Annotated in this window: 51 protein-coding genes and 2 riboswitches (1 of these 53 running past the window's edge); of the genes, 42 read left to right on the forward strand and 9 right to left on the reverse strand. The window is 69.2% G+C overall.

Annotated elements, in window-relative coordinates; all coding sequences use genetic code 11:
• Positions 1–150 precede the first annotated feature (150 nt).
• A complete protein-coding gene (locus J2Z79_RS14055; RefSeq protein ID WP_209467524.1) occupies positions 151–771 on the reverse strand; it encodes a GGDEF domain-containing protein in 621 nt (206 codons plus the stop codon).
• A gap of 194 nt (positions 772–965) precedes the next feature.
• Positions 966–1,220 carry a MoaD-like domain-containing protein gene (locus J2Z79_RS14060; RefSeq protein ID WP_209467525.1) on the reverse strand — a complete coding sequence of 85 codons (255 nt, stop codon included), beginning with the start codon at positions 1,218–1,220 and terminating at the stop codon, positions 966–968.
• A gap of 219 nt (positions 1,221–1,439) precedes the next feature.
• Between J2Z79_RS14060 and J2Z79_RS14065 the strand changes: the two genes are divergently transcribed.
• The 5 genes from J2Z79_RS14065 to J2Z79_RS14085 all read left to right on the forward strand — a co-directional run bounded on the left by J2Z79_RS14065 (position 1,440) and on the right by J2Z79_RS14085 (position 6,499).
• Positions 1,440–1,895, forward strand: coding sequence for an NUDIX domain-containing protein (locus J2Z79_RS14065; RefSeq protein WP_209467526.1), 456 nt, complete (start codon positions 1,440–1,442; stop codon positions 1,893–1,895).
• A 33-nt stretch (positions 1,896–1,928) separates the two neighbouring features.
• Positions 1,929–2,945, forward strand: a complete 1,017-nt coding sequence (locus J2Z79_RS14070; RefSeq protein WP_209467527.1) for a hypothetical protein — start codon at positions 1,929–1,931, stop codon at positions 2,943–2,945.
• 84 nt (positions 2,946–3,029) lie between these two features.
• Positions 3,030–3,899 (forward strand): acetylglutamate kinase, encoded by an 870-nt coding sequence (argB, locus tag J2Z79_RS14075; protein WP_209467573.1) that lies wholly within the window; start codon positions 3,030–3,032, stop codon positions 3,897–3,899.
• Between the two features lie 33 nt (positions 3,900–3,932).
• Positions 3,933–5,147, forward strand: a complete 1,215-nt coding sequence (locus tag J2Z79_RS14080; protein ID WP_209467528.1) for an acetylornithine transaminase — start codon at positions 3,933–3,935, stop codon at positions 5,145–5,147.
• Positions 5,148–5,542: 395 nt separating this feature from the next.
• Positions 5,543–6,499 (forward strand): alpha/beta hydrolase, encoded by a 957-nt coding sequence (locus J2Z79_RS14085; RefSeq protein WP_209467529.1) that lies wholly within the window; start codon positions 5,543–5,545, stop codon positions 6,497–6,499.
• A 94-nt stretch (positions 6,500–6,593) separates the two neighbouring features.
• Here the strand turns inward: J2Z79_RS14085 and J2Z79_RS14090 are convergent, their stop codons facing one another.
• Both J2Z79_RS14090 and J2Z79_RS14095 read right to left on the reverse strand, forming a co-directional pair.
• Positions 6,594–8,093 carry a flotillin family protein gene (locus J2Z79_RS14090; protein ID WP_209467530.1) on the reverse strand — a complete coding sequence of 500 codons (1,500 nt, stop codon included), beginning with the start codon at positions 8,091–8,093 and terminating at the stop codon, positions 6,594–6,596.
• A 16-nt stretch (positions 8,094–8,109) separates the two neighbouring features.
• Positions 8,110–8,739 carry a hypothetical protein gene (locus tag J2Z79_RS14095; RefSeq protein ID WP_209467531.1) on the reverse strand — a complete coding sequence of 210 codons (630 nt, stop codon included), beginning with the start codon at positions 8,737–8,739 and terminating at the stop codon, positions 8,110–8,112.
• Between the two features lie 200 nt (positions 8,740–8,939).
• Here J2Z79_RS14095 and J2Z79_RS14100 point away from each other — a divergent pair, with 200 nt between their 5' ends.
• The 16 genes from J2Z79_RS14100 (at position 8,940) to J2Z79_RS14175 (ending at position 28,132) form a co-directional block, all read left to right on the forward strand.
• Positions 8,940–9,875, forward strand: coding sequence for an L-lactate dehydrogenase (locus tag J2Z79_RS14100; RefSeq protein WP_209467532.1), 936 nt, complete (start codon positions 8,940–8,942; stop codon positions 9,873–9,875).
• A 95-nt stretch (positions 9,876–9,970) separates the two neighbouring features.
• Positions 9,971–10,441 (forward strand): Fur family transcriptional regulator, encoded by a 471-nt coding sequence (locus J2Z79_RS14105; protein WP_209467533.1) that lies wholly within the window; start codon positions 9,971–9,973, stop codon positions 10,439–10,441.
• Positions 10,442–10,580: 139 nt separating this feature from the next.
• Positions 10,581–12,530, forward strand: coding sequence for a heavy metal translocating P-type ATPase (locus J2Z79_RS14110; protein ID WP_209467534.1), 1,950 nt, complete (start codon positions 10,581–10,583; stop codon positions 12,528–12,530).
• A gap of 99 nt (positions 12,531–12,629) precedes the next feature.
• A complete protein-coding gene (locus J2Z79_RS14115) occupies positions 12,630–13,844 on the forward strand; it encodes an argininosuccinate synthase (RefSeq protein ID WP_209467535.1) in 1,215 nt (404 codons plus the stop codon).
• A gap of 176 nt (positions 13,845–14,020) precedes the next feature.
• Positions 14,021–14,590, forward strand: coding sequence for a hypothetical protein (locus tag J2Z79_RS14120; RefSeq protein ID WP_209467536.1), 570 nt, complete (start codon positions 14,021–14,023; stop codon positions 14,588–14,590).
• A 110-nt stretch (positions 14,591–14,700) separates the two neighbouring features.
• Positions 14,701–14,806: riboswitch (glycine riboswitch) on the forward strand.
• 8 nt (positions 14,807–14,814) lie between these two features.
• A riboswitch (glycine riboswitch) is annotated at positions 14,815–14,909 on the forward strand.
• 63 nt (positions 14,910–14,972) lie between these two features.
• Positions 14,973–16,205 (forward strand): thioredoxin-disulfide reductase, encoded by a 1,233-nt coding sequence (gene trxB / locus J2Z79_RS14125; protein ID WP_209467537.1) that lies wholly within the window; start codon positions 14,973–14,975, stop codon positions 16,203–16,205.
• 31 nt (positions 16,206–16,236) lie between these two features.
• Positions 16,237–16,557, forward strand: coding sequence for a thioredoxin TrxA (gene trxA / locus J2Z79_RS14130; RefSeq protein ID WP_209467538.1), 321 nt, complete (start codon positions 16,237–16,239; stop codon positions 16,555–16,557).
• A gap of 13 nt (positions 16,558–16,570) precedes the next feature.
• Positions 16,571–17,857 (forward strand): glycine/sarcosine/betaine reductase component B subunit, encoded by a 1,287-nt coding sequence (locus tag J2Z79_RS14135; RefSeq protein WP_209467539.1) that lies wholly within the window; start codon positions 16,571–16,573, stop codon positions 17,855–17,857.
• A 17-nt stretch (positions 17,858–17,874) separates the two neighbouring features.
• The gene (gene grdA / locus J2Z79_RS14140; protein ID WP_209467540.1) at positions 17,875–18,342 is read left to right on the forward strand and encodes a glycine/sarcosine/betaine reductase complex selenoprotein A; all 468 of its coding nucleotides are present in this window, start codon (positions 17,875–17,877) and stop codon (positions 18,340–18,342) included.
• Positions 18,343–18,355: 13 nt separating this feature from the next.
• Positions 18,356–19,645 (forward strand): glycine reductase complex selenoprotein B, encoded by a 1,290-nt coding sequence (grdB, locus tag J2Z79_RS14145; RefSeq protein WP_209467541.1) that lies wholly within the window; start codon positions 18,356–18,358, stop codon positions 19,643–19,645.
• Positions 19,646–19,737: 92 nt separating this feature from the next.
• A complete protein-coding gene (gene grdC / locus J2Z79_RS14150) occupies positions 19,738–22,380 on the forward strand; it encodes a glycine/sarcosine/betaine reductase complex component C subunit beta (protein ID WP_209467542.1) in 2,643 nt (880 codons plus the stop codon).
• A 185-nt stretch (positions 22,381–22,565) separates the two neighbouring features.
• On the forward strand, positions 22,566–23,018 hold the full coding sequence (locus J2Z79_RS14155; RefSeq protein ID WP_209467543.1) for a DMT family transporter: 453 nt from the start codon (positions 22,566–22,568) through the stop codon (positions 23,016–23,018).
• Positions 23,019–23,342: 324 nt separating this feature from the next.
• Positions 23,343–24,056, forward strand: coding sequence for a TorD/DmsD family molecular chaperone (locus J2Z79_RS14160; protein WP_209467544.1), 714 nt, complete (start codon positions 23,343–23,345; stop codon positions 24,054–24,056).
• 80 nt (positions 24,057–24,136) lie between these two features.
• Positions 24,137–26,695 (forward strand): molybdopterin-dependent oxidoreductase, encoded by a 2,559-nt coding sequence (locus J2Z79_RS14165; RefSeq protein WP_209467545.1) that lies wholly within the window; start codon positions 24,137–24,139, stop codon positions 26,693–26,695.
• 15 nt (positions 26,696–26,710) lie between these two features.
• A complete protein-coding gene (locus J2Z79_RS14170; RefSeq protein WP_209467546.1) occupies positions 26,711–27,262 on the forward strand; it encodes a DMSO/selenate family reductase complex B subunit in 552 nt (183 codons plus the stop codon).
• A gap of 15 nt (positions 27,263–27,277) precedes the next feature.
• Positions 27,278–28,132 (forward strand): dimethyl sulfoxide reductase anchor subunit family protein, encoded by an 855-nt coding sequence (locus J2Z79_RS14175; RefSeq protein WP_209467547.1) that lies wholly within the window; start codon positions 27,278–27,280, stop codon positions 28,130–28,132.
• Positions 28,133–28,196: 64 nt separating this feature from the next.
• Here J2Z79_RS14175 and J2Z79_RS14180 read toward each other — a convergent pair whose 3' ends face one another.
• Positions 28,197–29,522: a radical SAM protein gene (locus tag J2Z79_RS14180; RefSeq protein WP_342589500.1), complete on the reverse strand. Its 1,326-nt coding sequence runs from the start codon at positions 29,520–29,522 to the stop codon at positions 28,197–28,199.
• A 302-nt stretch (positions 29,523–29,824) separates the two neighbouring features.
• Here J2Z79_RS14180 and J2Z79_RS14185 point away from each other — a divergent pair, with 302 nt between their 5' ends.
• A complete protein-coding gene (locus tag J2Z79_RS14185; protein ID WP_209467548.1) occupies positions 29,825–31,984 on the forward strand; it encodes a HelD family protein in 2,160 nt (719 codons plus the stop codon).
• A 94-nt stretch (positions 31,985–32,078) separates the two neighbouring features.
• On the opposite strand, the gene pdxK is transcribed toward J2Z79_RS14185, so the two are convergent.
• Positions 32,079–32,891: a pyridoxine/pyridoxal/pyridoxamine kinase gene (pdxK, locus tag J2Z79_RS14190; RefSeq protein WP_209467549.1), complete on the reverse strand. Its 813-nt coding sequence runs from the start codon at positions 32,889–32,891 to the stop codon at positions 32,079–32,081.
• A gap of 258 nt (positions 32,892–33,149) precedes the next feature.
• On the opposite strand from pdxK, the gene J2Z79_RS14195 reads away from it, so the two are divergent.
• The 20 genes from J2Z79_RS14195 to J2Z79_RS14290 all read left to right on the forward strand — a co-directional run bounded on the left by J2Z79_RS14195 (position 33,150) and on the right by J2Z79_RS14290 (position 54,731).
• The gene (locus J2Z79_RS14195) at positions 33,150–33,758 is read left to right on the forward strand and encodes a DUF1444 family protein (RefSeq protein WP_209467550.1); all 609 of its coding nucleotides are present in this window, start codon (positions 33,150–33,152) and stop codon (positions 33,756–33,758) included.
• Between the two features lie 365 nt (positions 33,759–34,123).
• Positions 34,124–35,473, forward strand: a complete 1,350-nt coding sequence (locus tag J2Z79_RS14200) for an NCS2 family permease (protein ID WP_209467551.1) — start codon at positions 34,124–34,126, stop codon at positions 35,471–35,473.
• Positions 35,474–35,604: 131 nt separating this feature from the next.
• A complete protein-coding gene (purB, locus tag J2Z79_RS14205) occupies positions 35,605–36,918 on the forward strand; it encodes an adenylosuccinate lyase (protein ID WP_209467552.1) in 1,314 nt (437 codons plus the stop codon).
• On the forward strand, positions 36,915–37,082 hold the full coding sequence (locus J2Z79_RS14210; protein WP_209467553.1) for a hypothetical protein: 168 nt from the start codon (positions 36,915–36,917) through the stop codon (positions 37,080–37,082). The genes purB and J2Z79_RS14210 overlap by 4 nt, the downstream gene beginning before the upstream one ends.
• Positions 37,083–37,101: 19 nt before the next feature.
• On the forward strand, positions 37,102–37,638 hold the full coding sequence (locus J2Z79_RS14215; RefSeq protein WP_209467554.1) for a phosphoribosylaminoimidazolesuccinocarboxamide synthase: 537 nt from the start codon (positions 37,102–37,104) through the stop codon (positions 37,636–37,638).
• Between the two features lie 4 nt (positions 37,639–37,642).
• Complete coding sequence (locus J2Z79_RS14220) at positions 37,643–38,527, forward strand: phosphoribosylaminoimidazolesuccinocarboxamide synthase (protein WP_209467555.1); 885 nt, start codon at positions 37,643–37,645, stop codon at positions 38,525–38,527.
• Positions 38,528–38,573: 46 nt separating this feature from the next.
• Positions 38,574–38,828, forward strand: a complete 255-nt coding sequence (gene purS, locus J2Z79_RS14225) for a phosphoribosylformylglycinamidine synthase subunit PurS (protein ID WP_209467556.1) — start codon at positions 38,574–38,576, stop codon at positions 38,826–38,828.
• A gap of 1 nt (position 38,829) precedes the next feature.
• Positions 38,830–39,537, forward strand: a complete 708-nt coding sequence (gene purQ, locus J2Z79_RS14230) for a phosphoribosylformylglycinamidine synthase subunit PurQ (protein ID WP_209467557.1) — start codon at positions 38,830–38,832, stop codon at positions 39,535–39,537.
• Positions 39,530–41,863, forward strand: coding sequence for a phosphoribosylformylglycinamidine synthase subunit PurL (gene purL, locus J2Z79_RS14235; RefSeq protein ID WP_209467558.1), 2,334 nt, complete (start codon positions 39,530–39,532; stop codon positions 41,861–41,863). The genes purQ and purL overlap by 8 nt, the downstream gene beginning before the upstream one ends.
• Positions 41,848–43,407, forward strand: coding sequence for an amidophosphoribosyltransferase (purF, locus tag J2Z79_RS14240; protein ID WP_245302782.1), 1,560 nt, complete (start codon positions 41,848–41,850; stop codon positions 43,405–43,407). The genes purL and purF overlap by 16 nt, the downstream gene beginning before the upstream one ends.
• Positions 43,408–43,463: 56 nt before the next feature.
• Positions 43,464–44,525 (forward strand): phosphoribosylformylglycinamidine cyclo-ligase, encoded by a 1,062-nt coding sequence (purM, locus tag J2Z79_RS14245; protein ID WP_209467559.1) that lies wholly within the window; start codon positions 43,464–43,466, stop codon positions 44,523–44,525.
• A complete protein-coding gene (gene purN / locus J2Z79_RS14250; RefSeq protein WP_209467560.1) occupies positions 44,522–45,151 on the forward strand; it encodes a phosphoribosylglycinamide formyltransferase in 630 nt (209 codons plus the stop codon). Before purM ends, purN begins: the two co-directional genes overlap by 4 nt.
• Position 45,152: 1 nt before the next feature.
• Entirely contained in the window at positions 45,153–45,635 is a 483-nt protein-coding gene (locus J2Z79_RS14255) for an NUDIX domain-containing protein (RefSeq protein WP_209467561.1), read from the forward strand.
• A 2-nt stretch (positions 45,636–45,637) separates the two neighbouring features.
• Positions 45,638–47,236 (forward strand): bifunctional phosphoribosylaminoimidazolecarboxamide formyltransferase/IMP cyclohydrolase, encoded by a 1,599-nt coding sequence (gene purH / locus J2Z79_RS14260; protein ID WP_209467562.1) that lies wholly within the window; start codon positions 45,638–45,640, stop codon positions 47,234–47,236.
• Positions 47,237–47,269: 33 nt separating this feature from the next.
• A complete protein-coding gene (gene purD / locus J2Z79_RS14265; RefSeq protein ID WP_209467563.1) occupies positions 47,270–48,538 on the forward strand; it encodes a phosphoribosylamine--glycine ligase in 1,269 nt (422 codons plus the stop codon).
• Positions 48,539–48,678: 140 nt separating this feature from the next.
• Positions 48,679–50,766, forward strand: coding sequence for a putative bifunctional diguanylate cyclase/phosphodiesterase (locus tag J2Z79_RS14270; RefSeq protein ID WP_209467564.1), 2,088 nt, complete (start codon positions 48,679–48,681; stop codon positions 50,764–50,766).
• Between the two features lie 32 nt (positions 50,767–50,798).
• A complete protein-coding gene (locus J2Z79_RS14275; RefSeq protein WP_209467565.1) occupies positions 50,799–51,533 on the forward strand; it encodes an SIMPL domain-containing protein in 735 nt (244 codons plus the stop codon).
• A 154-nt stretch (positions 51,534–51,687) separates the two neighbouring features.
• The gene (locus J2Z79_RS14280; RefSeq protein ID WP_209467566.1) at positions 51,688–51,873 is read left to right on the forward strand and encodes a hypothetical protein; all 186 of its coding nucleotides are present in this window, start codon (positions 51,688–51,690) and stop codon (positions 51,871–51,873) included.
• Positions 51,874–51,981: 108 nt separating this feature from the next.
• Positions 51,982–54,318, forward strand: coding sequence for a nitric-oxide reductase large subunit (locus tag J2Z79_RS14285; protein ID WP_209467567.1), 2,337 nt, complete (start codon positions 51,982–51,984; stop codon positions 54,316–54,318).
• Positions 54,319–54,425: 107 nt separating this feature from the next.
• Positions 54,426–54,731: a YerC/YecD family TrpR-related protein gene (locus tag J2Z79_RS14290; protein ID WP_209467568.1), complete on the forward strand. Its 306-nt coding sequence runs from the start codon at positions 54,426–54,428 to the stop codon at positions 54,729–54,731.
• A 56-nt stretch (positions 54,732–54,787) separates the two neighbouring features.
• On the opposite strand, the gene J2Z79_RS14295 is transcribed toward J2Z79_RS14290, so the two are convergent.
• The 3 genes from J2Z79_RS14295 to J2Z79_RS14305 form a co-directional block, all read right to left on the reverse strand.
• Complete coding sequence (locus J2Z79_RS14295) at positions 54,788–55,420, reverse strand: hypothetical protein (protein ID WP_209467569.1); 633 nt, start codon at positions 55,418–55,420, stop codon at positions 54,788–54,790.
• 366 nt (positions 55,421–55,786) lie between these two features.
• The gene (locus J2Z79_RS14300) at positions 55,787–57,163 is read right to left on the reverse strand and encodes a tyrosine phenol-lyase (RefSeq protein ID WP_209467570.1); all 1,377 of its coding nucleotides are present in this window, start codon (positions 57,161–57,163) and stop codon (positions 55,787–55,789) included.
• Between the two features lie 175 nt (positions 57,164–57,338).
• On the reverse strand, positions 57,339–57,671 hold the final stretch of the coding sequence (locus J2Z79_RS14305; RefSeq protein WP_209467571.1) for a monovalent cation:proton antiporter family protein. 1,548 nt of this gene lie beyond the right edge of the window; only the last 333 of its 1,881 coding nucleotides appear in the window; the start codon falls outside the window, past its right edge — the gene reads right to left on this strand; its stop codon occupies positions 57,339–57,341.

Below are 57,671 nucleotides of genomic sequence, written 5' to 3' on the forward strand. Positions count from 1 at the left end.
CCGCACTCACCCGCCGGCAATTTATACTTGCACTTACATTGTAACGCAAAATCCGGGCGCCCGCGAGGGGTCTCCCGGATTTTGTCTACAGCCTGTGGGCTGTGAGCCCGGCGAGTGCCGGGCTCACAGCCCTTCTCCGCGTTGCGGCCGTCACTGTACGTCGTACTTGCGCAGCAGGTCGTCGAGGGCCTCCCGCATGAGCACGGACTCCTTCTTCTTCAGCAGTTCTGCCAGCTTCTTCAGGCGGGCCAACTGAGAGGTGGTGTAGTAGCAGGAGCGGAGCACCATCTCCTCCCGGGAGGGCAGGCCCACGGCGTTGCGCCCGTTCTCCTTGGCCTGGTACAGGGCCTGATCCGCCTGCTGGGTCAGCCCGTTGAGATCCCGGGCGTCCCGGGGGGCGTTGGCTACGCCGATGCTGATGGTCGGGCAGAGTTCCGGGAACTGCTCAGCCGCCCGGGCGGCAAACTCGCCGCGCAGCGCCTCCATCAGCAGGAAGGCGCGCTCCAGCCCGGTGTCCGGCATGACCACGGCGAACTCGTCGCCGCCGATGCGGCCCACCGTCCACCCGTGGGCCTTTGCGTTCTCAGCGAGCGTCCGGCAGAGGAGCTCGATCAGCCGGTCGCCGCTCTCCCGGCCCAGCCGGGCGTTGACCTCCCCGAACCCGTCCAGGTCCAGCGAGGCCAGGGAGACCGTCGCCTCGGCCTCAAGCGCGCGGTTCAGGGCTTCCCGGAACGGGCGGCGGTCAAGGATATCCGGATAGCTATCGATCACGACACATACCCCCATATATATATCGCTATATATACATTGAGTGGCTTGCTTGGAACTGTCAAGACCAGAATGGCGGGAATCTTCGGCGCACTGGTGCAACCGGCCGCCCGTCCCGCCTGACCCGGGGGCACGCGGAAAGCCCCGTGAGCCTGTGCGCTCCCGGGGCTTCGCTGCGGGACCCATCGATCCGCAGGCTATCCGCCGCCCCGCATGGCCCGCAGGCGGAGGCCCTTCTCCACCGCCCTGACCGCGTCCGGCTCACCCTCACAGTCGACGATCACCCGCGGCCAGACGATCCGGAAGGCCCGGTGCTCGCTCACCGTCAGCCGTGCGGTCCAGCCCGGGCCGGCCACGCTCCCGTCCGGCCGGGGGACGCCGCCCAGCGCCTCCAGATAGCTCCGGATCTGCTGCTCCGTGCTGCCCCGCAGGTCCAGCGTCACGCGCTCCACGCTCCACCCCTCCCGCCGGTGCCGGATACCACCACCCCGTTCTCCCTCCGGGTCGCCTGCTCCTGCCAGGGGAGCGAAGCGGCCTTCCTCCGCCGCACGGCGCGGCCGACGATGTGCGAAGAATGTATTTTTTAACCTTAAGCTGCTTTGCGGGGGAGGAAGGGTGTCGTTGAAGCAGAAAAGATAGAGAACCGGAGGCGATGGGGGGGAAGCGTGACCATGCGACAGAAAGCATATGCCCTGATCGTGGAGAACGGGCGCCTGCTGCTGGTCCGGTACTACTACCCCAAGGAGAACGCCTGGTACTGGAATTTCCCCGGGGGTACGGTGGAGCCGGGCGAGACCCTGGAAGAGGCCCTGCGGAGAGAGCTGATGGAGGAGTGCTCCGTGGAGGTGGAGGTCGGCCCCATGGTCCTCCGCGAGGCGCCGCCCGGCCGGGACTACGTCCGGCACTTCTTCCGGTGCCGCATCAAGAGCGGCCGGCCGAAGGTGGGTGCAGACCCGGCGACCAACGACTCCATCGGCGCGCTGGCATGGGTTGACCTGACCGACCCGGGAGCCTGTGGGGGCTGGGGTCGGCGGAACCTGCCGCAGGTGGCCAGGGTGCTGGGCTTCACGCCCCGCCGGCGGAGCCGGCTGCCCCTGCCGGTGCCGAAGCGGGCGGCGCAGAAGTAGCGGGAGAGGGCGTTGCGGAGGAGGGAGCACGCGGTGTCGGTCCAGGTGTTCGGTGCCCGCCCGTGGGCGAAGTGGGTACTGGCCGGGCTGGCCGCGCTGATGGTCCTGCAGCACTACGCACTGTGGGAGCTGGACGGGAGAGAGGTAGAACCGTTCAACATCATCATGTTTCTGGGCGTGGCGGGGCTGCTGAGCGACAACGGCCGCTGCACGGTTCTGGCCGGGCCGGTGCTCCGCCTGGTGCGGGGCCTGTGGACGAACTTGATCCCCCTGGCCACCGCCGAGGTGAAGGGGCTGAGGACCGGCTGGCAGATTCGCTGGGCAGACGGCCGCAATGTACGGCGGCTCTCACTGGTCACCGCCCCGGAGTTCCGCGAGGCGGTCGAAAGGGCGGTGGAGCAGGCCAGGACGGCCCCTCCCGGTTCGGTGCCGCGGACGGTACAGGAGGCAAGGCAGGCCGTGCCGCTGTTCCTGCGCACGGCCGCCTGGGAGCGTTCCCTGGCTCTCCAGCTGTCGCTTGTGGCGCTGGCACTCCTCGCCATCTGGCTTGATCATCCGGTGTTCCTGCTTGGGGCGCCGGTCATCATCTGGCTTCAGGACCGCGTTCTCTCCGGTACGACCCTGGTGCTGTGCGATGGCACCCTATGGTTTCTCGGGGAGGGAGGGCCGGTTTACCAGATCCCGCTGTCGTCCGTCCGCTCGGTCGAGCCGCGGGGACGGCGGCGGGTCCTGCTGGAGCTGGATGACCTGGAGTATCCCGTGTTGAAGCTGGCCCGGTACTACGAGGGTGTGGATGTCCTCGTGCAGCTGCAGAAGGCCCTCGCGGGCGAGCCGCTCTTCACCCGTCAGGCCGGTGCGGAGCGGGCAGACCACGCCGGAGGGCTGCAGGGTGAGGACGGTCCCCTCCGTTGCGCCCTCTGCGGGCGGCCCGAACCCGGAAGCCGGGCCACGGGTGGCGTACACATCTGCGAGCGGTGCCAGCACAGGGCCCGCTACGAGGCGCAGGAAGCAGGCCACGGCCTGCAGGGCAGGGAGCCGCAGCCCATGTGAGGGCGGCGGCTCCCTCTTGCATACACATGCATTCCGTAGTATTATTATGCAATCATACCGCGGGAGGCGGGATCGTTGAACCAGATGGCGCTGGACAAGGCCGCGGTGCTGGCCGAGGCGCTGCCGTACATCCGACAGTTCTCGGGCAAGACGGTGGTCATCAAATACGGCGGTGCGGCCATGGCCGCGGCGGACCTGAAGGCCGCCGTCATGCAGGACATCGCCCTGATGAAGTACGTGGGGATGCACCCCATCGTGGTCCACGGCGGGGGGCCGGAGGTCTCCGGCATGGCGAAGCAGATGGGCATCGAGCCCCGGTTCGTCGACGGCCTCAGGGTCACCGACGCAGCCACGATGGCCATCGCCCAGATGGTGCTGGTGGGCAAGACCAACCGCGAGATCGTCACCCACCTGGTCGAGCAGGGCGTGAAGGCGGTGGGCCTGTCGGGACAGGACGGCGGCCTGATCCGGGCCGTCCGGCACCTGCACCGCTCCCGGACCGGCGAGATGGTGGACCTGGGCTTCGTCGGCGACGTCGCCGCCGTCGACACCGCGGTGCTGGAGACCCTGACCGCGGCCGGGTACGTGCCGGTGATCGCTCCCATCGGCCTCGGGCCGGGGGGCCAGCCGTACAACATCAACGCCGACACGGTGGCCGGTGCCATCGCGGCGGCGCTGAAGGCGGAGAAGCTGGTGCTGCTCACCGACGTGGAGGGCGTCCGGGCCGACAAGGACGACCCCGGGAGCCTCCTGAGCCGGGTGACGGCGCAGGAGGTGCAGGGCTGGATCGCCCGCGGCAAGCTGGAGGGCGGGATGATCCCCAAGCTGCAGTGCTGCATCACCGCCCTGGAGGGCGGGGTCAACCGGGTGCACATCATCGACGGCCGGGTGCCCCACAGCCTGCTCCTCGAGATCTTCACCGACGAGGGCGTGGGCACGATGGTGATCAAGTAGCGCAGGCCGATGGGAGAGGAGTGAACGGCGGGCATGAATGGAACGCAGAGCGCAGCGCTGATGGCCCGGGCCGATGCGTACCTCATGAACACCTACGGGCGCTATCCGATCGCCCTGGTGCGGGGCGAGGGCGTGCGGTGCTGGGACGCGGACGGCAAGGAGTACCTGGACTTCCTCGGGGGCATCGCGGTCAACGTGCTGGGCCACGCCCATCCTGCGGTGGTTGCGGCGATCACGGCCCAGGCGTCAGCCCTCATCCACTGCTCCAACCTGTACTACAGCGCGCCGATGGCCGAGCTGGCTGAACTCCTTACCCACAACGGCGGGCTCGACCGGGTCTTCCTGTGTAACTCGGGCGCCGAGGCCAACGAGGGTGCGATCAAGCTGGCGCGCAAGTACCAGTGGCGCCGCGGGTTCACCGCGAAGAACCGGATCGTCTCGCTCACCCACTCCTTCCATGGCCGCACCCTGGCCACCGTCACGGCCACGGCCAAGCCGGCGATCCAGGAGGGGTTCGGCCCGCTGCCGGAGGGCTTCGACTACGCGGAGGCCGGCGACGTGGCAGCGCTCAAGGCCGCGGTGACGGACCGGACCGCGGCGGTCATCGTGGAGCCCGTCCAGGGCGAGGGCGGCGTGATGCCGCTCTCCCGGGAGTTCCTGCAGGCGGCGCGGGCCGTCTGCGACGAGCACGGGGCCCTGCTGATCTTCGACGAGATCCAGTGCGGCATGGGCCGGGTGGGCAGCCTCTTCGCCTACCAGGCTTTCGGGGTGAGGCCCGACGTGATCACGCTGGCCAAGGGGCTCGGCGGCGGCGTGCCCATCGGCGCCGTGTGCGCCACGGCGGAGGCGGCCTCCGGTTTCGCCCCGGGCGACCACGGCTCCACCTTCGGCGGCAACCCGCTGGCCTGCGCAGCCGCGGTGGCCACGCTGAGGACCATGCTGGCGGAGGACCTGCCGGCCCGGGCGAGGGCGATGGGCGAGTACCTGCTGGCCGGGCTGAGGCGGCTGCAGGCCAAGTACCCGGGACTGGTGAAGGCCGTCCGGGGCATGGGGCTGATGCTCGGGATGGAGCTTGCGCAGCCCGCTGCCCCGGTGCTGGCGAAGTGCCACGAACTCGGGCTGCTGGTCAACGTGACCGCCGGCACCGTGGTACGGCTGCTGCCGCCCTACATCATCACCGAGGCGGACGCCGACCGGGCCCTGGAGATCCTGGACCAGGCGCTGGCGGCGGCGGGAGCGGCGGCGTAGGTGGGCAGTGGTCGGGTAGAATGGTACGGGCCCGGTTGCGCATACCGGGCCGGCGGCCGCTGATAGATATCACAGGGGGACCTGCTGGCAAGTTCGCAGGTCCCCCTGCGCTTGCCGGCGGGGAGGCAGGGGCAGGTACTGTCCCCCGGCGGATCCAGCGCCTCCCACGTCTTGGCCATGCATCCGGGTATCCGGCGCTCGCACGCCTTGCCAACCCTCCTGCGGGCCTGGCGCTCCCATGCCTGCCATCCCCCCGCAGGTCCTGCCCCCGCAAACCTCGCCGATCCCCCTGCCTGCCCCATGTTCGTGCCAACCTTTGGAAGGAGTCCACTGCAAAGCATCGAAGACCAAAGTGTGCGCAATAGTGAAACCCGTAACAGCGAGGAGGCAGGGACGTGCACGCACGGCCGCGCATGCGCAGGAGGAGGAGCAGGGCCCGGCGGGCGCTGCTGATCGCGGTGGTGATCCTGGTCGCACTGGTGCTGGTGGGACTCGCGGCGATACCCCCGTACATCATGGGCCCGATGATCGACGGGCACGTGGACTTCACGCGGACCTATGCGGCAGAGGAGTTCGGCATCGCGGCCGAGCGGGTCGACCTCACCACCCAGGACGGCCTCCGCATCGCCGCCTACGAGGTGCGGCAGCCAAACCCCAAGGCCGTGCTCATCTTCCTCTCCGGCATCCAGAACCCGTCGGTCACGGCCTTCTTCGGCCACGCCCGGTGGCTGGGGGAGCACGGGTACGCCTCCCTGCTCGTCGAGATGCGTGCGCACGGCGAGAGCGAGGGCCAGCTGATCACCCTCGGGCACAGGGAGCACCTGGACGTCCGGGCGGCCGTGGACCACATCCGCACCAGCGGCGCGTACGACGGCGTGCCCATCGTCGTCTACGGCCTCTCCATGGGCGGCGCCACCGCCATCAACGCGGCGGGCGAGATCCCCGAGATCGCAGGCGTGATCAGCATGTCGGCCTTCTCGTCGTGGCCAGACGTGTTCGCGGACAACATGCGCCTCCAGGGGGCGCCCTCCTGGCTGGCCGAGGCGGAGAGGCCGTTCGTGGCGGCCTACACCGCGCTCAAGTCCGGCCTCGCCACCGCGGGCGTCACGCCTCTCCGGGAGATCGCGAAGCTGGGCGAGCGGCCGGCGCTCCTCATCCACTCCACGGGCGACAGCCAGGTGCCCTTCGCCAGCTTCGAGCGGCTGGTGGCCAACGCCCCGGGGCACGTGGAGACCTGGGTGGTCGACGGCGACCGCCACCTCATCATCGACGACTACGAGCGCCCCGAGCGCGATGGCGCGTATGCCGCGACGATCCTGGGCTTCCTGGAGCGCCACTGGGGTGGTGAATAGCGCCTCCGCGGCGGTAGGCCATGCGGTATCGGAGGGGACCTGCGAGCGTGTTCGCAGGTCCCCTCACAGCGTTCATGCAGTTGCCACAAATCGACTACGCCTCGTCTTCAGCCTCCGTCGTCGCCGCCACGGGCACCGGCTCGGGCTCCGGCACCTCCGCGGTGATCTCGGCCACCTTGGTGTCGAGGCCCGGGATCTTCTTCATCAGGTCCTGGATCGAGAGGCCGGTCAGCCCCTCCAGCACCGTCGGGGCGGTGGCCACCAGCTTGGCGATGTCGCCCATGAACTTGTTGACGCCCACCTCGGCCCCCTGGCCCTGGGAGAGGATCGTGACCTTGTCGATGCGGGACAGCGGCTCGGCGGCGGCCCGCATCAGCTCGGGCAGCACGGGCATCAGCTTGTCGAGGATGGCGGCCTGGCCGTACTCCTTGTACGCCTCGGCCTTGATGCGCATGGCCTCGGCCTCCGCCCGGCCCTTGGCCAGGATGACGTCGGCCTCGGCAAGGCCCTTCTGCTTCACGACCTCGGCCTCGGCCTCACCGGACATCCGGATGGCCTTCGCCTGGGCCTCGGCCTCGATCTCCATCTTGCGGGCCTGGGCCTGCGCCAGGGCCTCCTGCTTCTGCCGCTCGATCTCGGCCTGCTTCAGCACGGTGGCGATGAGCTCCTTCTCACGCCGCAGGATCTCGGCCTCCTGGACCTTGACCTGCTCCTGGCGCTCCACCTGCTGCACGCGGACCTGCTCGGCGATGACCTTCTGCTGCATCACGTTGGCCTCGATGTCGTAGGCCTTGTCGGCCGCGGCCTGGGCGCGCTTGGTCTCGGCCTCGAACGCCGCCCGCTTCAGGTTGAGGTCGCGCTGCGCCTCGGCCTGCTTGGCCAGCGACTCGGACTGGGCCAGGACGGTCTCCTGCTCGGCCTTCGCCTTGGCGATGGCCGCCTCGCGCATGGCCTCGGCCCGCTTGATCTCGGTGTCGCGCAGCGCTTCGGCCGCGGCGATCTCGGCGGCCCGCTTGATGCGCTCGGTATCCGGCCGGCCCATGTTGTTAATGTAATCATTCTTGTCCTTGATTTCCTTGACGGTGAAGGAGATGACCTCGAGGCCCATCTTGGCCATGTCGTCGGCCACGTTGGCCCGCATGCGGTCGGCCACCATCTCCGGCTCCTTGACGATCTGCTCGACCGTCAGCTGGCCGATGATGCCCCGCAGGTGGCCCTCCATCACCAGCTTCAGGATCTCGTGCTGCTCCTTGGTCGACTTGGAGAGGAACTGCTCGGCCGCCGTGAGGATCGAATCGGTGTCAGACTTGACCTTGATCTGCGCCACGGCCTCGACCGTGACGGAGACGCCCTGTACGGTGTAGAAGTCCTGCTGCGGTACGACGTCGAACGACATGAGCTCCAGCGAGAGCTCCTGCGCGGACTGGATCAGCGGCCACACGACCAGGCCGCCGCCCTTGGTGACGCGCGGACCGCCGAAGCCGTAGACGATGAGTGCCCGGTTGGGCGGAACCTTCCGGTACATCGAGGCCAGCAGGCCCAGGAGGAGCAGGATCCCGACGACGGTCAGGCCAGCGTAGATGAGAGGACCCATCCGATCTCAAACCCCCTTACTGTCGTTCCTGTTTCATGAACTCACGCCATGGCTGGACGTAGGCAACGCCCCGCTCATAGCGAAGGATCACGACCTCTTCGCCCTTCGGGATCGGGCGCCCGTCCACCGAGCGGGCCGCCGAGACCATGCGGGAGTTGTGCTGCTTGTAGACGATCTCGCCGGTACCGCCCTCCCGGATCGGCACCGTCAGCCTGCCGACGATGCCCGTGTAGCTGGTGGGCGGGAGGGGGCGCTCGCCCCGCACCAGGAAGCGCTGGAAGCGGTAGATCAGCCAGCCGGTGCCGAAGGCCCCGGCCGCGGCTCCGGCCAGGGAGAGCAGCAGGCCCGGCGCACCCAGCGAGGAGATCAGGTAGCCCACGCCGCCGAAGCCCATCAGCGCTGCGACGAGGGTCTGGAAGTTGATCGGCGAGATGGCCGTGGCCTTGCCGACGGCGCCGTCGTGGGCAGCCACCAGGTCCCCGCCGGCGGAGAGATCGCCGCCGGCAGAGAGGTCGCCCGCCGCCGCAAGGTCCCCGCCGTGGGAGACGTCGCCGGCGTCGCCACCCAGGTCCAGGAACCCGAGGACCGCGGAGACCAGCGTCAGGCCGAACCCAACGTAGAAAGTATAAAGGAAGACCGGGGTCACGAGGCCACACCTCCTCAGAAACGGCTGGTGCTGTCTCCGTCTATAAGACCCACGTGGGGTCGGGTTTGGTTCTGAATCAAGCCAGTCTCTTGGCACTTACGCTTGCCTCTTCCGAAAGGCCGTCGCCCGGTATGGCACGTTTCGGGGCAACGCCGCGCATCCTAACGGAGGACGCGCAGACTCACGGGGGAGGAAGTGCCATGTCGAAGATCGTGCTGGTCGGCTGCGGTCAGGTGGGGGCCACCTTCGCCTACACGGTGCTGCTCAAGGGGCTCACCAACGAGCTGGTCGTGATCGACAGCAACAAGGAAAAGGCGCTGGGCGACGTGCTGGACCTGAACCACGGCCTCATGCTCGCCCACCCGATGAAGATCGGCGTGGGCGACTACCCCGACTGCGCCGACGCCGACCTGATCGTCATCTCCGCCGGGGTCGCCCAGCGGCCGGGCGAGACCCGCATCGACCTCATGTCCCGGAACGTGGCCGTCTTCGACGAGATCATCTCCCAGGTCACCCGCTACAACCGGGACGGCATCCTGCTCATCGCGACCAACCCGGTGGACATCCTGACCCAGGTGGCCCTCAAGCTGTCCGGCTGGCCTGCGCACCGGGTCATCGGCTCGGGGACGCTGCTGGACAGTTCGCGCCTGCGGTACCTGATGGCCAGCCGGCTGGGCGTCGACCCGCGGTCGGTCCACGGCATGGTCATCGGGGAGCACGGCGACAGCGAGATCGCCGTCTGGTCGGCGGCCAGCGTGGGCGGGGTCCCGATCGACAGCCCCGAGGCCGGAGCGCGCTGGCACCTGTCGCCCGAGGAGCGGGCCGAGATCTACGAGGAGACCCGCACCGCCGCTTACCAGATCATCGCCGCCAAGGGGGCGACCTACTACGCCATCGCCCTCGCGCTGGCGCGCATCTGCGAGGCGGTCCTGCGGGACCAGAAGTCCATCCTGCCGGTCTCCACCTACCTGCAGGACTACCACGGCATCGACGGGCTCTGCCTGGGCGTTCCCGCCGTGGTGGGACGCCGGGGGGTCGAGGAGGTGGTCCGCATCCCGCTCACGGCCGAAGAGGAGCGGCAGCTGCAGGCCTCTGCCGCCAAGCTGCGCCAGTTCCTGGACGAGATCGGATTCTGAGCGCGCTTGCCAGAATATGCGAGATGGGTATTGCACAACGGCTCGATCTGCTATACTGTTATCTAGAATATTTCTCGCTGCCGGAGGTGAAAGCCATGACCCCGGCCAGGGACGAAATCGTCGATGTTCAGCAGGAGGATACCTTCACGGCGGGGCTGCGCGCTGCGGGTTTGAAGCTGACTTCCCAGCGCACCGCGATCTGCAAGGCACTGGCGGGCATGGCGGGTGAGATCCACCCCACCGTGCAGGAGATCTTCGAGGCGGCCCGCCGGTACCACCCTGGCGTCAGCCTGGCCACGGTCTACAACACGCTCGCGGTCCTGAAGGAGCGCGGGCTGCTCTACGAGCTCGGGCCGGATGCGACCGGCGCCGTCCACTACGAACTGGACGTCGATACACACATCAACGTCGTCTGCATCCGCTGCAAGAACGTGATCGACCTGCCGCACGTCTCCACGGGCATGGAGGAGACGGTGGCCCGGCAGACCGGCTTCCAGTTGATCGGGGCCCAGATGCTCTACTACGGCATCTGCCCCGCCTGCGCCCCGAAGGAAACCGCCCAGTAGGCACAAAGCGGACAGCCGCCACGGCACAGCGCCGTGGCGGTTTTTTTACTATGGAATGTCGGATTATCTGTTGCCAAACCCGGGTGCCTGAGTTAGAATGATTCTAGTTTAGAACAGTTCTAATCCGGGAGGTGGCTCGGTGGTGCAGGCGAACAAGGACTGGCTGGACGACGGGCTGCGGCCGCTGGTCACGGCGACCGCCTTGAGCGGGATCTTTCTGGCTGTGGGTTGGATCCTGGAGCACCGGGCACCGGGCCTGCACGCCTGGTCCGCGGCGCTCTACGCGACCGCGTACGCGACCGGCGGCTACCTGCGGCTGAAGGACGGGCTGGCCGCCCTGCGGCGGGGCAGCCTGAACATCGATATGCTGATGGTTCTGGGCGCGATGGGCGCCGCCGCCCTGGGGCGCTGGAGCGAGGGCGCGGTGCTGATCTTCCTCTTCGCCCTGTCCAACGCGCTGGAGGAGTTCGCATCGGGGAAGACCCGGCGGGCGATCGAGTCGCTGGTCACCCTGCGGCCGGAGCAGGCGCTCGTGCGGCAGGAGGACGGGGCCGAGCGGATGGTGCCGCTGGAGCAGGTGCAGACGGGCGACCTGGTGGTGGTGCGGCCCGGCGAGCGGCTGGGCGTGGACGGCGTGGTGGTGGACGGCCGCTCGGCGGTCGACCAGGCGGCCATCACCGGCGAGTCGGTGCCCGTCGCCAAGGAGGCGGGATCCCGGGTCTACGCCGGCAGCCTCAACACCACCGGGAGCCTCCTGGTCCGGGTGATGAAGCCGGCGTCGGAATCGACCCTCGCCCGGGTCATCCGGCTGGTGGAGCAGGCGCAGGAGCAGAAGGCCAAAGTGCAGCGGGCCGTGGACTGGATCGACCGCTACTACACGCTGATCGTGGTGGGCGTGGCGCTGGCCGCATGGACGCTGCCGCCGCTGCTGGCGGGGTGGACATGGTCCGACAGCTTCTACCTGGCCATGCAGCTGCTCGTGGTCATGTCGCCCTGCGCGCTGGTGATCGCCACGCCCGCCGCGCTGCTCTCCGGCATCGCCGCCGGCGCCCGGCAGGGGATCCTGTTCAAGGGCGGCATCCACCTGGAGCAGGCGGGGGCAATCCGGGTCGTCGCCTTCGACAAGACCGGCACCCTCACCGAGGGCCGGCCGCGGCTCACCGCGCTCCACCCGGCGGAGGGCGTCTCCGAGGCGGAGCTGCTGCGCCTGGCCGCCGCGGCCGAGCTGCGCTCCGGCCACCCGCTGGCCCGGGCCATCGTTGCGGCCGCCCGGCAAAGGTGCGGCGCCCTGCCCCAGCCCGAGCAGGTGGAGGAGCAGCCGGGCCTGGGGATCGCAGCCACGGTGGAGGGCCGGCGGGTGCTGGTGGGCAGCAGGCGCCTGGTGGAGCAGACCGCTGACGGGCGGCTGCTCAGGCAGGCGGAGCAGGTGGAGGAGCAGGGGGAGACGGCGATCCTGGTCGTGGCGGACGGCGAGCCGCTGGGCGTCCTCTCCGTCGCCGACCAGATCCGCCCCCAGGCCCGCGCCGCAATCGCCGCCCTCCGGGCGCAGGGCATCGAGCGGGTGGTCATGCTGACCGGCGACAACGAGCGGGTGGCCGCGGCCGTGGCGGCTCAGGCCGGCGTCGACGAGTACCGCGCCGCGCTGCTGCCGGCCGACAAGCTGCAGGCCATCGCGGAGCTGGAGCGGCAGTACGGCCCCGTGGCCATGGTGGGCGACGGCATCAACGACGCGCCGGCCCTCGCCCGGGCGACGCTGGGCGTGGCCATGGGCGGCGCCGGCAACGACGCCGCGCTGGAGAGCGCAGACGTGGTGCTGATGGCCGACGACCTGGCGCGCCTGCCAGACGCTTTCCGCCTGGGCCGCCGGACCCGGCAGGTGGTCGCGCAGAACCTGGGTCTCGCCACGGCCGTGATTATCGTCCTGGCGGCGACGAGCCTCCTGGGTGCGCTCACCCTGCCGCTGGCGGTGGTGGGCCACGAGGGCTCGACGATCCTGGTGGCCGTCAACGGCATGCGGCTCCTGCTCTCGGGCCGGCGGCGGAGCCTCCCCACACCCCTGCCGGGGGTGGAGCAGGCGCGGGGGATCTGAATCTCCCGGCAATCTGCACCACCCCTATTGCATACTTATACATGACGAAGTATAATCATGCACCAAGAGCAGGGGTACTGATGAGGAGGCGCCGGAAGCATGGCGAAGAAGAAGTGCGTGCTGGCCTATTCAGGCGGGCTGGATACCTCGGTTGCGATCCACTGGATCAAGGAGAATTACGACGCTGACGTGGTCGCCCTGGCGCTCGACCTGGGTGCCAACGACAAGGACCTGGAGTTCATCAGGCAGAAGGCGCTCTCCATCGGTGCGGTGAAGAGCTACGTCCACGACGCCAAGCGGGAGTTCGCCTACGACTTCATCCTCCCGACGCTGCAGGCCAACGCCTGCTACGAGTCCAAGTACTATCTCTCCGCCGCGCTCTCCCGCCCGCTGATCTCCAGGAAGCTGGTGGAGATCGCCGAGCAGGAGGGAGCCGACTTCGTCGCCCACGGCTGCACCGGCAAGGGCAACGACCAGGTCCGGTTCGAGGTCTCGGTGGCCGCGCTCAACCCGAGCATCCAGGTGCTGGCGCCGGTCCGGGAGTGGGGCTGGAGCCGGGAGGAGGAGATCGACTACGCCCTGAAGCACGACATCCCGGTGCCGGTGGGCAAGGAGAACCCCTTCTCCATCGACGTCAACCTCTGGGGCCGCTCCTGCGAGGCCGGCGTGCTGGAGGACCCGTGGGCCGAGGCGCCCGAGGAGGCCTTCGAGTGGACGGTCAACCCCGCACAGGCCCCTGACGAGCCGGAGTACGTCGAGATCGGCTTCGAGCAGGGCGTGCCGGTCTCGCTCAACGGCGAGGCCATGGACCTGGTGACGCTGATCGAGAAGCTCCACGCCATCGCCGGCGCGCACGGCGTGGGCCGGATCGACCACGTGGAGAACCGGCTGGTGGGCATCAAGTCGCGCGAGGTCTACGAGATGCCCGCCGCGACCGTGCTCACCCTGGCCCACAAGGAGCTGGAGACCATCACCCTGCCCCGGGAGCTGCACCACTTCAAGCTGGGCCTCGAGCAGAAGTACGCCGAGCTCGTCTACTTCGGCCTCTGGTTCCACCCGCTCAAGGAGGCGCTCGACGCCTTCATCAAGAAGTCGCAGGAGACGGTGACCGGAAAGGTGCGGGTGAAGCTCTTCAAGGGCACGGCCTTCTGCGTCGGGCGCACCTCACCCTACACCCTGTACTCCTACGACCTCGCCACCTACGACAAGGCCGACAAGTTTGACCACAAGGCGGCCAAGGGCTTCATCGACATCTTCGGGCTGCCCACCAAAGTCTACGCCGCTGTACAGAAGAAGCACGAAGCAGGAGCATAGCCAGGCAGGCGCCGCCCCCTCCCGGGGGCGGCGTCGGGTTGAAGGCGGAGGCCACCCCTAAGGCCGCCCGGCAGCCCGCCGAGGGCGCCCTGCCTCGTCCGGGCAGGAAAGCGCCGTCCGGAGGCGAACTGGAAAGGGATGGGCACGACCCGGCAGCCGAGAGAGGAGGGGGACCGGTGGCCCGCGTCTACTACAGGCTCGTGCTCACGGCGCTCTGCGCGCTGGCGGCCTACGTTGCACCGGTTCACACCCTCCGCTACCCCTACCACCTGCCCTACTTTGCGGGCGGGCTGGTGGCGGCGCTGCTGGCCTGGTCCTTCCTGCAGCTGGCGATCATGCTGGAGCCCGAGGTGAAGCCGGGCGTCCAGTTCATCATCGGCGCCGGCTTCGCCGTCATCTCCTGGGCCCACGTCTCGATGGTCTCCGTCCTTCACGTCATCCCGCAGGTGATCCGGGCCGGCCGCCTGCTCGACACCTTCGATCCCATCTGGATCCTGGCCGGGCTCTCGCCGCTGGTGGTGCCGACCGCCGCCATCGCCCTCCGGCTGGCCGGCCACCCGATCCTGCCAGCGCTGGCCGCATCGCTCTTCCGCTTCTCGGTGCCGCTGGGCTTTCTCAGCCTGATCCCCCGCTGGCTCAACATGCCGAAGCAGTTCCGCTGGCTCTTCCTCTTCACCGGGGTGATGTTCCTGGTGCTCGACGGCCTGGGCTTCACCGCGCGCCCCGGGCGTGAGCGCGGCACGTGACCTTTGGTATCACCCCCTGCCCGCAAACGAGCCATTCCAATGAAGCCAACGGGTCAGTTGACCGACAATTTTCCAACGTATAACCTGAAAGTGAAGTAAATATATGCTCGGGGTCAGCGGCGGGAGAGACTTCCCTCCGGGAAGCGCCGAAGGAGCAAGCCGGCATCGGGTCGGGTTGCCGGTGAAACTCTCAGGCATCAGGACCGTTGCTGGGCGCGCTGCGCAACCCCCCCTCTGGAGAGCCGCCTGCGTGCGGCACCGAAGGAGCAAGGCCTCCCGCAGGGCCAAACTCTCAGGTCAGGGAGACAGGGGAACGACCATCTGATTGGTCGTTCCCTTTTTCACATGGATGGGAATGCAGCATCGATGGGGGAGGAGTACCATGGCTGATCGCTACGATCTCGTCATCGTCGGCGGCGGACCCGCAGGCCTCACCGCAGCCATCTACGGCGCCCGGGCCCGGATGAAGACCCTGCTGATCGAGAAGGGGCGGACGGGCGGCCAGGCCGCGTCCACCGAGGAGGTGGAGAACTACCCCGGGGCCGGCCGCACCACGGGGCCCGCGCTGATGCAGCAGTTCCGGGCCCACGCCGAGTCGCTGGGCGCCACCATCGTGCGGGCTGACGTCGCCGCGCTGGAGCTCGACCGGCCCATCAAGACGATTCGCACCCGCAAGGGCGACGAGTACGAGGCCCGGGCGGTCATCCTCGCCCCCGGCGCCGAGCCCCGCATGCTGGGCGTAAAGGGCGAGGGGCGGTTCCGGGGCAAGGGCGTCTCCTACTGCGCCACCTGCGATGCCGACTTCTACACCGACCTGGACGTGGTCGTGGTCGGCAACGGCGACGCGGCGGTGGAGGAGGCCATCTACCTGACGAAGTTCGCCAGCAGCGTCACGCTGATCTGCATCCACCCCGAGGGCACCATGGACGCCAACAAGGCCGCCCAGGAGCGGCTCTTCGCCACCCCCAAGATCAAGGTCATCTGGCAGAGCGTGGTGGAGGAGATCCAGGGCGACGAGATCGTCACCGGCGTGCTGCTCCGGAACCTGGCCACCGGTGAGCAGACGGTCCTGCCCTGCGACGGCGTGTTCATCTTCGTGGGCACCGTGCCGCGCACCGAGTTCCTCAAGGGCACCGGCGTCGAGCTGGACGGCCGGGGCTACATCATCGCCGACCCGGACACGATGGCCACCAGCATCGACGGCGTGTACGTCGCGGGCGACGCCCGCCGCAAGTGGCTCCGGCAGATCGTCACCGCCGCCGCGGACGGCGCCATCGCCGCATGCGCCGCTGAGAAGTTCCTGGCCGAGGAGGAGCAGGTGAACCGCGACCTCCTGGAGCCGGAGGAGCCGGTGCTGGCCGTCTTCTGGAGCCCCGCTGTCCCGCTCTCCATCGAGGTGCTGCGGCAGGCGGAGCAGGTGGTCGCCGGTCTGGGCGGCCAGATGCGCCTCGCCCGCATCGACTGCTACAAGTCGGCCCGCACGGCCAACCGGCTGGGCGTGAGCGACGTGCCTGCCATCATGCTCTTCCACAAGGGTATCCCCCTGGCCACCCTGACGGAGGACTTCAACCATCTGGCCGAGTGGGTGGAGGGACACATACCGGCAAGGACCTGACAAGACCTGCGACGACGGAGGTGAGAGACGGATGCTGGAGGTGAACAAGGAGACGTTTGAGCAGGAGGTGCTCCAGGCCCCGGGGGCGGTGGTCGTGGACTGGTGGAGCCCCAAGTGCGAGCCCTGCTGCGAGCTGCTGCCCGAGGTGGAGCGGATGGCCGCGGCCTACGGCGACCGGGTGAAGTTCGCCAAGGTCAACGTGCTGGAGAACCGGCGGCTGGCCATCAGCCAGCGGGTTCTGGGCCTGCCGACGTTCCAGTTCTACCGCGACGGCCAGAAGGTGGCGGAGTTGGCGGGCGCCGAGGCCTGCACGGCGGAGGCGATCGAAGCGGAGCTGAAACGGCTGGTGTGAGGAGGCTGGAAGTATGAAGCTGGAACTGGGCCGCATCCACATCCGCCATGTGCGCTTCGGCAGCGCCACACGGGTGGAGGGCGGCGTCCTCACCGTCAACCGGGACGAGCTGACCGCCCTGCTGCTGCAGGACGAGCGGCTGACCGCCGTGGAGCTGGACATCGCCCGACCGGGCGAGTCGGTGCGGATCATCCCGGTGAAGGACGTCATCGAGCCACGGGTCAAGGTCTCCGGCCCCGGCGGGGTCTTCCCCGGCTTCACCAGCAAGGTGGAGACCGTGGGGGAGGGCCGCACGCACGTGCTGAAGGGCTGCGCCGTCGTGACCACCGGCAAGATCGTCGGCTTCCAGGAGGGGCTGATCGACATGTCGGGCCCGGGCGCGGCGTACACGCCGTTCTCGCAGTTGATCAACCTGACCGTGCACGCCACCCCCAGGGAGGGGCTGACGCAGCACGAGCACGAGGCCGCGCTCCGCATCGCGGGCCTGAAGGCCGCGGCCTACCTGGGCGAGGCCGGCCGCACGGTGGAGCCCGACGAGGTCGTCACCTACGAGCACCTGCCGCTGCCCGAGGCCATCGCCCGCTACCCGGGCCTGCCGAAGGTGGTCTACGTCTACATGCTCCAGTCCCAGGGGCTGCTGCACGACACGTACGTCTACGGCGTGGACGCCAAGCGGATCCTGCCGACGTTGATCTCCCCGACGGAGGTCTTCGACGGGGCCATCGTCAGCGGCAACTGCGTCTCCGCCTGCGACAAGAACACCACGTACCACCACCAGAACTCGCCGGTGATCGAGGACCTCTACGCCCGACACGGCAAGGACCTGAACTTCATCGGCGTGGTGATCACCAACGAGAACGTCACCCTGGCTGACAAGGAGCGCTCCTCCAGCTACGCCGCCAAGCTGGTGCAGATGCTGGGGGCCGACGGCGCCATCGTCACCGAGGAGGGGTTTGGCAACCCCGACACCGACCTGATGATGAACTGCCGCAAGCTCGAGGAGAAGGGCGTCAAGACGGTGCTGATCACCGACGAGTACGCCGGCCGGGACGGCGCGTCGCAGTCCCTGGCAGACGCGACGCCCAGGGCCGACGCCGTGGTGACGGCCGGCAACGCCAACGCCGTGGTGGTGCTGCCACCCATGGAGAAGGTCATCGGCTACCCCGAGCAGGTAAGCGTCATCGCCGGCGGCTGGGACGGTTCGCTGCGGCCCGACGGCTCCATCGAGGCCGAGATCCAGGTGATCACCGGGGCCACCAACGAGCTGGGCTTCTCCCGCCTCTCGGCGCGGACGATCTAGGTAAAGGAAGTGAGACCATGCAGCTGAAGGGGAAGAAGGCGATCATCCTCGGCGACCGGGACGGCATTCCGGGTCCGGCGCTGGAAGCCTGCATCCGCAGCGCAGGCGCAGAGGTGCTCTTCGCCTCCACCGAGTGCTTCGTCTGAACGAGCGCAGGGGCCATGGACATGGAGAACCAGCGCCGGGTCAAGGAGTTTGCTGAGAAGTATCCGAAGGAAGACCTCGTGGTCATCCTGGGCGGCGCCGAGGCCGAGGCCTCGGGGCTGGCGGCGGAGACGGTCAGCAACGGCGACCCCGCCTGGGCCGGTCCACTGGCCGGAGTCCAGTTGGGACTCAAGGCGTATCACATCTTCGAGCCCGAGATCCGCGAGCAGGTCGATCCGAAGGTCTACGAGGAGCAGGTCTCCCTGATGGAGATGGTGCTCGACGTGGACGCGATCGTGCAGGAGGTCCGGTCCATCCGCGAGCAGTACGCCGCCTGGTAGAGGGGGGTCATACGTGCGGATCGTGCATTACATCAACCAGTTCTTCGGCGGCATCGGCGGCGAGGAGAAGGCCGACGTGCGTCCGGAGCTCCGCCCCGGCCCCGTGGGTCCCGGCCAGGCCCTGAACGCTGCGCTGGCCGGCACTGCGGAGATCGTGGCCACGGTGATCTGCGGCGACTCCTGGTTCAACGAGAACCTGGAGGAGGCCAAGCAGACCGTGCTCGACCTGATCCGGCAGCACGAGCCCGACCTTGTGATCGCCGGCCCGGCCTTCAACGCCGGGCGTTACGGCATGGCCTGCGGTGCCGTGGCCGAGGTGGTCAGCAAGAACCTGAAGATCCCCGTCGTCACGGGCATGTACCCGGAGAATCCCGGCGTCGAGGTCTACCGCCGGTACGCCTGGGTGGTGGAGACCGGCAACTCCGCAGCCTCCATGCGGACGGCCGTGCCGGCCATGGCCGCCCTGGTGAAGCGGCTGGCCGCCGGACTCGAGCCCGAGCCGGGCACCTATCTGGAGCGGGGCCTCCGGGTGAACGAGTTCGTCGCCGAGCGGGGGTCCGCCCGGGCGGTGGCGATGCTGGTGCAGAAGCTGAAGGGCGAGCCCTACACCACCGAGTACCCGATGCCCTCCTTCGACCGGGTGCCGCCGAACCCGCCGGTGAAGGACCTCAGCAAGGCGAAGATCGCCCTGGTCACCTCCGGCGGCATCGTGCCGAAGGGGAACCCCGACCACATCGAATCCTCCTCGGCCTCCAAGTTCGGCAAGTACTACCTGGGTGATACGAACGACCTGACCGCCGAGACCCACCAGACCGCCCACGGCGGCTACGATCCGACCTACGCCAACGCCGACGCCGACCGGGTGCTGCCGGTGGACGTGATGCGCGAGCTGGAGCGGGAGGGCGTGATCGGCAAGCTGCACGACTACTGGTACGCGACCGTGGGCAACGGCACCTCGGTGGCCAACGCCCGGGCGTACGCACAGGCCATTGCCGAGGACCTGCGCAAGTACGAGGTAGACGCCGTCATCCTCACCTCCACCTGAGGGACCTGCACTCGTTGCGGAGCAACGATGGTGAAGGAGATCGAGCGGGCGGGCATCCCCGTGGTCCACGTGTGCACCGTGGTACCGATTTCGCTGACGGTGGGCGCCAACCGGATCGTGCCTGCGGTGGCCATCCCCCACCCGCTGGGCAACCCGGCGCTGCCGCCCGACGAGGAGCGAGCCCTGCGCCGCCGGCTGGTCATGAAGGCCCTGAACGCCCTGACCACCCCGGTGGACGGACAGACGGTGTTCGAGTAAGACCGAGACTCGGAGGGGGCGTCGTGGAGCACGGCGCCCCTTCGGTACCTGGGGGCCCGGCCCCCGGCGCCCCAACAAGGAGTGTGATGCGCATGACGGAGCCCGTCATCCGAGGGGTCTCATACTGTCTGATCCACGCCCCCAACCTGCTCGTGCACTACGGCACCACGCCGGCCATGGAGCGCCGGATGCACCCCGACAGCGCGTACCTGGCCAGGCTGCCGCAGCACCTGCGCAGCTACGCGGACGCCCTGGCCTATCCGCCGAATCAGACCTACCTGGGCCGTCTCCGGCCGGACGAGCTGGCCCGGATCCCCCGCCCCTGGTACGAGCACCCCGTGGAGGGGGCGGAGCGGGAGGCCCGCTACGGCGAGATGATGCCGGAGGACGAGTTCCTGGCGCTCCTGCGCCTGGTGGACACGTTTGACCTGGTGCACCTGGAGGCAGGCTTTGCCGCCGCGATGGCGGAGCGGCTGGCCGCCCACCCGCTCTGGGCCGCGGACGCCGCACGGCTGGGGCCGGGCAAGGACCTGACCGAGCTCCGGCGGCTGCTGGAGGAGCACGCCGCGCCGCTCTACCTGGGCGACAGGCTCGTGGGCGTCGTCCGCCGGGCGCACGAGCAGGACGAGACGCTCTCCAGCCACGTGATGCTGGAGAACCTGGTGACCAAGGCCTCGGCGGTCCTCGGGCTGAAGCACCTGTTCGCGAAGACCGGCGTCAACCCGGAAGACGTGGAGTACATCATCGAGTGCTCCGAAGAGGCCTGCGGCGACATGAACCAGCGGGGCGGCGGCAACTTCGCCAAGGCCATCGGCGAGATGGCCGGCTGCGTGAACGCCACCGGCTCGGACACCCGCTCCTTCTGTGCCGGCCCCACCCACGCGCTGATCGAGGCCGCGGCCCTCATCCGGGCCGGCGTCTACCGGCACGTGGTGGTGCTGGCCGGCGGGACGCCGGCCAAGCTGGGGCTCAACTCCCGCGACCACGTGGCCAAGGGGCTGCCGGCGCTGGAGGACGTGATCGGCGCCTTCGCGATCCACCTCTCGGCCGACGACTATGTGAGCCCCCGGGTGCGGCTGGACGTGGTGGGCCGGCACAAGATCGGCTCCGGCTCCTCGCCCCAGGCGGTGATGGAGGCGCTGGTCACCGAGCCGCTGGACCGGGCCGGTCTGAAGCTGACCGATGTCGACCGCTACGGCGTCGAGATGCAGAACCCGGAGCTCACCGAGCCTGCCGGGGCCGGCGACGTGCCCCAGTCCAACTACAAGCTGATCGCCGCCCTGGCCGTGAAGCGGGGCGAGATCGGCCGGGCGGAGCTGCCCGCCTTCGTCGCGGCCCACGGCATGCCCGGCTTCGCGCCCACCCAGGGGCACATCCCCTCCGGGGTACCGGTGATCGGGCCGGTACGGGAGGCCATCATGGCCGGTGAGATCCAGCGGGCGATGATCATCGGCAAGGGGTCGCTCTTCCTCGGCCGCATGACCAACCTGTTTGACGGTGTCTCGGTGCTGCTGGAGCGGAACCCGGGCAAGCCGGCGGAGGAGCCGGTGGGGGCGCCCGGCGGGCCGGCCAGGCAGCCCGCCCGCACGGCGGTCGGCATCACCCTGCACGGCAGCGAACTGGGTGAGGAGGAGGTGCTGCGGGGGGCCGAGCAGGCCCAGCGGCAGTGGCCCGACCTCGAGGTCGTGCTGATCGGCACGCCGGGCCGCCCGACGGCCCTGCGCCATGTGGATGTGCCGGCGTGCGACGAGCCATCATGCGCCACGGCGGCGCTGACGGCGGAGCACCGGGTCATGGAGCGGCTGCTGGCCTCCGGCGAGCTGGCCGCGGCGGTCACGCTGCACTACCCCTTCCCCATCGGCGTGGCGACGGTGGGCCGCGTGGTCACCCCCGCCCGGGGGCGGGAGATGCTGATCGCCTGTACCACCGGAACGGCGGCGGCCGACCGGGTGGAGGCGATGGTCCGCTCCGCGGTCTACGGCATCGCCGTGGCCCGGGCGCTGGGGCTCTCCGAGCCGACGGTGGGCGTGCTCAACGTGGAGGGCGCGCCGCAGGCCGAGCGCATCCTCGAGGAGATGCGCCAGGCCGGGTACCCGCTGCGCTGGGCCGCGTCCCGGCGGGCGGACGGCGGCTCCCTGATGCGGGGCAACGACGTGCTCACCGGCGAGCCCGACGTGCTGGTGACCGACAGCCTGACGGGCAACCTGCTGATGAAGCTGCTCTCGGCCGGCGCCACCGGCGGCAGCTACGAGGCGACGGGCTACGGTTACGGCCCGGGCGTGGGACCGGCGCAGCAGCAGATCGTGCACATCATCAGCCGGGCGTCCGGCGCGCCGGTGATCGCGGGTGCCATTCGCTACGCGGGCGACATGGCCCGGGGCGGGCTGCTGCAGTGGAAGTCGGCGGAGTGCGCCGCGGCCCAGGCGGCCGGGCTGGACCGCCTGCTGGCCGCGCGGCACGCCGCCGCCGGCCGGGCGGGCGCACCGCCCGGGGGCGCCGCCGGGACCGGCGGGCAGGGCGGAGCGGCTCCGGTGTCGCCGCCGCCCGCGAAGGTGGCGACCGCCGAGATCCCCGGCGTGGAGATCCTGCAACTGGAGGAGGCCGTGACCTGCCTCTGGGCGAAGGGCATCTACGCCAGGTCGGGCATGGGCTGCACCGGCCCGGTGGTGCTGGTGGCCGACGAGGACCTGGATGCGGCCCGGGCGGCGCTGCGCGAGGCCGGGTTCATCGGGTAGCGGCCGGGCAGGGCAGGAGCGCTGGACGCGGCCCCGCTTACCCGAACGGTGAAGGCAGCCAGGCGGGTTCCCCGCCTGGCTGCCGCGTTGCCGCACCGGGCGGGCGGAGGAGTTCCCCCCTCCGCCACAGAAGAGTACGGAGATCGACCCTTCCCCAGTGCGGGACTGACCGAGGAGGCTGTTCGATGGCATCCTGGCTCACATGGCTGCTGATTGTCGTCGGGGGCGTGGCGGGCGCGCTCCAGGCCCCCGTCAACGCGACGCTGGCCCAGCACATCCGCCCGATGCCGGCGTCGCTGGTCTCGTTCACCGTGGGTGCCGCCGCCATGTTGGTGGTGACGCTGCTGACCCTGCGCGGCCAGAGCCTCTCCAGCCTGGCCGGCGGCCTCGCCGCCGCGCCCGCCTGGAGCCTGCTGGGCGGCCTCTGCGGCGCCGTCGTGGTGAGCGCGGTCATCGTGGGCACGGGGGCTGTGGGCGCCAACGCCACCCTGAGCCTGATCACCGCCGTGCAGCTGGTTACGGCGCTGCTGATCGACGCCGCTGGCCTGGGCACCGCCGGCCCGATTCCCATCCGCTGGCCCCAGGTGGTCGGCGTGCTCCTGATGATCGGCGGGATGAAGCTGGTCCTCACGCGCTAAGAGGTCCGGAGCCTTCGGAGCCAGGTGCGAATGCCTGGCTCCTCTTCGTTTGCGCTCGACGTCCCGGGTAGATACATTGGGCCATGTGCCGGAGACCGGTTGTCCGTAGTTGCCCCGTCTGCCGCAGACGGGGCACAGTCACGTTTACCTTACCGTCTATCGAGAAATGAACTAGTCTGCATCTATGGCGAAGTGCAGCAACGACCCTATACTCGGAATATGTATCATCCTATCTTCGCAGTATGAAAGGGATACCGTTTACGAAGTATACGATACCATGCTCACAGCATGCTTGTGAGTGACAGAACAAGGAGGTGGGCGTCCATGGCCACGACCGCGGAAGCCAGGCTCGGCTCTGAAGCCCTCACGGCGTGTCTCCAGGCCCGGCTGTTCGCATACGAACTGCTCCGGAAAGCCTTCCGGCAAGAGCCCGAGCGGGGGTTTGCCCTCTCGCTGGCCCACGGCGGGCATATCGAGTCCTTCCCCTACCGGGAGGAGAGCGCGGAGATCGAGCAGGGCGCAGTCCTCGTGACCGGTTACCTGGCTGACAGCCGCAACACCTCGGATGCGGCCTACGACGAGCTTCACTGGGACTACACCCGCATGTTCGTCGGTCCCTACAAGCTGCCCGCCCCGCCGTGGGAGTCGGCCTACCGCACGAAGGAGCGCCTGCTCTTCCAGGCCGAGACGCTGGCTGTGCGCCAGGCCTATCTGAAGTACGGCCTGCAGGCGCCCGGGTACCCGGCCGAGCCGGACGACCACATCGGCCTGGAGCTCGACTTCATGCACCAGACCACCCGCATGGCCCTGAGGCACGCAGAGTGCGGTGAGGGTGAGGCTCTCGTTGCGCTGCTGGGCGATCAGCTGGCCTTCCTGGAGGAGCACATGCTGGCCTGGGTGCCGCAGTTTGCCGCTGACGTGGTGCGCAGCGCCCGGACCGACTTCTACAGGGGCATGGCGCAGATCCTGAACGGTTTCCTGGCGATCGATTGCGCACTGCTGCAGGAGCTGCTGCGGGAGCCGGCCGCCGAGGCGTGACGTCTCGCCAGGGTTTTCGGGCGCGGTCCTCCCGCTCCCGGTTGGAACCAGGTCTGAACAGAAAGGAGGACAAGGCACTCGTGAACAGTCTACTGGATCGAGCCCTGAAGTACCGGACGAGTCGCCGAGGGTTCCTTGGCCTGACGGCCGCCGGCGTCGCCACGGCGGCGCTGGTGGGCGAGCAACTGGTTCCCGCGTGGCCGGAACGCAGGCAGGCGTCGGCCGAGACCGAGGGCAAGTGGGTCACGGCCGCCTGCTGGCACAACTGCGGCGGGCGCTGCCTGAACAAGGCCCTGGTGAAGGACGGAATGGTGATCCGGCAGAAGACCGACGACACCCACCCGGACAGCCCCGACTACCCGCAGCAGAGGGCGTGCGCCCGGGGCCGCTCCCAGCGGCAGCAGGTGCTGGGCGCCGACCGGCTCAAGTACCCGATGAAGCGGAAGCACTGGGAGCCCGGCGGCGGCAACAAGGAGCTGCGCGGCCGTGACGAGTGGGTCCGCATCTCGTGGGACGAGGCGCTGGACATCGTCGCCAGCGAGATCAAGCGCATCAAGGAGAAGTACGGCAACGAGTCGATCATGGCCTTCGGCAGCGAGATCGGCCGCACGCTGAGCCTCTACGGCGGTTACGTCTCGGTCTGGGGATCGACCTCCTACGGCACCTGGCTGGAAACGGGGCCCCGCATTGGCCTCTCCAGCGGCAACCACGTGAACGACCGCATGGACATGCGGAAGACGCAGCTGCTCATCCTGTGGGGAGCCAACCCCGCCTGGAGCAGCGCCGGTCTGCCCACCTACAACTACCTGCAGGTCAAGAAGGCAGGGGCCAGGGTCATCACCATCGACCCGCTGTTCAACGAGACGGCCCGGGTGCTGGCCGACGAGTGGATCCCGATCCGCCCGGGCACCGACCACGCCCTCGCGCTGGGGCTCGCCCACACCCTGCTGGTCGAGGACGACCCCGAGACCAACCCGCTCATCGACTGGGACTTCCTCCATCGCTGCACCGTCGGGTTCGACAAGGATCACATGCCGCCCGGCGCGGATCCGAAGGAGAACTTCAAGGACTACCTGCTCGGCACGTACGACGGCCAGCCCAAGGACGCCGAGTGGGCTTCTGAGATCTGCGGCGTGAAGGCGGACCGGATCCGCCAGCTGGCCCGGGAGATCGGCGGAACCGAGCGCGTCTCGCTGCTGGTCAGCTGGGCGCCCGCCCGCGGCAACAACCTCGACTCCTGGCCGCAGGCCTTGATGGCCCTGGGCGCGATGTCCGGCCATATGGGACGGCCCGGCAGCATGACGGGAGTCTGCACCCACAGCGGCGCCTCCAACAACGGCCCGTCGCTGGTGCGGGCCGGCGGCAACGGCCTGCCCAACATCGCCAACCCGGTGAAGCTGCGGCTCAACCACAACGAGCACTGGACGGCCGTCCTCGAAGGCAAGTACATGGCCGGCAAGGGCCCGGGCGTCACGGAACCGGTCAACATCCAGATGATCTACCACGCCGGCTCCTCTGCCCTGAACCAGAAGCCGGGCCTCGTCAGGGGCGTTGCCGCCCACCGCAAGGTCGAGTTCGTCGTGGCCCACCACTACGCCCTGAACACGTCCGCCAAGTACGCAGACGTCGTTCTGCCCATCACCACCGAATGGGAGCGCGCCGGCACGCTGCTCTCTGGCAACCGCGAGATCCTGATCTGGGCGCAGCACGTGATCGACCCGCTCTTCGAGGCCAAGTCCGACATGTGGATCGCCGTTGAGCTGGCCAAGCGGCTCGGGCTCAACGCGGAGGAGGTCTGCCCGATCTCCGAGGAGCAGCAGCTGTTCAACCGCCTGGCCGGCGCCCAGGTGCTGAAGGAGGACGGCAAGACCTGGGAAAAGCTGCTCACCATCACCGCCGAGGACATCGCCGAGATGGGCGTAGAGGGTGAGCCGCAGACCGGGCGCATCACCCTGGCGGAGTTCCGGGAGAAGGGCATCTACCAGGTGCCGCGCCGCCCGGGCGACAACTACGAGTACGTGCACCTGGCCGAGTTCCGTCAGGACCCGGAGAAGCACCCGCTGAACACGACAAGCGGCAAGCTGGAGATCTACTGCCAGGCGATCGCCGACCACGTCCGCAACTGCGGCTGGTCCGAGATCTCACCCATTCCGAAGTACAACCGGCCCACCGAGGGGTATGAGGACACCTTCGCGGACTGGGAGAAGAAGATCAAGGGCGACTATCCGCTCCAGCTCTACACCATCCACTACCCGCGTCGCTCGCATTCGGTGTTCGACAACGTGCCCTGGCTCCGGGAGGCTTTCCCGCAGGAGTTCATCATGAACCCGGTCGACGCGGAGGCCCGCGGCATCAAGGACGGCGACATCGTCAAGATCAGCAGCCGCCACGGCACCGTCATCCGGCCGGTCTACCTGACCGAGCGGATCATGCCGGGGGTGGTCACCCTGGGCGAGGGCGCCTGGGCGGACATCGACGACGAGACCGGCATCGACAAGGCGGGGGCGACCAACACGCTGAACGGGGCCATCCCCACCGGCCAGGGCCACGCGGGCTGGAACACCTGCAACGTCCAGGTCGAGCGTTACGACGGGCCGTTGCCTCCCGACCACACCTGGCCGCAGCGGGTCATCTTCTAAGGGGGTGGCGAAATCGTGGCTCAGAAGGGCTTCTACTACGACATGACGATCTGCATCGGCTGCAAGGCCTGTCAGATCGCCTGCAAGGACAAGAACGACCTGCCCGTCGGGCCGCTCTTCCGCAAGGTCTACACCTTCGAGGGCGGCAAGTTCCCCCGGCCATGGTTCTACCACCTGTCCGTGGGCTGCAACCACTGTGCCGACCCGCGGTGCGTCCAGAACTGCCCCGTGGGGGCGATCACCAAGCGGGCGGAAGACGGCCTGGTCATCCAGGACCCGTCCCTGTGCATCGGCTGCCGGCTCTGCACGTGGTCCTGTCCCTACGGCGCCCCGCAGTACATCGAGGAGCTGGGCCGTTCGGGCAAGTGCAACGGATGCTACGAGCTCGTGGACCAGGGCCAGAACCCGCCCTGCGTCGACGCCTGCGTCATGCGGGCCCTCGACTTCGGGGACCTGAGCGAGCTGAGGGCGAAGTACGGCGGCACCAACGACGTGGCCGGCCTGCCCGATCCCGGCCTCACCAACCCTGCGATCCTGATCAACCCGTCGCCCGAGGCGCGGCGCTAGGGAGGAGGGCGTTGGATGGAAACCTCTGAGTGGGCCCTGATCCTGTTTACCGTGCTGGCACAGGCTTCGATCGGCGCCTTCCTGCTCCTCACCTGGCTCCGGCAGCGCAACCAGGAGCCCGGGCGCGATCCGGTCTACCGGAAGTCGGTTGCGGTCCTCGTGGCGCTGGCGGCCGTCGCCCTGCTGGCCTCCCTGTTCCACCTGGGGCGCCCGGCGCTGGCGCTGACCGCCCTGCGGAACCTCGGCACCTCGTGGTTGTCGCGCGAAATTTTCTTCACTGGCGGCTTCTTCGTGCTCCTGGTGGCGAGTCAGCTCCTGGAGAGCAGGCCTGGCCTGCGGCGCGCAGTAGACTGGCTGGCCGCGCTCGCCGGGGTTCTCGCCGTGATCAGCATGGCGGCCGTCTACAGCACGACGATGCGGCCGGCCTGGCAGGGCTGGGGTACCTACGTCGCCTTCGCGGGGACGGCCGTGCTGATGGGCTTGGGCCTCACCGCCGGGCTGCTCACCTTCTTCGGCCGCACGGAGGGCGGAATGAGCAGCGACGTGCAACAGTTGACCGCGCTGGCCGTGGTTGCCCTGGTCGCCGGTCTGGTGGCCTATCCGCTCTACCTGGCGTCGCTGGGCACCGGCGGTCCGGAGGCGCAGGCCTCCCTCCAGCTGCTCGGGAGCCGGTACGCGGCGCTGTTGGCCGTCCGCTGGGCGCTCACCCTCGTCGGCGGGGCGGTGCCGCTGGTGCTCACCTGGCGGCGGCTGGCCGCGGGCGCGGCGGCGGCCGGCCTGGTCTACACGGCGGCAGTCTCCCTGCTGGCCGGCGAACTGGTGGGGCGCTACCTGTTCTACGCCACGGGAGTTCAGATCGGAATCGGGTAGCTGCGGAGACGACAGCAAGAGACCGGAGGGGCCATCGGCCTCCTCCGGTCTCTTGCTGTCGGGGTCAGATGTCTGTATCCGGGTCGAACGACTCCGGCGTGGTCAGCGCCACCTTCAGTTCCCGCAGGACCCGGCCCTCCGCCCGCTCCTCCTGCACGTACGTGCAGAGGGCCACCTCGACGTCCAGCCCCCGCAGGTCCGGGATCCGCGCAGGGTGGAACTCCAGGAAGCCGTGGACCGGGTCGGCGGTGTAGCCGCCGTACCCGATGGCGTCGAACTGCTTCCGCGCGCGGATGGCGTCGCGCCCGAACACCTTTGCAGACCGGATGAAGAAGTCGCGCTCGGAGAAGCAGGCCGTCTCGGGCAGCACGGCGTCGGCATTCTGCTGGTAGATCTGGCCCGAGTGCTTGTTCTCCAGCGAGCAGTAGTGCACGCCCATCGAGAGCCCGCGGTCCAGGGCGAACCTCAGGAGCCGCAGCGCGTCCAGCTCGCTGCCCGCCACGGGCAGGCCGCCGGCGTACCAGTAGTCATAGGGAACCTCATACGGCGGGTTCTTGATCTGGTAGCCCCGCTCCCGGAATGCCCCGGCGTTGTGGAACGGGAAGCAGAACTCCAGGAGGTTCACGCCGAAGATTCCGATGCGGTCCAGCTCCAGCAGCATCTCTTCCATCACGTCCAGCGTGCCGGGCAGCACCGGCGTCTCCACCATGACCGCGGGGATGTACTCCCGGGCGAGCGCGATCCGGTCGTAAGTGTGGCGGCGCCCGGCTGCGCCGTCGTCGACCCGGACGCTGATGCGCACCTCGTCCAGCCCGGCGTCGGCCAGCTGCCGGAGCAGCGCCTCGTTCAGGTGGTCGCCGCTGGTGTAGAGGCGGGTGTGAACGCCGGGGAAGAGCCGTCGGGCGGTCTGAAAGAAGCCCGCCGCCTCCTCGGGGAACAGCAGGGGCTCGCCGCCGGTCAGCGCCAGGTGGCCTACCTGGCAGCCGCTCTCCGCCAGCTCGGTCAGCTCGGCCGCCAGATCCCGCCGGTGGCCCTGAAAGAAGTCGTATCCCTGCTGGTTGGGGTTGAAGCAGTAGAAGCACCTGCGGTGGCACTTCAGCGAAGCGAAGAAGGTCGCGGTGCCCACGCCCTTCCGACAGGCTTCACAGGCGGGCGAGATCGGGCCGAGGTGGATGCTGTGCCCGGCGTTCCGGAAGCTGGTGCCCCCGGCGCGCAGTTCGGCCCGCAGGGCGTCGGCCTCGGCGCTCCGGTCGGTGGGCTCCAGGGGCAGCCCGGCCTGCTGCACGGCCTCTTCGAACTCCTCGTAGATCGCCGCATACCGCTCCGCGTATGCGCGGAGCCGCGGGTTGCGCAGGCGGTGGAGGTTCTCCCGGGTCACGTTCTCAGTCACCGGCCCTACCTCCCGTACGGCAGAATGACCGGCTGCCGCCGGCCGTGCCGCTCTTCCATCGTATCGGCTGTCGGGGAGCCAGTGCAACCGGAGCGGCCGTTTTTGAGCACTCCGTGCCAGCCGGTGCGGGACTTCGGGCCCACCTGGTGGCCCATCCGCAGCAGGTCGGCGCGGAGCCGGCAGAACGGTCGACAGATCGGCGTCGAACGGACGTCGCCGGGGGCGGAACCCTTCTTGACCCCGCTTGCCGCCTGCGTTAGAGTAAGGCTGCCTTCGCAGGCAGCGACTGGAGGTGGCCTGGGGTGAGTGCGGAGAACCATCCGGCCTATCAGGAGGAGCGGGAGCACCTGGAGCACACCCTGGCGCGGGTGGACGCGGAGCTCCTCCGCCGGCTGCGCCTCAGCGAGATCGTGGTGGAGGATACGGACCAGTACGAGGAGTCGATGCACGCCATACGGGCCGCGCAGGAGGCGATGGAGAGCCTGCGGGACGAGGCGGTGGCGCGTCTCTCCGTGGCCGCGCTGGAGCCGTACTTCGGGCGCGTCGACTTCCTGGAGGACGGCGCCGCGGAGCCCCAGGTGCTCTACATCGGCAAGTCGGGGTTTGCCGACCCGGGGAGCGACCGGCCGCTCGTCATCGACTGGCGTGCGCCGGTGGCGAGCCTCTTCTACGGCGCTGCGGCGGGCGGGAAGGCCGCCTACACGGCCCCGGGGGGCGTGGTGACCGGCCGGCTCCTGCGCAAGCGGAGCCTGGCGGTGAAGTGGCGGCGGCTGCAGCACATCGCCGACGCCGACCCCGGCGCCGCGGGCGACGGGGCCGCCATCGACCCGTTCCTGCTCTACCGGCTGCAGGAGAGCCGCGATCACAAGCTGAGGGACATCGTCTCCACCATCCAGGCCGAGCAGAACACCATCATCCGGGCGGAGCCCGACCGGCCCGTCCTTATCCAGGGCGTCGCCGGGTCGGGCAAGACCACCGTCGCCCTGCACCGTCTGGCCTACCTGCTCTACACCTACCGGGACTCCCTGGCGCCCGAGCGAATGGTCATCTTCGCCCCCAGCCGGATGTTCCTGGACTACATCGCTGATGTGCTGCCCGAGCTGGGCGTGGGCGGCATCCGGCAGGTCACCTTCCAGGACTGGGCGCTGGGGCAGCTGTCCGACCGGGTGGCGCTGGCGGACGCCGAGGCGGTGCTCGAGGCGCGCTTCCTCCCCGGGCGCCAGCCCGGGACCAGGCAGGAGGAGCCCCCGGGCCGGTTCAAGGGCTCGCTGCGCTTCAAGGCGATGCTGGACCGGGCCCTGGAGCGCTACGAGGCGCAGGCCGTGCCGGAGGCCGACCTGGTGCTTTGGCCGGGGGCGGAGGTGCCGCACCGGGAGATCCGGGACTGGTACCTGCGCCACTACCGGCGCTATCCGCTCAACACCCGCAAGGACCGCATCTTCGCCCGGCTGCGCACCTGGGCGCGGGCGCAGCTGGAGCCCTTCCGCGACGAGCCGGAGGAGCGGGACCGCAGGAAGGCCATGGTCACAGCGCTCCGCCGCTACTTCGCCCTCTGGCCGACCCACTCCCCGCTGACCCTCTACCGGGAGATCCTGGGCCTCGGCGCACCGCGGGGCAAGCGGCCCCTGGATCTCGGCGCCGCGGTCCCGCCAGACGTGACCGAGGCCTCCCGCTACCTGCTGGACGGGACCGTGGCCACCGAGGACCTGGCGCCGCTGGTCTACCTGCAGGAGCGGCTGGAGGGGCTGGCTGACGAGTGGCGCCTGGATCACGTGGTGATCGACGAGGCGCAGGACTTCAGCCCGTTCCAGGTGTACCTGCTGCGCCGGCTCACCGAGCGGGACTCCTTCACCATCCTCGGCGACCTGAGCCAGGCGATCCACGCCGAAACGGGGGTGGCCGACTGGTCGGAGATCGCGGCGGTCTTCCCGCCGGGCGCGGTGCAACACTTTCGGCTGGAGCGGTCCTACCGGTCGACAGCCGGCATCGTCACCTTCGCGAACAGGGTACTGGCCCGGGTCGGCCTCACCGAGGGGCTGGCCCGCCCGGTCTACCGCGAGGGGCCGCCGGTGCGCCTCGCAGGCGTGGCGCGCAAAGAGTGGGTGAGCGCCGTGGCGGAGGAGGTGCGCCGGCTCCAGTCCGCCCACGCCTCGGTCGCGGTGGTCTGCCGCACCGGGGCGGAGGCCCGGGCGCTCGCGGACTGGCTGCGGGCGGAGGGCCTTGCGCCCGAGCTGATCACCCCCAGCCGGCACCGGTACCTGGGCGGCCTCTCCGTGATCGCCAGCTACCTGACCAAGGGGCTGGAGTTCGACGCGGTCCTGGTGGCCGACGCCGGCGCCCACAACTACGCGCTGAGCCGGCGCGACGCCCGGCTGCTCTACGTGGCCTGCACGCGCGCGCTGCACGAGCTCAGCGTGCTCTACACCGGCGAGGTGACGCCGCTGCTGGCGGAGGAGCAGTGAGGCGGTCGCCCGCGGCCCGACAGGACCCCGAAGAACGCAGAGGACCGGAGGCGCCTTCTGGCACCTCCGGTCCGTTTCCATGTTTGCGCCGATGCTACGCCCCATTCCGCAGCCGCAGCGCGCCGTGCATGACGGGGCCGACGTACTGGTTCAGCGGGAAGCCGTGGCGGATGGCGGCGCTGACGAACCGCTTGGCGGTGCGCACCGCGTCCGCCGCCCCGGCCCCCTTGGCCAGCTCGGCGGCGATGGCCGCCGCCGTCGTGCAGCCGGCGCCGTGGGTGTAGCCGTGGGCAACCTTCTCCGCCTCCAGCAGCACGAACTCCCTGCCGTCGTAGAACAGGTCGACAGCGTTCTCCACGCCCTGCAGCCTGCTGCCGCCCTTGATCAGCACGTTCTGCGCCCCGGCTGCGCGGATGCGGACCGCGGCGTCCTTCATGTCGTCCAGGGTGCGGATGGGGGGCCGCTGCGCCAGCTGCGCCGCCTCGAAGAGGTTCGGGGTCGTCACGAGGGCGCGGGGCAGGAGCAGCTCGCGGATGGCCGCCGCGTGGTCGGGCATCAGCACCTCGTCGGTCCCCTTGCAGACCATCACCGGGTCGACGACCACCCGCCGGACGTCGTAGCGCTCCAGCGTTCGGGCGACCAGTTCGACCACCGCTGCCGAGGCGAGCATGCCGGTCTTCAGCGCGTCGACGCCGATGCCCTCGAACACGGTGGCCAGCTGGGCCTCCACCACTGCCAGGTCCAGGGGGAAGACCCGGTGGCTCCAACCGTTGTGGGGATCCATGGCCACGATGACGTTCAGGACCGACATGCCGTAGACGCCCAGCTCCTGAAACGTCTTGAGATCCGCCTGTATGCCCGCACCGCCGCTGGTGTCGGAGCCGGCAATGGTGAGTGCCCTGTACACGCCCGATCCCTCCCAGTAAGCCTCCGTAGTTCCTGCCTGAAATGGTGCCGTCTCCGGGCTTGGTCGTCAACAGCCGCCGGCAGGACAAATTGGATGGGTCCAACCGGGTCACCCTCACGGCCGGTCCGGTGCCGTCGGATATGCGGTTGATTAGATAAATTTATCGGAGAATAGCACCGGAATGCGAAAGTTCTGCGTCCAATCTTACATCACGGTCATTCTGGCGTGAAATGGGGTGGTGCAGTTGGGAGGACGCTGGTGAGAGGCGCGCACATCATTCCTGAGAAGCGCCATCCGGGACTCGAGTGGGTGCGGGGGAGGCTGCTGCCGCAGCTGGTTCCGGACTGGCTCGTGCCGGGAGAACACCGCGACGACCGCGACCTGGCGGCGGTCCGCCACATGGGCGACGTCGCCGTCGCCTTCGTCATCGACGGGCCCGGGCATCCTGTATACGTGGACTGCGGCCTGCTGGGGAGCTGGGGCGTCGCGGAGACCGACCTGCTCGCACATGCCCTGGCCAACCTGGCGCGGACCTACCGGCCGTTTGCCCACCGCGGGAAGGGCGAGCGCCTGACCCTGGTGTGGGACGCGCACGACGGCTACGATGCGGCCCGCCTGCTCCTGACCCGCCGGCTCTGCGAGGCCGCCGCCCAGGTGCCTGGCAGCCCCGTGATCGGGGTGCCCCATCGCGACCGACTGGTGATGTTCGGCGACCGCGACCCGGACTTCGTGGCGGAGATGGCCGAGCTGATCGACTACGAGTTCAACAACCATCCCTACCCCGTCTCGTCGCAGCTGTACACGCTGTTCGGCGGGGTGCTGAGGCTCTACCGGCCCGACGTGCGGCAGGAAGCGGTTCTCAACTGAACGCGCCCATTGCGGCCTCCCAGTTGCAGCCCCAGAATCCGAACGTTTTTAGGTGATACGCTAAAAAAGTTCGGGTTTGTGGTTGACACGGATCGACCTGATCCGTAGAGTGAAGGTAGAGGCTGGCCGTTGCGGCCGGCTGTGGAGGAAAGTGTGCCTAGGGTTCCGCGGCGCAGCGCAAGCGCCGGTCCGCGACCGAGCGGCACAGGCCGGGCGGCGCCCGGCTACACCGGTGGGCGAAAAACCCGGGCGGGCAGGTTTCACTCCAAGGCGGGGAGTGTACCTGCCCGCCAGTCATTTTTCGGACCCGGTTCCGGGGGAGACTTCATCATCCATCCTATCTGTGCTCAGGGAGGCATGCTGCTGTGGCTGCTCGTGAGGCGGTCCGCCCGAACGACGCATCGCTGGGGATCCTCGACCGTGTGTTCAAGCTCACGGAGAACCGTTCCGATGTCAAGACGGAGGTTCTCGCCGGCCTGACCACCTTTGTCACGATGGCCTACATCATCGTCGTCAACCCGAAGACCTTGTCCGCCACAGGCATGGATGAGGGCGCTCTCTTCATGGCCACCATCCTGGCCGCGGCAGTCTCGACGCTCGTCATGGGCCTCGTGGCCAACTGGCCCGTTGCCCTGGCCCCCGGCATGGGCCTCAACGCCTTCTTCGCCTTTACCCTCGTCGGTGGTCTGGGCCTCTCCTGGCAGCAGGCGCTGGGCGCGGTGCTCATCTCGGGCATCCTGGCGCTCATCGTCACCGCAACGGGCCTCCGGGAGTTGATGATCCGGGCGATTCCGGAGCCGCTCAAGCACGCGGTCACCGCCGGCATCGGCTTCTTCATCATGCTGATCGGCCTCATCAACGCCGGCATCGTTACAGCCAGCGAGGCCACCACCGTCGCTCTGGGCGACCTCTCCGACCCGAAGACGCTGCTGGCCGTCATCGGCGTCATCATCACCGGCGTGCTGGTGGCCCGCAAGGTGACCGGCGGCATCCTGCTGGGCATCCTCATCACCACCGTCATCGGCATCCCGATGGGCGTCACCACGATGCCCGAATCCTGGGTCTCCGCCCCGCCCTCGCTGGCCCCGTCCTTCCTCAAGTTGAGCTTCGACGGCCTGTTCAGCCCCGGCATGATCACCGTGATCTTCGCCATGTTCTTCGCCGACCTGTTCGACACCATCGGCACCTTCGTGGGCGTCGCCTCCAAGGCCGGCATGGTCGACAAGGAGGGCAACCTGAAGGGCGGCAACCGCGCGCTGATCGCCGACTCGCTCGGTACGATCATCGGCTCGCTCTTCGGCACCTCCAACACCACCACCTACGTCGAGTCCGCCGCCGGCGTGACGGCGGGCGGCCGCACCGGCCTCACCGCCATCACGGTCGCCGTGCTCTTCCTGCTGGCCTCCCTCTTCTCGGGTGCCTTCCTGGCGATTCCGGGGCAGGCCACCGCACCGGCCCTCATCATCGTCGGCGCCATGATGGCCTCCTCCATTACGCAGATCGACCTGGACGACTTCGGCATCGCCCTGCCGGCCATCATCACGGCCCTGATGATGCCCTTCACGTTCTCCATCGCCCAGGGCCTGGCGCTGGGCTTCATCGCTTACGCCGCCATCGCCCTGATGACGGGCCGGGCCAGCAAGGTCCACTGGATGATGTGGGTGCTCGCGGCCTTCTTCATCGCCCATTTCACCATCGAGGCCCTGAAGTCGTAACGGAGCATCCCTCGCAAGCACCGGCGGGGCTCGGGTCAGACCCCGGGCCCCGCCTGGCGCACTTGCGGCCCGGGCGCCGGGAGGCTACGCTGTAGACAGGAAGACCTGTCCGCAAAAGGGAGATGATGCCGATGATCGAGCGCTATACCCGGCCGCGCATGGCGCAGCTCTGGTCGCAGGCCAACCGGTTCCAGAAGTGGCTCGAGGTCGAGCTGCTGGCCTGCGAGGCATGGGCGCAGCTGGGGGCCATCCCGGCCGATGCCGTCAGGGAGCTGCGCGCCCGCGCCTTCACCGTGGACGAGGCCTTCGTCCGGCGGGTGGCCGAGATCGAGGCGACCACCCGACACGACGTCATCGCCTTCACCACCGCCTGCGCCGAGCGGATTGACCACCCGGCCGCCCGCTACATCCACTACGGCCTCACCTCCACCGACGTGGTGGACACCGCGCTCTCCGCCGTGCTCAACGAGGCCGTGCAGGAGGTGCAGCGGGGGCTGGAGCGGCTGATCGCCGCCCTGGGCCGCCAGGCCGTGGCGCACAAGTACACCCCGATCATGGGGCGCACCCACGGCGTGCACGCCGAGCCCACCTCGTTCGGCCTGAAGCTGGCCGTCTTCTACGCCCAGTTCAAGCGCGACGCCGCGCGCATCGAGCAGGCCCGCCAGTCCATCGCCGTGGGCAAGCTCTCCGGGGCCGTGGGCAACTACGGCAACATCGACCCGTTCGTGGAGCAGTACGTCTGCGAGCGCATGGGCCTGGGCGTGGCCGACATCTCGACGCAGGTGCTGCAGCGGGACCGGCACGCCCACCTGATGACCGCCCTGGCCATCCTGGGCTCCTCGCTGGACAGCCTGGCCACCGAGCTCAGGCTCCTGCAGAAGACCGAGACCCGCGAGGTGGAGGAGCCGTTCTCCCGAGGGCAGAAGGGCTCCAGCGCCATGCCCCACAAGCGGAACCCGGTCACCCTGGAGCAGATCTCCGGCCTCAGCCGCATCCTGCGGGCCAACGCCATCGCGGCGCTGGAGAACGTGCCGCTCTGGCACGAGCGCGATATCTCCCACTCCTCCGTGGAGCGGGTCATTCTGCCCGACTCCACCATCCTGGCCGACTACCTGCTGGACAAGATGACCTGGGTGGTCGAGAACCTGCACGTCTACCCCGAGAACATGAAGCGTTCCATGCAGGCCTCCTACGGCCTGACCTCCTCGGGCTCGGTGCTGCTCGCCCTGGTGGAGAAGGGGCTCTCCCGGGAGCAGGCCTACGCCGTCGTGCAGGAGCGGGCCATGCAGGCCTGGGCGGAGGGCACGCACCTGCGCCGCCTCCTGGAGCAGGACCCCACCGTCCAGTCGCTGTTGACCCCCGCCGAGCTGGACGCCGCGTTTGACCTGAGCCACCACCTCCGGCACGTGGACACCATCATGAAGCGACTGGGGTTGAGCGAATGAACAGCGTGGGCAGCATACTCGTGGGCGCCCTGGGCGGCCTGCTGGTCACGGTGCTGGTCACCTACCTGTGGCCGAAGAACCGCAACCGGCACCTGGGCGCGCTGGTGGGCGCGCTTCTGGGCTTTGCACTGGCGTTCCTGGTGATGACCCGGGTGCAGATCTGACGGGGGGAATGGGGAACCGATGGGCGATTCGGTCCGGAAAGGAGAGCGGCTCCTGGTGGGCGAGGGGATGGCGGTCTGGGCGGCGGACAAGCCCGGCGGGCTGATCCTGGAGTTCGCTGACGAGGCCGTGTGCGAGGCGGCCTTCCGCATCCAGCAGCTGCTGGAGCGCCACGCCGTCCCCACGGGATTCGTGGAGCGCCTGGGCAGCCGGATCCTCCTCGCCCGCCGGCTCGAGCTGCTTCCGGTGGAGGTGGTCATCGAGGCGGCGCCGGGTCAGGTGGACGTCGCGTTCCGCGCCGGCGGCCGGACCCTGGACCGCGCGGAGGCCGAGTCTCTCCTCACGCCGGATCGCCTGGAGCGCATCGAGGACCTGGCCGCGCACGCGGCGCGCTCGCTGCGGGCCCACCTGAGCCTGCGGGGGATCGCACACCTGCGTGCGCGGCTCCGCTTCGGCCTCACCGAAGATGGCGCCTGCCTTCTGCAGGTGGTCAACCCGCTCGAATGCGAGCTGGGGTCCACCGACATGAGGCAGGTCGCTGAGTTGTTGGGGGGGTAGTGGTATGAACTGCCTGCTCGAGGTGCCAGACCTGGGCCTCCGGAGACTGCACCGGGGCAAGGTGCGCGAGGTCTTCGAACTCGGCGCCGACCGGCTCCTGATGGTGGCCACCGACCGGCTGTCGGCGTTCGACGTCGTCTTCCCGCAGGGGATCCCCGGCAAGGGCCGGGTGCTCACCCAGATGAGCCTCCTCTGGTTCCGGGCCACCGAGCACATCGTGCCCAACCACCTGATCCAGGCCGACCTGAGCGGCCTGGGCCTGCCCGACCACGTCCTGCCCCTGCTGGAGGGGCGGTCGATGGTGGTCCGCCGGGCCCGGCGCATCGACGTCGAGTGCGTGGTGCGGGGCTACCTGGCCGGTTCGGGCTGGAAGGAGTACCAGGCGAGCCGCTCGGTCTGCGGCGTCCCCCTGCCAGAGGGGCTTCGGCTCTCCAGCCGGCTGCCGGAGCCCATCTTCACCCCGGCGCTGAAGAACGACGCCGGCCACGACGAGAACGTCCCGGAATCCCGCGTGCGAGCGGTATATGGAGACGCGGTGACCGACTTCATCAAGCAGCGTTCGCTGGAGCTCTACCGCTTCGCCTCCCGGGCCGCCGCCCGGGCGGGCATCATCCTGGCGGACACCAAGTTCGAGTACGGCCTGGTGGGCGACGCGATCGTGCTGATCGACGAGGTGTTCACCCCCGACTCCAGCCGGTACTGGCCGGCGGACCGGTACCAGGAGGGGGCGCCGGTGGACAGCCTGGACAAGCAGCCGGTGCGGGACTACGTGGAGCGGATCGGGTGGAACAAGCAGCCGCCGGCGCCGCAGCTGCCTGACGAGCTGATTGCCGAGACCGCCAGGCGGTACGAGGACGTGCTGGAACGGCTGCGCCGGGTGCTGGCCTGAGGTGCCTTCTCACGCAGCGCGAACAAGTTGAAGGGAGCGGTTGTCGATGCGGTTCCAGGCCGAGGTGATCGTCAGTCTGAAGAAAGGCGTGCTCGACCCCCAGGGCTCTGCGGTGGAGGGCGCCATCAAGAGCCTGGGCTATGAGGGCGTGGGCCAGGTGCGCTTCGGCAAGCATATCACCCTCGTCGTCGAGGCCGGGTCCAGGGAGGCGGCGGAAGCGCTGGTGGCCGACCTCTGCAAGCGCATCCTGTCCAACCCGGTGATGGAGACCTTCACCTTCACGGTCACGGAGGTGGCATGAGTTGCGGTTCGGTGTCACCGTCTTCCCCGGCACCAACTGCGAGATGGACACCTTTTACGCCATCCGCGAGGCCATCGGGGAGCAGGCCGATTACGTCTGGCACCAGGACAGGGACCTTTCGCATTACGACGCCATCCTGATCGCCGGTGGCTTCTCCTACGGCGACTACCTGCGGACCGGTGCCATCGCCCGCTTCGCGCCGGTGATGGACGCCATTGCCGAGTTCGCCGCAAAGGGCGGCCTGGTGCTGGGAATCTGCAACGGCTTCCAGATCCTCACCGAGGCGGGGCTGCTGCCCGGCGCCCTGCAGCGCAACGCCCACCTCAAGTTCCGCTGCTCGTGGGTCCACCTGCGGGTGGAGAACGCAGACACCCCTTTCACGGGCGGCTGCCGCCCCGGCCAGGTGCTCAGGATACCCGTCAACCACGGCGAGGGCAACTACTTCGCGGACCCCGACACGCTGCGTGAGCTGAACGAGAACAATCAGATCCTGTTCCGCTATTGTACGGCAGACGGCGAAGTGACCCCCGAGGCCTCCCCCAACGGGTCGCTGGAGAACATCGCCGGCATCATCAACAAGGCCGGCAACGTGGCCGGCATGATGCCCCATCCCGAACGGGCCTGCGAACCGATCCTCGGTTCGGCCGACGGGCGCTATCTCCTCACCTCTATGGTGAACTTCCTGACGGGGAGGGCCAGCCATGTCTGAGCAGCAGCCTTGGCTTCTGGTGGGCCTGAAGGAGGACGAATACCGGCGGGTCGTCCAGATTCTCGGCCGGGAACCCAACCACGTCGAGCTGCAGATGTTCGGCGTGATGTGGTCGGAGCACTGCTCCTACAAGCACTCCCGGGCGACCCTGAAGCGGCTCCCCACCAAGGGGGAGCGGGTGCTGCAGGGGCCGGGCGAGAACGCCGGCGTCATCAAGGTGGACGACGACCTGGCGGTCGCCTTCAAGATCGAGTCCCACAACCACCCCTCCTTCGTGGAGCCCTTCCAGGGGGCGGCCACCGGGGTGGGGGGCATCCTGCGCGACGTCTTCACCATGGGCGCCAGGCCGGTCGCGCTGCTCAACTCGCTCCGCTTCGGCCCGCTGGATGACCCCAGACAGCGCCACCTGTTCTCCGGCGCCGTGGCAGGCATCGGCCACTACGGCAACTGCGTCGGCGTGCCCACCATCGGCGGCGAGGTTTACTTTGACGAGTCCTACAGGGGCAACTGCCTCGTCAACGCCATGTGCATCGGCATCCTCCACCCGGACAAGATCCACAAGGGCATCGCCGCCGGGCCCGGAAACCCCCTCATGGTGGTGGGCGCCCGCACGGGCCGCGACGGCATTCACGGCGCGTCGCTGCTGGCCTCGGCTGAGTTCAGCGAGGGCTCCGAGGAGATGCGCTCCACGGTTCAGGTGGGCGACCCGTTCATGGGGAAGCTGCTGCTGGAGGCCTGCCTCGAGCTATTCGAGACTGACGCCGTGGTCGGCATTCAGGACATGGGCGCCGCCGGCCTGATCTCCTCCTCGTCTGAGATGGCCGCCCGCGGCAACGTGGGCGTCGAGATCGACGTGCGCAAGGTGCCCGCCCGCGAGGAGGGGATGGAGCCGTGGGAGTTCCTGCTTTCGGAGTCGCAGGAGCGTATGCTCGTCTGCGTCAAGAAGGGCCGGGAGCCCGAGGTCGAGGCCATCTTCAAGAAGTGGGGCCTGCTCTCCGCCGTCATCGGGCAGGTGACGGACGACGGCATGGTGCGGGTGCTCGACGGGGACCGGGTGGTGGCCGAGGTGCCGGCCCACGCCCTGGCCGACGAGGCCCCGGTCTACCATCCCGCCAAGGCCGAGCCGGCCTACCTTGCCGGGCTGCGGGCCTTTGACTGGTCGGCCCTGCCGGAGCCGGAGGACTGGAACGCCACGCTGCTCAAGCTCCTGAACTCGCCCAACATCGGCTCCAAGGAGTGGGTCTACCAGCAGTACGACCAGATGGTGCTGCTGGGCACGGTCATCGCCCCGGGAGGTGATGCCGGGGTCATCCGCATCCGCTCCGCCGCCGGGCCGGGCAGCCACGGCGTCACCCGCCAGAAGCCGGGCGTCGACCTGCCCCGCCCCACCGCCCCGGAGGGGCCCCAGAAGGGCATCGCCGCCAAGATCGACTGCAACGGCCGCTACGTCTACCTGAACCCCCGGCGGGGCACCGCCATCGCCGTGGCCGAGGCGGCCCGCAACTGCGTCGTGACCGGCGCCCGGCCCGTAGCCATCACCAACAACTGCAACTTCGGCAACCCCGAGAAGCCCGAGATCTTCTGGACCTTCGACGAAGCGATCACCGGCATGGCCGAGGCGTGCGAGGCCCTGGGCACGCCCGTCACCGGCGGGAACGTCTCCTTCTACAACGAGACCAGCGGCGAGCCGATCCATCCCACCCCGACGATCGGCATGGTCGCCGTGCACGAGAACCTCGACCGCCTCACCACCCCGGGCTTCAAACAGGCCGGCGACGTGATCGTCCTGCTGGGCGAGACCCGGGATGAGCTGGGTGGCTCGGAGTACGCCAAGCTGATCCACGGCGTGCTGGCCGGCGACGCCCCTGCGCTTGACCTCGCCTTCGAGAAGCGACTGCAGGACGTGGTGCTGCGGGCGGTCCACGAGGGACTGGTCACGGCCGCCCACGACGTGGCGGAGGGCGGCATCGCCGTGGCCCTGGCGGAGATGGCGATTGCCTCCGGGAACGAGGCGCTGGGCTGCCAGGTCAGCCTCTTCCTGGGCGAGGGCCGGATCGACGGCCAGATCTTCGGCGAGTCGCAGTCCCGCATTCTGCTCACGGCCACGCGGGAGCAGGTGGGGCGCCTGCAGGCCCTGCTGATGGTCGAGCAGATCCCGTTCAGGGTGCTGGGCGACGTGACCGAAGACGGCCGCTTCCGGCTGGCCGCCCTGGCACCGGGCAAGGAGTCCGCTGCCATCTACCGCCGCCAGGAGCTGATCGACCTGCCGGTGGCTGCGCTGGCCAAAGCGTACAAGGAGGCGATCCCCCGATGGATGGGCGAATGAGCGCCCCCGGCGTGGCTCCCCCGGGAGCGTCGCCGGAGCCCGGGCGTGCGGGCAGGCAGACCGATCCCACCCTGGCCCTGGCGCTCGAGCCCTACCGCGCAGTGCTGGCTGCGGCGAACCCCGAAAAGGGCCCGGTGGACGAGTGCGGCGTCTTCGGCATCTACGGCCACCCCGGGGCGGCCCGGGTGGTCTACCACGCCCTGATCGCCCTGCAGCACAGGGGGCAGGAGTCGGCGGGCATCGTCGCTGCCGACGGCGGGAACCTCATCGCCCACCGGGGCATGGGCCTGGTGAGCGAGGTCTTCGAGAAGCCCGAGTCCCTCGACCGGCTGGTGGGCGACGTGGCCATCGGCCACGTGCGCTACTCCACCACCGGCTCCTCCCGCCTGAGCAACGCCCAGCCCATCGTCGTCAACACCCGGCGCGGGGGGCTGGCCCTGGCGCACAACGGCAACCTGGTGAACGCCGCCGCCATCCGGCACCAGCTGGAGGAGGAGGGCGCCATCTTCGCCACCAGCGTCGACACCGAGGTGCTCGTGCACCTGATCGTCCGCTCCCGGGCGGGGAGCCTGGAGGAGGCGGTGATGGACGCCATCGCGCAGGTGCACGGCGGCTACGCGCTGCTCATCCTGGCCGAGGACCGGCTGATCGGCCTGCGCGACCCGCACGGCATCCGGCCGCTGCAGCTGGGCCGCCTGGACGGCCGGTGGGTGCTGGCCTCGGAGTCCTGCGCCTTCGACACCATCGGCGCCGAGTTCGTGCGCGAGGTGGCCCCGGGCGAGATGATCACCATCAGCGAGGGCGGCAAGCTCCGGTCGCAGGCGGCGGTGAAGCAGGCGGCGCCGCCCCGCCCTTGCATCTTCGAGTTCATCTACTTCGCCCGGCCCGACTCGCAGCTGGAGGGGGCCAACGTGCACACCGTGCGCAAGGCGATGGGCCGCCAGCTGGCGCGGGAGGCGCCGGCCGAGGCGGACATCGTCATCGGCGTGCCGGACTCCTCGATCTCGGCGGCGACGGGGTACGCCGAAGAGGCGGGCATCCCTTACGAGGTGGGGCTCATCAAGAACCGCTACATCGCCCGCACCTTCATCCTGCCCTCGCAGACCGGCCGGGAGGCCGCCCTGAAGCTGAAGCTGAACCCCCTGCGCAAGGTCATCGAGGGCAAGCGGGTGGTGCTGGTGGACGACTCCATCGTGCGGGGAACCACGTCCCGCCGGCTGGTCAGCCTCCTGCGGGAGGCGGGGGCGCGGGAGGTGCACATGCGCATCGCCTCGCCGCCCTACCGGAACGCCTGCCACTACGGCATCGACACCTCCCGGTCCAGCGACCTGATCGCCCGGGGGCGGGAGGTGCAGGAGATCTGCGACGCGATCGGCGCCGACTCGCTGGCCTTTCTGTCGGTGGAGGGGATGGTGCAGGCGACGGGGCTGCCGCAGGACGCGACCCGCGGCTTCTGCCTGGCCTGCTTCACCGGCAACTACCCCGTGCCCGTCCCCGAGGGCGCGGAGAAGTACGCGCTGGAAGGGGGCTGCGGGGATGACTGATGGCCGGTCCCGCTGCGCGCAATGGGAGCGGCACTTGCCGGAAGGGGGCTGCAGCGATGGCTGACCGCGAGCTCACCTACGCCGACGCGGGAGTGAACCGGGAGCGGCACTACCGCCTGGTGGAGCGCATCGCCGCCCACACGGCCCGCACCCTGCAGCGGCCCGGGGTGCTCGGGAACATCGGCGCCTTCGGCGGGCTCTTCGCGCCGGACCTGACGAAATACCCCGATCCGGTGCTGGTAAGCGGCACCGACGGCGTGGGCACCAAGCTCCGCCTGGCCTTCCTGAGCGGCCGGCACGACACGGTGGGCATCGACCTGGTGGCGATGTCGGTCAACGACATCCTCTGCCAGGGGGCGGAGCCGCTCTTCTTCCTGGACTACATCGGCACCGGCCAGAAGGACCTGGCGGTGCTGGAGCAGGTGGTGAAGGGCATCGCCGACGGCTGCCTGCAGGCCGGATGCGCCCTGATCGGCGGCGAGACCGCCGAGCTGCCCGGCATGTACGCCCCGGGCGAGTACGACCTGGCCGGCTTCGCCGTGGGCATCGTCAACCGGGACCGGATCATCACCGGCGACCGGGTGGCCGCAGGCGACCGGCTGGTGGCCCTGGCCTCCAGCGGGCTGCACGCCAACGGCTACTCGCTGGCCCGCCGGGTGCTGCTCACCGTGGACGGCGGCGCCTTCGACCTGAACGAGCGGCCGCCGGAGCTGGGCGGGCAGTCGGTCATCGACGCCATGCTCACCCCGACCCGCATCTACGCCCGCACGGTGCTGGCCCTGCTGGAGCGCTTCGACGTGCACGGCATCGCCAACATCACCGGCGGCGGGCTGCACGAGAACATCCCCCGCATGCTGCCGCCCGGCTGCCGGGCCGTCGTCTACCGGTCCACCTGGGAGGTGCCCGGCATCTTCCGGCTGATCCAGCGGCTCGGGCCGGTGGCGCAGACGGAGATGGAGGCCACCTTCAACCTGGGGATCGGGATGGTCCTGGCCGTCCCCGCCGACCAGGCGGAGACGGTGGCCGCCGCCGCCCGGGAGCTGGGGGAGGCCGCCTGGGTGGTGGGCGAGGTCGTTGCGGATGCGGGCAGCGCTTCCCGGGTGGAGGTGCGGCCATGATCCGCATCGGCGTGCTGATCTCGGGCAACGGCAGCAACCTGCAGGCGATCCTGGACGCCTGCAGGGAAGGGCGCATCCCCGGAGAGGTCGTCGTGGTCCTCTCCGACAAGGCCGACGCCTTCGGACTGGAGCGGGCGCACCGGGCCGGCGTGGAGGCCATCCACGTGGATCCCGCGGCCTATCCCACCCGCACGGCTTTTGACGCCGCCCTGGCGGAGCTGCTGCAGGCCAGGGAGGTCGACCTGGTCTGCCTGGCCGGCTACATGCGGTTGGTGCGCAAGCCGATGCTGACGGCCTTCCCGGACCGCATCCTCAACATCCACCCCTCGCTGCTGCCGGCCTTCCCGGGGCTGGACGCCCAGGGGCAGGCCCTGGCCTACGGGGTGAAGGTGGCGGGCTGCACGGTCCACTTCGTCACCGCGGGCATGGACGAGGGGCCGATCATCCTGCAGGCCGCCGTGCCCGTGCTGGAGGACGACACGCACGAGGACCTGCGGGCGCGCATCCAGGCGGAGGAGCACCGCATCTACCCCGAGGCGGTCCGCCTGTTCGCCGAGGGGCGCCTGCGGATCGAGGGGCGCCGGGTGCGCATCCTGAGTCCGACAGCACAGGAGGGGGATTCCTGACGTGGGACGGCAGTTCGTCCTCGGTCTGGGCCTGGTGGAGGATGAGGACCGGCTGGTCGTGGTGCGGAACCGCTGGCCCATCGGTGACGTCTGGTCGCTGCCCGGCGGGCAGCTGGAGGTGGGTGAGTCGCTCACCGACTGCGTGGTCCGGGAGGTGCAGGAGGAGACCGGCCTCCTGGTCGCCCCGGTGGAGCTGGCCTACGTGCTGGACACCCACAACCTGATCCACGACCAGCACTTCCTGGTGCACGTCTTCTCCTGCCGCCTGGTCGCCGGTCCGCTGCGGGTGCCCGAGAACGACGAGTACGTGGTCGACTGCCGCTGGGTGAAGCGCGACGAGGTCGCACGGTACATCACCTGGCCCACCTACCGCGACCCGCTCCTGGCCTACCTGGCCGGCCACGAGCGGCGCTACTGGCTGGATCGCGACGGGTACCGCCCGGAGCTGGGAAAGGGGCCGGACCCGAGAGAGAGGGAGGAATAGACATGGCCGTGAAGCGTGCGCTGATCAGCGTCTATGACAAGCGGGGGATCGTGGAACTGGCTCAGGGGCTGGCGGCTCTCGGCGTGGAGATCATCTCCACCGGTGGCACCTACCGCACGCTCCAGGCCGCGGGCGTGCCGGTGCGTGAAGTGGCCGAGGTGGCGGGCTTCCCCGAGATCCTCGACGGGCGGGTGAAGACCCTGCAGCCCCAGATCCACGCCGGCATCCTGGCCATCCGGTCCAACCCGGCCCACATGGCCCAGCTGGCCGAGCACGGGGTGACCCCCATCGACCTCGTGGTGGTGAACCTCTACCCCTTCCGGGAGACGGTGGCCAATCCGGCCGTCACCCTGGAGGAGGCCATCGAGAAGATCGACATCGGCGGGCCCACCATGGTCCGGGCGGCCGCCAAGAACTACCAGGACGTGGGCGTCATCGTCAACCCCGACCGGTACGCGGACGTGCTGGCCGAACTGCGGGCGACGGGCGACCTGTCCCTCCGGACCCGGTTCGCCCTGATGCTGGAGGCGTTCCAGCACACGGCCGTCTACGACAACGCCATCGCCGGCTGGCTGGCCACCCGGGGGCGGGAGATCATTGCCGCCCGGGCCGCGGGCGAGGCGCCGCCGGCCGGCTCGGGCGCAGACTCACCGTTCCCGCAGGCCCTGTCCCTCACCTTCACCAAGGTGCAGGAGCTGCGGTACGGCGAGAACCCGCACCAGTTGGCGGCCTTCTACAGCGACGGGACCGCCGCGGGCACCGTGATCGCCCGGGCGAAGCAGCTCCACGGCAAGGAGCTCTCCTACAACAACATCAACGACGCCCATGCCGCGCTGGAGCTGGTGAAGGAGTTCACCGAGCCGGCCGCGGTGGCGGTCAAGCACGCCAACCCGTGCGGGGTGGCCGTGGCGCCCACCATCGCCGAGGCCTACCGCAAGGCCTACGAGGCCGACACCGTCTCGATCTTCGGCGGCATCGTCGCCCTGAACCGCCCGTGCGACCGGGAGACCGCCGAGGAGCTCAGCAAGATCTTCCTGGAGATCGTGATCGCCCCGTCGTTCGAGCCGGACGCCCTGAAGGTGCTCGAGAAGAAGAAGAACCTGCGGCTCTTGGAGATCGGCCCCATCGACCCCAACCCGCCGGCCGGCTTCGACATGAAGCGGGTGGGCGGCGGCCTGCTGGTGCAGAGCTGGGACGCCATCGCCGAGGATCCGGCGGCCTGGAAGGCCGTCACCCGGACCGCCCCGACGGCCGAACAGCTCAGGGACCTGGCCTTCGCCATGAAGGTCTGCAAGCACGTGAAGTCCAACGCCATCGTGGTGGCGAAGGGCGGCCAGACCCTGGGCGTGGGCGCGGGTCAGATGAACCGCATCGACGCGGCCCGGTTCGCCATCAAGCAGGCCGGTGCGAACGTGAAGGGAGCCGTGCTGGCCTCCGATGCGTTCTTCCCGTTCCCCGACGTGGTGGAAGCGGCCGGCGAGGCGGGCATCGCCGCCATCGTCCAGCCCGGCGGCTCCATCCGGGACGAGGAGTCGATCGCCCGGGCGGACGCGCTCGGGATCGCCATGGTGTTCACGGGGGTGCGGCACTTCCGGCACTAGGAAGCAGGCGGCGACGAGGGGAGGAGGATCCGCATGAAGGTCTTGATCGTCGGCGGGGGCGGGCGGGAGCACGCCCTCGCCTGGAAGGCGGTTCAGAGCCGGCACATCGACGAGCTGCACGTGGCCCCGGGCAACCCGGGCATCGGCCGGTTCGCCTGGTGCCACCCAGAGGTGAAGGCCGCCGACGTGGAGGGACAGGTGGCGCTCGCCCGCCGGCTGGGGATTGACCTGGTGATCGTGGGGCCCGAGGATCCGCTGGCGGCGGGCCTGGTGGACGCGCTGACCGCCGCGGGGATCCGCGCCTTCGGCCCCACCGCCGCGGCGGCCCGGATCGAGGCCTCCAAGGCGTTCGCCAAGGAGGTGATGGCCGCGGCCGGCGTGCCCACCGCGGCCCACGCCGTCTTCACCGAGTACGAGCCCGCCCTGGCCTACCTGGAGACGCATCCCGGCCCCATCGTCATCAAGGCCGACGGCCTGGCCGCGGGCAAGGGCGTGCAGGTCTGCGCGGACCGCGCGGAGGCCCGCCGGGCCCTGCAGACCGCCATGCTGGACCGGGCGTTCGCCGAGGCGGGCAGCCGGGTGGTGATCGAGGAGTACCTGGAGGGGGAGGAGGTATCGGTTCTCGCCTTCAGCGACGGCCGCACGGTGAAGCAGATGGTGGCGGCGCAGGACCACAAGCGGCTGGGCGAAGGCGACACCGGCCCCAACACCGGCGGGATGGGCACCTACGCGCCGGTGCCCGCCTACACGCCGGCCATCGCGGACGAGGTGCAGCGCCGGATCCTCGAGCCGACCATCGGCGAGCTGGCTCGCCGGGGTACGCCATTTGTCGGCTGCCTCTTCGCCGGCCTGATGCTGACGGCCGCCGGGCCGAAGGTCATCGAGTTCAACGCCCGGTTCGGCGACCCCGAGACGCAGGTCGTCATGCCGCTGCTTGACAACGACCTCCTGGAGGTGGTTACGGCCTGCGTGGAGGGGCGGCTGCACGAGGTGGAGCTGCGCTTCCGCCCGGGAGCGGCGGCCAACATCGTGCTGGCCTCTGCCGGCTACCCGGGCCGCTACGCGAAGGGCCTGCCCATCGACGGCCTGGTGGAGGCAGACCAGGCAGGCGTCACCGTGTTCCACGCGGGTACCGCCTTCAACGACGACGGTATCCTGGTCACCGCAGGAGGGCGGGTCCTGGGCGTCATGGCCACCGGCCCGACCGTCCGCGCCGCGCTGGCGCAGGCCTACGCCGGCGTCGAGCGGATCCGGTTCGAGGGCAAGACCTACCGGCGCGACATCGGCGCCCGGGCCCTGTAGGCCCGGTTCGCTCGATTCCCGCAGGCCGGGTTCCCCCTGTTCTTGACACGTTGGTTCGTGTAAAGTAAGACTGAAGACTTAAAGGTGTACGTCTGAAGGTCTGGCGGTTACGCAGCCCTACGTCGTCTTGGGGGTTTGAGATGGTCCACGTCCGCACGGAGCAGCTGACTTACCTCGCAGCGGGAGTGCTCCTCCTCCAGGGCCTGCTGTTATACCTGGTTCCCGATCAGTTCGCCGGCCCGTTCGCGGGCCTCGGCGAGGCGTTCGTCCCCGCACTGGCTGTGGCGTTCGCCGTCGGCAGCGCCTTCCTGTTCGCACTGCCCCGAATGCCGTTCAGGGGCCTGCTACGGACGCTCCTCTACGTGCCGGCGCTCGTTCCGCCGACGCTGTTGACCGCGCTCTCCATCTGGGCCGGGTGGTGGCTCGGCGCTTGCTTTTATGGCGGCGTGACCCTCGCGCTGGGGGCGGGACCGCGGGTCCTGCACCGGGAGCGGCTGCTCCAGGCCGAGCGCGAGCGCACCGAGCGGACGCTGCGGGAGAGCGAGGCGCGCTTCCGCAGCGCTTTCCACAACGCCCCGATCGGCGTCGCCCTGCTCTCCGCCGACCGGCGCTGGCTCCAGGTGAACCGGGCGCTGACGGCGATGCTGGGGTACACCGAGAACGAGCTGGTGGGGCGGCCGGTCGACGACTTCGTCCACCCGGAGGACCGCATCGGTACGGACTGCCCGCTGGCCGGGCCCGTCCCCCAGGGGGCGGCGGCTGCGGCCGGCGTCTGCCGCCGGGAGCGGCGCTTCCGCCACAAGAGCGGGCGCACGGTATGGGTGGAGCAGACCTGCAGCCGCATCGACCAGGGACCCGGGGTCCACTACTTCATCGTCCAGTTCCAGGACACCACGGAGCGGAGGGAGGCCGAGGCGCGGCTCCGGCGGATGGCCAGCCGCGACGCCCTCACGGGGCTCTACAACCGCAGGGCGTTCCAGGCGGAACTGGAGCGCCACCTGGAGCTGGCCCGAAAAAACCTGGTGCGGGGTGCACTGCTCTTCCTGGACCTCGACCTGTTCAAGTTCGTCAACGACACGCTGGGCCACCTCGCCGGCGACCAGGTGCTCGTCCGGGTGGCGGATATCATCCAGAGCCACCTCAGGCCCACCGACATCGCCGCCAGGCACGGCGGCGACGAGTTCGCCATCCTGATGCCCTACACCGGGCGCGAGGCCGTGTCGGTCGCGGAGTCGATCCTGCAGGGATTGCAGGAGGAGCCGATCGCGGTGAAAGACCGCAGCGTGACCATCACCGGCTCCGTCGGCATCACCTTTTTCCCCGACCACGGCCTGACGGCCGAGACCCTTCTGGCGCAGGCCGACATGGCGATGTACAAGGCCAAGGAGTCGGGGCGCAACACGGTGGCCGTCTTCGAGGAAGAGGACGTGTGGCGGGACGAGATGGCCGCCAAGCTCTCCTGGGACCTGCGCCTGCGGGAGGCGCTGCGGCAGGACCGGTTCGTGCTGCACGCCCAGCCGATCCTCGACCTGCGGACGGGGCGCGTCACCCGCCTGGAGCTGCTCCTGCGCCTGGTCGGGGAGAACGGGGAGCTGACCGCGCCCGGCGAGTTCCTGGCCGGCGCCGAACGCTTCGGCCTGATCCAGGAGATCGACCGCTGGGTGATCCGGGAGGCCATCCGGCTGATGGCCGAACTCCGGCGCACCGACATCGAGGCGTTCGAGGTCAACCTCTCCGCGAAGACCATCTCGGACCCCGGGCTGGCGCGCATGATCAAGGAGGAGCTGGAGCTGCACCAGGTGGACCCCTCCAGGCTGGTGCTGGAGATCACCGAGACCGCGGCCATCGGCGACATGGAGCAGGCCCGCCGGTTCATCGCGACCATGCACGGGCTGGGCTGCCGCTTCGCGCTGGACGACGTCGGGTCCGGCTTCTCCACCCTCCACTTGCTGAAGCACCTGCCGGTGGACTACCTGAAGATCGACGGCGCCTTCATCTGCAACCTGCCGCACGAGTCCGCAGACCAGCACCTGGTGCGGGCCATGGTGGCCATGGCCCGGTCGCAGGGCCAGAAGACCATCGCGGAGTTCGTCGACAGCGAGGAGACGCTGCGGCTGGTGCGGGAGTTCGGCGTGGACTACGCCCAGGGCTACCTGGTGGGCCGCCCGAGCCGGATGTGGCTGACTCCGCAAGACGATGCACCGGAACCCCGCACAGCCCCCGTCTAACTGGCAGAGTCCAGCCACAGGAGGGAAATCGTATGAAGCGTGGGTTGGTTGCAGCACTACTCGCCGGTCTCCTGGTCATCGGCATCGCCTCCTTCGTGCCCGGCCCGAACCCGGTGCAGGCCGCTGAGGCCGCGGCTTCAGAGCGGACGATCACCGTCACGGGTCGGGGCCAGCTGGATGTGAAGCCCGATACCGCCGTGGTCTCGCTGGGCGTGACCGAGCTGCGGAGCACGCCCATGGAGGCGTACAGCGCCCTGAACGCCAGCATCACCAAGATCGCCGATGCGTTGAAGGGCATGGGGATCAAGGAGGACCAGATTCAGACCAGTGTCTTCAACCTGAGCGCCGAGTATGACTGGACCCAGGACAGGGGCCGGCAGCTGGTGGGCTACCGGGCGACCAACACCCTCACCGTCACCACCCAGGAACTGGACAAGGTGGCCAACCTGATCCAGGCCGCCGTGGAGGCCGGCGCCAACGACCTGAACGGCGTCAGCTTCTCGGTGAAGGACTCCGACAAGCTCCTGGAGGAGGCGTTGAAGCTGGCCGTGGGCGACGCCAGGGCCAAGGCGAACCTGGTGGCCGGCGAGCTGGGCGCCAGGGTGGCGCGGGTGAAGTCGGTCTCCATCCAGGACCAGGGCACCTCGCTGGTCAAGGCCCGGGCCGAGATGGCACTGGACGGCATGGCCGCCGCGGCGCCTGTGCCCGTCTTCGGCGGCACCTCGACGTTCTCGGCCACGGTTTCGGTTACTTTCGAGCTGGAGTAGCATAGGCGCGCTGCGCGCGGGCTGCCGGACAGGTCATCGGGGATGGCCTGTCCGGCAGCCTTTTGCGCGTGCCTGCCGGCGCCGGGAGGGGAAAGGCGGGCGGGCATATAAATAACAAAAGAGACGCAAAAGTCTTTCCAAAGGGGGGCTGGCCGTGACCTCGGTTCTGGGACTGGGCTTCGTCGATCTGGCCCTGGGGATTCTGGTGATGGCGCCGCTGTCGGTGGGCCTGCGCCGCCACGAGCACCTGTCCAGCGCGTTCTACCTGCTGTTCCAGGTCTGCTCCGCCGTGGGGCTGGGCCTGGTCGTCGTGGCCGGGCTGCTCGCGATGCTCGGCTGAGCCATGTGACCTGAATCACGCTGTCCCTGTGACCGGGCACAACACCTCCGGGGGAAGAGGTTGGGTACGATCATGCCAGCAGCAGAACTCCCGGAGGTGGTATGCGCCATGGCTGCGCGCACAGGTACGGCACCCAACCGGCTTCTCAAGCACGTCCTGCTCCTGACCCTGCTCCTGGCCTTCACCGTGATGATCGGGGGCGGCGCCTGGATCTTCAAGTCCCGCGCCCCGATCCCCGACCGCATCGTCGGGCCGGACGGCACCGTCCTGACGACGGCTGAACAGATCCTGGGCGGACAGGCCGTCTACCAGAAATACGGCCTCATGGACTACGGCACGGTGTTGGGGCACGGCTCCTACCTGGGCCCCGACTACACGGCCGAGGCCCTGCACATCATGACCCGGTCGCTGCAGGACCACTACGCGGCGGCCGAGTACGGCACGACCTACGCCGAGCTGGACGAAGCCCGCCGGGCGGCGGTTTCGGCCCTCGTTAAGGCCGAGCTGAAGCAGAACCGGTACGACGAGTCCACCGGCACCCTGACCTTCAGCGCGGCGCAGGCGGAAGCCCTCGAGGCGGTGCGGGAGCACTACCGCGCCTACTTCGCGGACGGCGACCCGCTCGCCGCCCTCCCGCCGGGCCTCATCCAGGAGGCGCACCTGCCCGCGACCGACCGACAGTGGGTGGCCGAGGGCGACCAGGTTGCGCAGATCGCCGACTTCTTCGCCTGGACCGCCTGGCTCTCGGCAGCCAACCGTCCCGGTGAGAACTACTCGTACACCAACAACTGGCCGTACGCCCCCGAGTCGGGCAACGAGGCCGGCTACCCGGCGGTGTTCTGGTCAACCGTCTCGGTCACGCTGCTCATCGCCGGCCTGGCCCTGATCCTCTGGCTGCAGCGGCGCTACCAGCTCGAGATGGAGCCGGCCTACCGGACGTTTCCCCGCTACGACCTGAGCAAGCTGGCCGTGACCCCGGGCCAGCGGCGGCTGGGCAAGTACGTGCTGGTGGTGACGCTGCTCTTCCTGGTGCAGAGCCTGCTCGGCGGCCTGCTGGCGCACTACTACGCTGAGGGCAGCACCTTCTTCGGCTTCGACCTGACCAGGCTGCTCCCGTTCAACATCGCCAAGGGCTGGCACCTGCAGCTGGCCATTTTCTGGATCGCGACCGGCTGGCTCACCATGGGCCTCTACACCGCACCCGCCATCGCCGGGGAGGAGCCGAAGGGCCAGCCCGTGCTGATCGACGTCCTCTTCTGGGCGCTGGTGGCCGTCGTCGGCGGCTCGCTCATCGGCGAGTGGCTGGGCGTGAAGGGCTATCTCGGCAACAACTGGTGGCTGCTGGGCCACCAGGGCTGGGAGTACCTCGAGCTGGGCCGCATCTGGCAGATCCTGCTGGTCGCCGGCCTCGGCCTCTGGGTCTTCATCCTCTGGCGGGGCCTTCGCCGGCCGCTGGACGCCGAGTCCGACAGGGGCGGCCTGAAGCACCTCCTCCTCTACACCTCTGTGGCTATCCCGGCCTTCTACGTGTTCGCGTTCTTCATCCAGCCCGACACCCACATCACCTATGCCGACTACTGGCGCTGGTGGATCATCCACCTCTGGGTGGAGGGGATCTTCGAGGTCTTCGCCGTCGTCATCATCGGCTACCTGATGGTCTCGCTGAAGCTGGTGACCGAGCGTTCCACCGTGCGCGCCCTCTACTTCCAGCTGACGATCCTGCTGGGCTCCGGCATCATCGGCACCGGCCACCACTACTACTGGATCGGGGCGCCCGAGATGTGGATCGGCCTGGGCGCCGTCTTCAGCGCCCTGGAGGTCGTGCCGCTGACCCTGCTGATGGTGGAGGCGTGGGAGCAGTACAAGATCGCCCGGGAGGGCGGTGTCGACTTCCCCTACCGCGGCACGTTCTGGTTCCTGGTGGCCGTGGCCTTCTGGAACCTCTTCGGCGCAGGCATGTTGGGCTTCCTGATCAACCTGCCCATCGTCAACTACTTCCAGCACGGCTCCTGGCTCACGCCGGCGCACGGCCACGGCGCCCTGATGGGCGTCTACGGCATGCTGGCCATCGCCCTGGTGCTCTACGTGCTGCGCAACATCATCAAGCCCGAGAAGTGGAGCGACCGGGCCGTGGCCCTCTCCTTCTGGGGCCTGAACATCGGCCTGATGGGCATGCTGGCGGTCACGCTGATCCCCGTGGGCTTCCTGCAGCTGGCGGAGTCGTTCACCAACGGATTCCACGCCGCCCGCGCCATCAGCTTCTACCGCCAGCCGGTCGTCAACACCCTGATGTGGCTGCGGGCGCTGCCTGACACCGTCTTCCTGGTCCCCGGCATCCTCCCGCTGATCTGGCTGGCCGCGCGCGGCCTCTTCAATCTGCGGTCCGTGCAGCCGGCCACCGGCGACGCGGTCGAGGTCGACCTGGCCACCGACGCGGCGGACTGACGGCCTCACGGGTTTACCGCGGCAGCCTATCGCCCGGCGAAAGGGGTTTTCATGCGCGAAAGCGAATACTTCATCCCAGATGTGCTGTGCTGGGAGGGAACCCGTGCATGCCGATCAACGAGAAGCTCCGCGATGAACTGACTGATAAGCTTTTTGAGGCGATGCTCACCCTGAAAACAGTCGAGGAATACTATCGCTTCTTCGAGGACATCGCAACCATCGGGGAGATCAAGGCTTTGGCGCAGCGACTCGAGGTGGCCAAGATGCTGGACGCGGGCATGACCTATGAGGATATCGTTGCGGCCACGGGCGCCAGCACGGCCACGATCAGCCGCGTGAAGAAGTGTCTCAACTACGGGGCTGACGGGTACCGCATCGTCCTGGAGCGGACCAAGCAGAAGCAGCAGAGCTGAGGCCCGCCGCGCAGCGGCACAGGGGCAGCCCCTGTGCCGTTTCGCGTTGATGTTGCTCAGGCTTCCCTGGCCGATTCCCAGGCCTGCGGCCCCACCAGGCTCCGGATGGAGTTACCCACCTGGCCCAGCACGCCGTCGGCCATGGCAACGGACTGGACCAGGCTGCCCACGACGCTCTGCCGGGCCGAGGGGACCAGCGAGAGCACCTGCTCCGCGGCCGCCCGCACCCTGGGCTGCGCCCGGTTCATCCGGTGGAACCCTGTGGCCAGTGCTGTAAGTACGCTTGGTGTGGCCTCGCCGCAGAGCATCCGGCGGATCGCTCCCAGCGTGGCCCCGTGGTAGTAGAGCCCCTCCTCCACGCTCCGGACGGCCTCCTGCAGCGCCGGGGAGGGGGCGGTGCTGCTGGCCTCCAGTAGAAGGGAGAGCAGCGCCTGATAGCCGGGAAACAGCTGTTCCAGCGACTTGGCCGTCTGCACCAGCTGCTGGGTGAACATCTGGGCGGGGTTCGGGGGCTGCTGTGCAGCGGGCCCCGCCTGGAACTGGGGCTGGCCGCTGCTGTACGGGCTGGCCGGGAAGGGAACCGGCGCCACGGGGGCAGCCTGCGGCTGGGCCTGTGACGGCGCCTGGAGGCCGTAGGTTGCCATGCCGGGCCAGCCCGCCGGGATCGTCGTGGCAACGGGCTGCTGCATGTACCTTCCTCTCCTTTCACGCATACGAGTTCAGGTCCAGCGTATGTTGTGCAGCCGGTTTTGGTTACGCAGCCTGGCCCGCCAGCCGCGTTCTGCATAAGCAATGGCCATTTACCGGTGTCACCGCCCCCAGGGGCTGGTACCTACTTAGAGCATCCGCTGCCGTTACGGACGCGGTAGAGGGCGAGATTGTGGCGGAGACCGAGCCGGAATACTTTGCGATTGGCCTCCCCCCTTGTCCATCGTGTGTTGACAAGTGGCCGTGACCAATCTCAAAAAGGACCGGGGCCGTCCCAGCAGAGCAACCTGCTCTTGGGACGGCCCCGTTTCGGCTCCGCGTGCCGGCAAATCCGGGAGCACTCGCCGCTAGGACAGCGGCTCGAAGCGGGCGGTGAAGAAGCGCAGCGTGGGCGGCTCGTAGACCATGCGCAGGCCGGGGATCGAGTCCCGATGCTGCCACAGGTGCTTCACCGAGTAGGCGACCACGTCCATGTGCCGGTCGGTGTATACCCGCCGCGGGATCGTGAGCCGCACCAGTTCCAGCTTCGGGTACCGGTTCTCCCCGGTCTTGGGGTCGCGCCCGGCCGAGACGATGCCCCGCTCCATGGCCCGGACGCCGGAGTCGACGTAGAGGGCGGCCGCCAGGGCCTGGGCCGGGAACTGGTCCTGCGTCAGGTGGGGGAGGAAGGCCCGGGCGTCCAGCATCACCGCGTGGCCGCCGATGGGCTGCACGATCGGGATGCCCGCGGCCAGCAGCTGCTCGCCCAGGTAGCGCACCTGGTAGATGCGGTGGGCGATGTAGTCGTCGTCGACCATCTCGTAGATGCCCTGGGCGATGGCCTCCATGTCGCGGCCGGCGAGTCCGCCGTAGGTGGGCATGCCTTCGAAGATGACCACCTGCTCCCGGGCCTTCTGGAGGATCCACTCCTCGTTCATGGCGAGGAAGCCGCCGATGTTGACCAGGCAGTCCTTCTTGCCCGACATGGTGCAGCCGTCGAAGTAGGACATCATCTCCCGCATGATCTCGCGGACTGTCTTGTTCTGGTACCCCGGCTCCCGCTCCTTGATGAAGTAGGCGTTCTCCACCGCGCGGGTGGCGTCGCTCCACATGCGGATGCCGTGCCGGTCGCAGACCGCACGCACAGCACGCAGGTTGGCCATGGAGACCGGCTGGCCGCCGGCCATGTTCACCGTGAGGGCCACGTTAATGTAGGGAATGTTCTCGGCGCCGACGCGCTCGATCAGCGCCTCGAACTTGGCGATGTCCACGTTGCCCTTGAACGGGTGGATGGCGGTAGGGTCGTGAGCCTCGTCGATGATGACGTCGACGAAGGTGGCGCCCTGCATCTCCTGGTGGGTCCGGGTGGTGGTGAAGTACATGTTGCCGGGCACATAGGTGCCGGGCTTGATCAGGATGCGGGAGATCAGGTGCTCCGCCCCGCGCCCCTGGTGGGTGGGCACCACGTACTTGAAGCCGTAAATCTCGCGCACGGCCTCCTCCAGGCGGTAGAAGGAGCGGGCGCCCGCGTAGGCCTCGTCGCCCATCATCAGGGCTGCCCACTGGCGGTCTGACATGGCGTTGGTGCCGGAGTCGGTCAACAGGTCGATGTAGACGTCCTCGCTCTTGAGCAGGAAGGTGTTGTAGCCGGCGTCCTTGATGGCGCGCTCCCGTTCCGCGCGGGTCGTCATCCGGATCGGCTCCACGGCCTTGATCTTGAAGGGCTCTGCCACCGGTCGCTGCATGGATCAGACCTCCTGTCAGGCTCGGTGCGATTTTGGGCTCCAGGACCAGTATAGGAGTCCCCGGACTGACAGAACAAGTCGGCTTTACCTGAATAAAACATCGAAGCTGAACAGGGCAAAAGGAACGGGCCCCCGCCATCCTGTGGCGCAGGGCCCGCACTGGCACGGGCAGTCTTCAGACGGACTGGCCGGCCGCCAGCCGGCGCATGGCCTCCCAGGATTCCGGGGGGCCGACCACGGTAAGGAGGTCCCCCTGCTGCAGCACGGTGTTGCCGTGGGGCACGATCTTCTCGGCGCCCCGCAGCACCGAGACCACGAGCACCCCGGCGGGCAGCCGGGCATCCCGCAGCGCGGTGCCCACCAGCGGGCCGCCGGTCAGGGTGAAGTCCTGAATCTGCACGTCCCGGTCCTCGCCGGTGAGCAGCGCCGTCGCGCCGGGGCTCGTGAGCAGGCTCTCCACCAGCAGGGCGGGGGAGAGGTCGGGGTTGACCGCCTCCAGCCCCTCCTG

Origin of the sequence: Symbiobacterium terraclitae, assembly GCF_017874315.1 — a bacterium.
Taxonomy (GTDB): domain Bacteria; phylum Bacillota; class Sulfobacillia; order Symbiobacteriales; family Symbiobacteriaceae; genus Symbiobacterium; species Symbiobacterium terraclitae.

What these genes read in the sequence shown, in the direction of transcription:
- grdC (WP_209467542.1), top strand. Translation starts at nt 19,738, where the DNA reads ATGACGGAGCCCGTCATCCGAGGGGTCTCATACTGTCTGATCCACGCC.
- J2Z79_RS14105 (WP_209467533.1), top strand. Translation starts at nt 9,971, where the DNA reads ATGACCCCGGCCAGGGACGAAATCGTCGATGTTCAGCAGGAGGATACC.
- J2Z79_RS14065 (WP_209467526.1), top strand. Translation starts at nt 1,440, where the DNA reads ATGCGACAGAAAGCATATGCCCTGATCGTGGAGAACGGGCGCCTGCTG.
- purB (WP_209467552.1), top strand. Translation starts at nt 35,605, where the DNA reads ATGATCGAGCGCTATACCCGGCCGCGCATGGCGCAGCTCTGGTCGCAG.
- purL (WP_209467558.1), top strand. Translation starts at nt 39,530, where the DNA reads ATGTCTGAGCAGCAGCCTTGGCTTCTGGTGGGCCTGAAGGAGGACGAA.
- purN (WP_209467560.1), top strand. Translation starts at nt 44,522, where the DNA reads ATGATCCGCATCGGCGTGCTGATCTCGGGCAACGGCAGCAACCTGCAG.
- J2Z79_RS14080 (WP_209467528.1), top strand. Translation starts at nt 3,933, where the DNA reads ATGAATGGAACGCAGAGCGCAGCGCTGATGGCCCGGGCCGATGCGTAC.
- J2Z79_RS14300 (WP_209467570.1), bottom strand. Translation starts at nt 57,163, where the DNA reads ATGCAGCGACCGGTGGCAGAGCCCTTCAAGATCAAGGCCGTGGAGCCG.
- argB (WP_209467573.1), top strand. Translation starts at nt 3,030, where the DNA reads ATGGCGCTGGACAAGGCCGCGGTGCTGGCCGAGGCGCTGCCGTACATC.
- J2Z79_RS14275 (WP_209467565.1), top strand. Translation starts at nt 50,799, where the DNA reads ATGAAGCGTGGGTTGGTTGCAGCACTACTCGCCGGTCTCCTGGTCATC.
- J2Z79_RS14290 (WP_209467568.1), top strand. Translation starts at nt 54,426, where the DNA reads ATGCCGATCAACGAGAAGCTCCGCGATGAACTGACTGATAAGCTTTTT.
- purM (WP_209467559.1), top strand. Translation starts at nt 43,464, where the DNA reads ATGGCTGACCGCGAGCTCACCTACGCCGACGCGGGAGTGAACCGGGAG.
- J2Z79_RS14220 (WP_209467555.1), top strand. Translation starts at nt 37,643, where the DNA reads ATGAACTGCCTGCTCGAGGTGCCAGACCTGGGCCTCCGGAGACTGCAC.
- purS (WP_209467556.1), top strand. Translation starts at nt 38,574, where the DNA reads ATGCGGTTCCAGGCCGAGGTGATCGTCAGTCTGAAGAAAGGCGTGCTC.
- purD (WP_209467563.1), top strand. Translation starts at nt 47,270, where the DNA reads ATGAAGGTCTTGATCGTCGGCGGGGGCGGGCGGGAGCACGCCCTCGCC.
- J2Z79_RS14215 (WP_209467554.1), top strand. Translation starts at nt 37,102, where the DNA reads ATGGGCGATTCGGTCCGGAAAGGAGAGCGGCTCCTGGTGGGCGAGGGG.
- J2Z79_RS14115 (WP_209467535.1), top strand. Translation starts at nt 12,630, where the DNA reads ATGGCGAAGAAGAAGTGCGTGCTGGCCTATTCAGGCGGGCTGGATACC.
- J2Z79_RS14090 (WP_209467530.1), bottom strand. Translation starts at nt 8,093, where the DNA reads ATGGGTCCTCTCATCTACGCTGGCCTGACCGTCGTCGGGATCCTGCTC.
- purF (WP_245302782.1), top strand. Translation starts at nt 41,848, where the DNA reads ATGGATGGGCGAATGAGCGCCCCCGGCGTGGCTCCCCCGGGAGCGTCG.
- J2Z79_RS14160 (WP_209467544.1), top strand. Translation starts at nt 23,343, where the DNA reads ATGGCCACGACCGCGGAAGCCAGGCTCGGCTCTGAAGCCCTCACGGCG.
- J2Z79_RS14155 (WP_209467543.1), top strand. Translation starts at nt 22,566, where the DNA reads ATGGCATCCTGGCTCACATGGCTGCTGATTGTCGTCGGGGGCGTGGCG.
- J2Z79_RS14285 (WP_209467567.1), top strand. Translation starts at nt 51,982, where the DNA reads ATGGCTGCGCGCACAGGTACGGCACCCAACCGGCTTCTCAAGCACGTC.
- J2Z79_RS14100 (WP_209467532.1), top strand. Translation starts at nt 8,940, where the DNA reads ATGTCGAAGATCGTGCTGGTCGGCTGCGGTCAGGTGGGGGCCACCTTC.
- J2Z79_RS14270 (WP_209467564.1), top strand. Translation starts at nt 48,679, where the DNA reads ATGGTCCACGTCCGCACGGAGCAGCTGACTTACCTCGCAGCGGGAGTG.
- trxB (WP_209467537.1), top strand. Translation starts at nt 14,973, where the DNA reads ATGGCTGATCGCTACGATCTCGTCATCGTCGGCGGCGGACCCGCAGGC.
- J2Z79_RS14135 (WP_209467539.1), top strand. Translation starts at nt 16,571, where the DNA reads ATGAAGCTGGAACTGGGCCGCATCCACATCCGCCATGTGCGCTTCGGC.
- J2Z79_RS14210 (WP_209467553.1), top strand. Translation starts at nt 36,915, where the DNA reads ATGAACAGCGTGGGCAGCATACTCGTGGGCGCCCTGGGCGGCCTGCTG.
- J2Z79_RS14175 (WP_209467547.1), top strand. Translation starts at nt 27,278, where the DNA reads ATGGAAACCTCTGAGTGGGCCCTGATCCTGTTTACCGTGCTGGCACAG.
- purH (WP_209467562.1), top strand. Translation starts at nt 45,638, where the DNA reads ATGGCCGTGAAGCGTGCGCTGATCAGCGTCTATGACAAGCGGGGGATC.
- trxA (WP_209467538.1), top strand. Translation starts at nt 16,237, where the DNA reads ATGCTGGAGGTGAACAAGGAGACGTTTGAGCAGGAGGTGCTCCAGGCC.
- J2Z79_RS14295 (WP_209467569.1), bottom strand. Translation starts at nt 55,420, where the DNA reads ATGCAGCAGCCCGTTGCCACGACGATCCCGGCGGGCTGGCCCGGCATG.